The sequence below is a fragment of the Kitasatospora sp. NPDC091276 genome, assembly GCF_040684355.1.
Taxonomy (GTDB): Bacteria; Actinomycetota; Actinomycetes; order Streptomycetales; family Streptomycetaceae; genus Kitasatospora.
The window spans coordinates 1-55,879 of record NZ_JBFBFU010000021.1 but is presented as its reverse complement, the minus strand read 5'-3'; the positions used below and the strand labels follow the sequence as shown (position 1 = coordinate 55,879).

Below are 55,879 nucleotides of genomic sequence, written 5' to 3'. Positions count from 1 at the left end.
TCCCGGTGTGCGGGTGGAGGGCCTCGTGCCAGTCGCGGGCCTGGGCGGCGGGGCCGGCCTGGGCGAAGTCGCCGACGACGGTCATCGATCGGGTGGGGCAGCGGCGCAGCACGGCGCGCCACTGCATCGCGGTGAGTTCCTGGGCCTCGTCGACGACGACGTGGCCCCAACTGCGCTGCGGGGGGCCGTCGAGCAGGGCGGCGGCCTCGTCCAGCAGCGGCAGGTCGGCGTCGGTCCACGGGGCGTCGGGGGCGCGCAGCAGGCGGGCGCGCTGGTCGTCGGAGAGGTGGGGCAGGTGGGCGGTGAGGGCGGCGGGGTCGGTGAGCAGGGCGCGGACGGCGTCGTGCGGGGTGAGGGCGGGCCAGTGGGTGTCGAGGACGCGGTCGAGGTGCGGGTCGTCCAGCAGGGCCGCGCGGACGGCCTCGGCGTCGAAGGTGCCGTCGGTACCCGCGGTGTCGCCGGTACCCACGGTGCCGTCGATACCCGGAGCGTCGCCGGTACCCGGGGCGTCGTGGGCACGTGAGCCGTCGAGACCGAGCCGGCGCAGATCGGCGGCGGCGACGCGGTCGAGGTTGAGGCCGGTGAGCTGGGCGACCTCGGCGTCGAGCTGGTCGAGGGTGTCGGCGGTGTCGCGTTCGAGGGCGCGGGTGAGGGCGTCGGCCAGCAGGTCCTTGAACAGGTCGCGGGCACGGTTGTGGGCGAGGCCGTCGGCGGTGGCGGCGCGGGCGGCGGCGGCGAGGTCGGACTGCGGCAGGTGCACCTCCTCCTGGCCGACCCGTATGGCCAGGCCGTCCGCCGCCGGGGCCTGGTGGGCGCGGACCACGGCGGCCAGGGCGTCGGCGAGGGCGGGGTCGCCCTTGAGGCGGGCGGTCTGCGGCTCCTCGGGCGCCGCCGGGCCGGGGGTGGCGGGGGCGAGGTCCGCGCAGGTCGCCAGGGCGACGTCGTTCTCGCCGAGCGAGGGCAGCACCTGACAGATGTAGTCCAGGAAGCGGGTGTTGGGGCCCAGGACGAGGACACCGCGTTCGGCGGCGCGCGGGAAGGCGTACAGCACGTAGGCGGCGCGGTGCAGGGCCACCACCGTCTTTCCGGTGCCGGGGCCGCCCTGTACGACCGTCACCCCCCGGTGGCGGGAGCGGACGATCGCGTCCTGCTCGGTCTGGAGGGTGGCGACCGCTGCGCCCATGCGTCCGGTGCGCCGGGCCGACAGGGCCTCCAGCAGCGGGCCGTCGCCGATCACGTCCTCACGGGTGGGGTCGGAACCGTCCAGCAGTTCGTCGCTGACGGCGGCGACGGTGCGGCCGTCCAGACGCAGGTGGCGCCGGCGCCGCAGGCCCATCGGGTGGACGGGCGTGGCCTCGTAGAAGGGCCTGGCGGCCTCGGCCCGCCAGTCCACCAGCAGCGGCAGTTCGTCCGCCTCGGTGTGCAGGCCCAGGCGCCCGATCCGCAGCGTGGTGCCGTCGGCGGTGTCGAGGCGGCCGAACACCAGCCCGTGGCCGGCGCCTTCCAGGCGGCGCACCTCCCCGGCCCACCGCGCGGCCGCCACGTCCCGCTCGTACACGGCCCCGGCGCCGTCGGCGGGCGCGGCGAGGGTACGGGCCAGTTCGGCGCGCGTCTGCTCCAGGCGCCGGTCGTACTCGGCGCACACGACCCCCACCTGCACGTTTTCCGCCTGCACCTGGCACTCGGCACGGTCATCGCTGTACGGCACGACGGGCCTCCTCTCGGGTTCGGGCCGTCACTATGCGGGGGCGGGCGGGGAAAAGTAAAAGTTGACGAACGTACCGCCGCTGCGCCCTTCGCCCCGCGCTTCCCCAACTCTCGTCCTATGCAACGAATCTGACGAAGCATCAGCCAGAGACGTACGAGTGGTCGCCGAGGACGTCGAGGCCGCAGGTCAGCGGCCGGCGGCGGCGCACGACGGAACCGGCACGCCATAGGCCTTCCCTATGGCGTCTGCTGACACTTCGTCTTTGCCTCTCGCTCTTTTCCGGCCGTACCGTGAAACAGCTCGACGAGGCACCCACCACGATTTCCCTGAAGTATTCGCGCTCCCTGAGGAATTCGCACCTGCGCGCCAGGTCGATTCCCATTCCGTCGAGCGGACGAACACCCGGACGAACACGCGATCGAGAGGACCAAGAAAATGACCACGACCCAAAACGGACCAGGCACGCAGGAACTCGCAGGCAAGCGGGCCCTGGTCACGGGTGGTTCTCGCGGAATCGGAGCAGCCATCGTGCGCCAACTCCTGGACGCGGGCGCCAAGGTGCTCACGACCGCCAGGTCGGCGACGGGCACCGTCCCGGAGGGGGCCGCCTTCGTGGCGGCCGACGTGCGAACGCGGGCCGGCGCGGAGGCGCTCTCCACGGCCGCGCAGGAGGTGCTCGGCGGGGTGGACATCCTGGTCCACAACGTGGGCGGGGCGCAGCCGCACCACGGCGCCCTGGCCATCCCCGACGAGGAGTGGCAGAACGCGCTGGACCTGAACTTCCTGGCGTCGGTGCGGTTGGACGCGCTGCTGGCACCGGGGATGCGGGAACGGCGTTCGGGGGCGATCGTGCACGTCTCCTCGGCCGCCGTCCCGACCGTGGCACCGCCGTTCCTGCACTACGTGGCCGCGAAGGCGGCGCTGGAGGCCTACAGCCGGGGGCTGGCCGCCGAGCTGGCCCCGCACGGGATCCGGGTCAACACCGTGTCTCCCGGCCGAACCGCCACCCCCGGCGGCGAAGCGACGCGCGAGCAGTGGGCACGCCTGGACGCGGGGCCGGGCCAGGACACCACGACTCCCCCGCTGGGACGCGACGGCCGACCCGACGACATCGCCCACGCGGTGCTGTTCCTCCTGTCCGGCCGGGCGAGCTGGCTGACGGGGAGCAACCTCGTCGTGGACGGCGGCGAATTCCCCAGGGGCTGACGGCAACGCACAGCGGCCCCGGCTGGCGGCCTCGTTCGGCCGGCACGGCTACCTTGATCACATCGGCGGCCGACAGCAGGGCGTCCGATGCCGACCAGGTCGGCGAGCCCGGAAGAATCCAGATCCGAGACACCGAGGAACCAGAGATGCGTACCCTGATCAGCACCGCCTTCATCTCGCTCGACGGCGTTGTGGAAGGCCCGGGCGGGGAGCCCGGCTACCGGAACTCCGGCTGGACCTTCAAGGACATCGAATTCCTTCCCGAGGCCTTCGAGATCAAGGGGCGGGAGCAGCAGGAGGCCACCGCGATGCTGCTGGGGCGGGCCAGCTACGAGGCGTTCAGCCAGGTGTGGCCCGACATGGCGGACTTCGCCGACTACAAGGTGATGCCGAAGTACGTCGTCTCCACCACCCTCACCGAGGACGACCTGGTGTCGAACTGGGGCGAGACCACGATCCTGCGCTCACTCGACGAGGTTGCCGCGCTGAAGCGGACCGAGGGCGGCCCGATCATCGTGCACGGCAGTGCGACCCTGAACCAGGCCCTCTCCGACGCCGGTCTGGTCGACCGCTACCACCTGCTCGTCTTCCCGCTCCTGCTCGGCGCGGGCAAGCGCCTGTTCAGCACCACGGACAAGGACACCCAGAAGCTGACGCTCGTCGAGCACGAGGTCTACCCCAACGGTCTGCAGAAGCAGGTCTTCGACGTCGTCCGCTGACGTTCCCCGCAGCCCCGGAAAGCCCCCGCGCCAACGACTGCGCGGGGGCTACAGGTCCGCGAGCCAGGGATGCCCCGGGTGTACGCGGGCGAGCAGTTCGGCCAGGGTCCCGCGCTGGGCCGGGGTCATCAGCGGGACGGTCGTGTCGAAGTCCGCCTGGTCCTTCCGGCGGAGGTGCTTGGCCTTGAACAGCAGGACCAGCTCGGGCACCAGGTACGGGATGCCGCCTGCCGTGCGGCGGATGATGTCGCCGTAGGGAAAGCGGATCCTCTCATCGCGCCGGCAGATCCAGACGTCGCCGTCGTGCGGTTCGCGGAACACATCGAGCAGGTAGTCACCGGTGGCCGGATCGCGCAGCCAGGTCTGATGGGTGGCGGCCAGCACCCCCGGTGCGGCGTCCTCCCAGATCCGGCCGCTGCCCGCCGCGTCGAAGACGTACCCGGGGAAGCGACTGCGGACCTCGGGAAAGCTCGCGGCCGGAATCGCGATCTCGATGTCCTCGTGCGCACGCGCCTGCCCGCCCCGGAAGAGGTCCAGCGCCCATCCCGCGGCCACACACCACGGCGTGCCGACCCCCGCCAACCGCCGCGCGACCTCGTCCGGCCTCCAGCACGACGACCACCTGTCGTCGAGGGCCGCGACCTCGTCGGACGACAGCCCGATCCCACCGCCGGGCAGTTGCTCGCTCACGCGAGGAATCTACCAACAGGCCCGCAGGGCCGTGGCCGAGATCGGTACGCCCGGGCACGCCTCAGGGGACGGCCTCCACGGACTCGCCCGGCGGGTGGTGCAACCGGTGCAGGCCGGCGTAGGCGGAGCTGCGGAGGAGGAGCTCGGTGTGGGTGCCGTGGGCGACGATCCGGCCCTGGTCGAGCAGGACGATCTGGTCGGCGTCGCGGACGGTCAGCAGGTTGTGCGAAATGATGATCGTCGTGCGATCGGCCATGAGCAGGCGCAACGGGCCCATGATCCGCTGGCTCGACTCCGCGTCCAGGGCCGTGGTGGGCTCGTCGAGGATGAGGACGGGGGCGTCCCGGACCATCGCGCGGGCGATCGCGAGGCGCTGACGCTGGCCGCCGGAGAGCAGCCGGCCGCGCTGGCCGACCAGGGTGTCGTAGCCGTCCGGGAGCCGGGTGATGAACTCGTGGGCGTCCGCCGCCCGGGCCGCCGCCAGGATCTCGGCCTCACTCGCCTCGGGGCGCCCGTAGGCGATGTTCTCCCGGACGGTGCCGTGGAAGACCAGGGTCTCCTGGAGCACCACCGCGACGTTCTCGCGCAGGTCGGTGAGGGCGAGGTCGCGCAGGTCGAGGCCGTCGAGCCGCACCGCGCCGTCGTCCGGGTCGTAGAAGCGCAAGAGCAGCTTGGCGACGGTGGACTTGCCCGCGCCGCTGGCGCCGACCAGGGCCAGCGTCTCCCCCGGCGCCACCTCGAAGGACACCTCCGACAGTGCGGGCGCCTCCACGTCCGGGTAACGGAAGGTGACGTCGTCGAACTCGATCCCGCCCCGGGCGCGGCCGAGCGGCCGGGGGGTGGCGGGATCGGTCACCTGTGGACGCTGGTCGAGCAGTTCGATGATCCGCTCGGCGGCGGCGGAGGCCGCGTAGAAGGTGTTGCCGAGCCCGGACATGCTCTGGATCGGGCCGTAGAGCCTGCTCAGCAGGGTGAGGAAGACGATGAGGCCACCGAAGGTGAGCCGGCCGTGCACGAGTTCCCAGGCCCCGAGGCCCATCACCACCAGGCCGCCTAGCAGTTCGACGAAGTCGACCGTCGGCCCGTAGAGCGCTCCGATCCTGGTCGAGGCCATCGCCGCGTGGTACCGGCCGATGCTCTCGCGCTGGAATCGGGCGTGCTCCCAGTCCTGGCGGTTGTACGCCTGGACGAGCGCGATGTTGCCGAGCGACTCCTCGGCGACCGCGCTGATCGAGCCGCTGCGCCGACGGCGTTCGCGCGAGGCCGCCCGGATCAGCTTGGCGAAGCGGCGGGCGGTGAGGAAGAACAGCGGCGCGGCGATTAGCGCGACCAGGGTCAGGTCCCAGCGCAGCACCAGCAGCAGGCCGACGTAGATGCCGAGCCGCGCCACCTGGCCGAGCGCGTTGACGATGCCGGAGAGCAGGAAGGTCTCGACCGCGTCCACGTCGCCGGTCACCCGGGACAGCACGTCGCCGAGCCGCCGGCGCTCGAAGAAGCCCAGCGACAGGCCCTGGATGTGCCGGAACACGTCCGACCGCAGGATGAGCAGGAAGCGTTCGCTGACCCAGGTGGAGATCACCCGGCGGGCGAAGCCCAGTACTCCGGAGAGCAGGGTCAGCCCCGCATAGGCGAGGGCGATCGGCAGGAACAGGTCCAGCCGGTGCGGAATGAGCATGTCGTCGATGACGATCTTGAACAGCCAGATCTCCATCGCCTCGATCGCCGGGCCCACCGCGACCAGGGCCAGCAGCACCACCAGCCACCGGCGGCCGCCCTTGGTGTAGGGCCAGAAGCGCCGGAAGATCGCCATGAGCGGGACCGGCGGTGCCGCGGCGACCACATCGGAGGTCTCGGCGACCGTGAGCAAGCGTCGCAGAGCCGACCGAAGGCTGTGTTTCCTCGTCATCTCACGGTCTTCTCGCTCGTCCCCGAGCCCAGATCACTTCCGGATTGAGAGGAACTCCCGATCAAAGAGGCCCTGCTCCGGGAATGGAAGGTCTCCACACGCACGGCCGGCGCGGGTCCGCGTGGGGTCGCTCCCGGCCGACACGGCAAAGCCGGGCACACGTGCCCGGCCCGCTCTCACAGGGAAGCGATCCTTACCACCGGCCTCCGTAGCCGCCTCCGTAGCCGCCGCGGTCGCCTCCGTAGCCGCCGTAGCCGCCGTAGCCGCCACGGTCGCCGCCGAAGTCGTCACGGAAGTCGTCGTAGCCGCCGTAGCCGCCACGGTCGTCACCGAAGTCGCCGTAGTCGCCACCGCGACCACCGCCGCCCCAGTCGTCACGGAACCGACCGAAGGACTGGAACTGTCCGAGGAATGACATGAGCAACCTTCTTTCGAAGTCCCCCTCGCTCCATCGTCATCCTCACCTCCGCGATGCACAAGCATCGAGTGCGCTAAATGTGAAAATTTGATAATTTTTCCGGATTGTCCAAATCGGCGGCCGCCTGCTTCGATTTTCTGGTCAAGAATCCCCCAAGAAACCGTGTGTGACGAGCCGCCACCCGATCTGCCGATTTCGGGGTGAACCATTGCTCCCGAGCAATCATTCACCTTGCGTCATAGCCATACAGCCATGCCGGGAGCGACCGGATAGCGCAGCCCCAGGGCAGTAGCGGTACACCGGTGTCGGATAGTCCGCGCCATAGCCTTCGCGCCACCCGAGGTACGCCTCCAATGCGGGTGGTTCATCGGTGGTTCGTCACGGTACTCGGTGAAGGACAGGGCACCACCCCAGCGGCCGAACCCGCCATCGGCGACCTCGAGATAGATCCGGGCGACCTCGAGATAGACCCGTCTGAGCAAAGGCGGCATGAGGTGCCCCACAACCGCTTCGAGCCCGGACACAGCCTCCGGAAGCGCAGGCGAAGGACGCCCTCCGGCATTCTGCTCGATGAGCCGCTTGATGATCTCGTCCTCCGTCACAGGGCCTTCGTATCAGACACCACCGACACTGCGTGCCCTGGCCCGAGCCCGCGGACGGATCGCTGACGGTACGGCGCAGGGCCCTCGAAGCTCGGTGGGCGTCACCGTGACCGTGGCCGCGTCCGAGACCGGCGGCGGCCGCGTCAGCCGCATCTGGGCGTCCGCAACCCGGAGACTCCGCGCGTGGACCGGGAACGAACAGACCTGACCGCACGCCACGGCGGAACGCATCAGCCGACACGTCGTCAAATCGCCTTCCCCATGCGAACTTTCGGGCGGCCGAAACCATTCTTCGTCACCACCCGAGTCCGCGACGAGGCCTCCTCCGGGAGCACCGTCGTGGGTTATGGTCGGTCCCATGCTGACGGAGTGGGCCTGGATAGCAGCGAAGCTGGTGACGACTCCCGAGACGAAGATCAAGGTCGTCGACTACGGATACCGTCCGTTCGGAACGTACGCCGAGGCACGTCGCAACCTCCTGGAGCACCTTGAGGACGAGAAGTCCTGCCAGGACTTCAAGGACGCCGCGCGCCTCCTGCGGGCGAACCGGAAAGCGACCAGCGTGGTGTACAGCCCGCTCATCTGGCTGATCCACGATCTCCCCCAGGGAGATGACAGCAAGAGAGCGAGCTACCAACTCATCAAGCGGCTCGAGCCGAGCCTGACCGAGCAACTCCTGCCCGGCCTGGCGACCTCACAGGTCAGCCGGCACGCCCGCCTGGGCGTCGCCCTGCGGGTGCTCAGCGTCGAAGAGGTTTGCGTTCTGATGCGCTGCAAGCCGCAGAAGGCGAGGGCCCATACGGAGATCTGGCTGTCCGGTCGACTCAAGATGCGCACCCAGCACGTTGCCCGCGGCGCGATGTGCCGCAACCACCGGGACCCCGCCTGCACCGCCTGCCGCGGTGGCACCCAGTGGGAGTGGGCGAAGCCGTTCCTGGCGAGCGACCTCGTACAGCACCTGCTGTCGTACCGCATGAGGTGCTATCTCCCGTACGACGGGACGCCCGTGCCGCCCGGGACGTACGAAGCCGGACTATGAGCGACGCCGTTCGGACGGCCGGGGAGGTCCACGCCTCCCTCCCGCAGGCACCGGCGAGGGATGCCGATCCGGTGCCCGCCCCGTGCGAACGACGGGGCGGGCACCGGAGGTCGCGTCAGCTGTTGGTCGTCAGCAGACGGTTGGCCAGGGCGTCGGCGAGGCGGTAGGCCTCGTCGGCCGAGAGGGTGCGACAGATGGCGTCGGCGAGTTCCTCGACGTCATGCCAGTCGACATCGCCGAGCTCCGCGGACGGCGTGGCCGACGGCTGCTCGGCCGGGGAGGCCTCGGCTCGCTGTTCCGGCATCGGAAGAGGCTCGGAATTTTCCGCGGAAAATCGCTCGGCGCTCGGAGCGGACTCCGTGCTCGAAGCGGACTCCGTGCTCGGAGCGGGCTCGGTGCTCTCCCCCGTGCCGGCACTGGCGGGCTTCGACCGGGTAGCCGAAGCCGACGGTTCCACCGGCGACGGATCCACCGGTGACGGCGTGACGGTGGCCGTGGACGCAGCCGTGGCCGTGGTCGCAGCCATGGACGCGCTCTCCGCAGGCCCACTCGCGGATGCGACGGGTCGCTGCGGCGCGGCCTGAGGAGTCACCCCGTCAGCGGAGGCCTGAACCGCCGCCGCCCGGGCCCCCAGCTTCGCCGCCCGCTTCGCCGCGACGGCGTCGGCGTCGGCCTGGAGCAGCTGCTCCAGCTGCTCCGTCTGCTCGGCCAGGGCCATCGCGTCGATGCCCTTGACCGATCCCAGCCGGCGGGCGACGTTGATGGAGATGCCCTCCTCGCCCCGCGCCTTGGCCCGCACCTGCCGCTGCAGCTCGGGGTGGAGCTTCAGCAGGTTCTTGCGGTGCGAGATCCAGCTCTGGGACCAGCCCTCCGACTCGGCGGCCTCCTTGGCGGTGGCGTACTGCGCCACGATGAGCAGGACCGCGTTGGCCTCCTCGATCGGGTCGAAGTCCTTGCGCGCCATGTTCTCGTCGAGCGCCGCGCGCAGCAGGGTCGCCTTGGAGTCCGCCACCGAGTCGTCGACCACGACGAGCAGTTGCTCGCGCCCGTACAGCGCGGCAGCGGCCCGGCGCCGGTTGCCGTTGACGATCACCACGTCCTGCGGGCCCGCACCGAGCAGGCCCTCGTCCTCCGGCCAGAGCCGGAGGTACGCGTCCGGGGTGACGGCGAGGCAGCTCTGCAGCTGGCGGTCCTTGATGCTCGCCAGGTCCGACAGGTCGCCCAGGTCGTCGCGCGGGTTGCGCGGGTTGGGGAGGCAGTTGGCGGTGGGAACCCACCGGGCCGGAGAGTCCGGCCCCGTGGGGACCCACCGGGCCGGAGTCTCCTGGTTGCTGACCACCCCGGGGGCGTCGACGACCGGGTCGGCCGCCATCGAGGCGAAGGAAACACGACGGCCGGCCATCAGCGACCCCCGTACCCGAGCTCGAGGGACAGCCGGAAGAAGTCCTCGCGGGCCCGGTAGGCGGTGCCGCTCTCCTTGTACTGGGTGACGACCGTTCCCTCGGCCACCGCCCGGGAGTGGATCTTGTAACGCCGCAGGACCGTCTTGGCCCGCGGCCACCCCTTCGCGGCGATGTACGCCTCGGTGTCCTCCAGGTCGGCGCGGCCGTCCCGGGGGTCCCAGTTGTTGATGACGACCCGGAAGGGGATGTCCATCGGCTCGATGACCTTCTGGATCGTCCGCGCCGTCGGGTCGAAGCACAACGGCTCGGTGATCATCGGGACCAGGACGTCATCCGCTATCTCCAGAGCACTGCGCAGGATCTCCTCGTCGGCCAGGGTGCCCGGCGTGTCGATGAAGATGTGCTCGTACTCGTCCTTCTCGCCGAGGACGTCGAAGGTGCACGCCGCGAGGTTCACCGTGGTCGTGGTCTTGCCGACGCCGCCCTTCTGGTTGGCGATGACGTGGACCTTGGCACCGGTCTTCTTGAGGTGGAGCAGCTGATCGGCCTGGTCGTGCGCCGCCATGAAATCGAAGGGCAGGTTGTCCCCCACCCGCTCCGCCCAGACGACGGCCGATCCCTGAGGGTCAGTGGACACGACAAGTACAGATGGCTTCATGATGTTCCGTTCTCTCCGTGGGCTTCCCGGGCCGCTTGCCCGGTACTGCGGATGCCCGCCGATCAAAGCCGGTGACGGCGGACTGGAACAGCATTCCAGATGATCAGGCCTGATGCCGACACGACCCGCGTGTCATGAAGCACAATGTCCGTTTCGCTGAGCCCCTGATTTCCGAGGACCTCCCGGATATCCCCGGCGACCCGGCCCCGAATCCCGCCATCGCAAGAGAGCGTGACGCACGGACAGCGGCATCGGGACTGCGCCGCTGCCGGGGACGCATTCGCCTTCACCGGCCGCCCCGAACAGCCGTGCGCCCACGCCTAGCCCCGGTGCATTGGAACACCGCGCCGCCGTTTCCTGACAGTTCAACAGATCACCGCAGTTCACTATCCGGCACCGCGGGCCCTGGTCAAGAAACGGCAAAGGGCATCACCGCTCCGCCGCGGTCCGGAAAGAAGCTTCTCCCCCCGCAAGCACGGGGTCAGTCGGAAGAGAGCGGTCAGTGGTCACAGCGGTCAGCATCCGGCGCCTGCCGACGGGCGTTCGAGACGGGCCGGGCATCGATCGTCGAGGCCGTGTACGCGGAGTCGACCTCACCGGTGGGGGTGGTAAGGCCGACGCGTGCCGTGGGGGTGCCCTGGGCGCCCGCTCCGTCCCGGTACGGGGCCAGGAACGCGGTCAGGGCGGTCAGCATCGCCTGCGGGGCCTCCTCGGCCGGGTAGTGGCCGCAGTCGGGGAGGACGAGGCCCTGCACGTCGTCGGCGGCGAGCTCCATCGTCTCGCTGACGGAGGCGCCCAGGTTCTCCGCTCCTCCGATCGCCAGGACGGGCAGGGTCAGCCGTCGAGTCCTGCGCTCCTGGTTCTGGGCGATGGTCGTGTCGAGTGCGCGGTAGAACTCGAAGCCGGCTCGCAGGGCTTCCGGGTCGGCGGCGAGGGTGTCGACGTAGTGCTGGACGGCGTGGTCGGGCAGTGCCTTCGCGGACTTCGTGGCGAACTGGTGGCCGAAGTAGAGGTGTTCGCGTCCGCTGACCAACTGTTCGTTGACGTCGGCGAGGCGGTTGAAGGCGAAGTGCCAGAGGCGGTCGTTGGCCTCCCGGCTGCCGAGGAGAGGCGGCGAGGGCGACAACCCCGGGATCGCGGCCTCGGCGACGGCCAGGCGGTCGAGCCGGTCAGGATGGTCCGCAGCCAGGGCGTAACCGGTCCACATCCCGACGTCGTGGCCGACCAGGGCGAACCGCCGGTGCCCGAGCGCGTCCATCAGCGCCACCAGGTCGCGGGCGAGCGTGCCGGTGTCGTACCCGCCCGGGGGTTTGTCGGACAGTCCGACGCCGCGCGGGTCGACCGCGACGACCCGGAAGTCCTGTGCCAGCGCGGGCATCAGGAGGCGCCAGGCGTACCACGTCTGGGGCCAGCCGGCGACCAGCAGCAGCGCAGGCCCTTCGCCGCCGGTGACGGCGTGCAGGCGCAGTTCGCCGGTGTCGACGTAGCGGCTGGTGAAGGCGTCGGCGAAGCCGGCCGGGAGATTCGGCACCTGGGAGACGGAACCGCGGCCTTCGGGCGTGGGCGGGCGGGTCGGCGACAGACTCATGATCATCCTTCGGGGGCACGGGGTTGACGGGTTCGCCGAGACGGCGGGAACCGCCCGGTCCGGCTGGCGGCTGCCGGCCGGTGGCCAGCGGCTGGCCCCGGCAAGTCTTCGGATCCGGGAACCGCCTTTCTGCACGCTAGCCATCTTGGACTGATCAGTCAAAGATGAACTGACCGATCGGTCCAAGATGCGGGTAGGCTCGTCGCGACGACGTGGGACAGCAGAGAAGCAGGAGAGGTGCACACCGTGTCCGGCCGGAAGCAGTTCGACATCAGCGCGGCACTGGACCAGGCCATGCGGGTGTTCTGGCAGCGCGGGTACGCCGACGCCTCACTCGATGCCCTCGGTTCGGCCACTGGCCTGGGCCGCGGCTCCCTCTACGGCGCCTTCGGCAACAAGGACGCCCTGTTCGGCCAGTGCCTCGACCGCTACGCGTCGATCTACGGCACGCAGTACGAGCAGGCGCTCGCGGCACACCCCGGTGATCCGGTGCGCGCGGTCGAGGCGTTCTTCGGCGTCGTCCTGGGCCGCATCGCCGACCCGTCGGTCCCCTCCGGGTGCCTCATCGCCCAGTCCGCCGCGCAGTCGTCGACGCTCAAGGAGGAGAACGGCGCACAGGTGCGCGGCCTGCTCGACGTACAGCGTCAACGGGTACGCGCGGCCCTGGCGGACTCCTCGGCCGACACCCGGACGCTCGACGAGCTCGCCGTGTTCGTCGTCGCCGTCAACCAGTCGCTGGCCGTACTGAGCCGGGTCGGCACCCCCGACGCCGAGCTGCGCTCCGTGGCCCGGCTCGCCTGCACAACGGTGGCCGACACCCTCGCCCGGGCAGCGCCCGAGGACCTCACCCGCAGCTGACGAGCGCGCAGGACGAATGCGACAGCCACCCCGCCATCGACATCCCGACGCTACGACGGCCCGGTCACGGACCGGACCCCACGGCAAGCACGGCGTCGAACTGACCGAGCCCTACCGGGCATTGGAGAAGCACCATGCACCCCTGCGCAACGCCTGAGGCCCGGACGAGGCAGGCGGTGTGGGCGGCGTGGGCGGCCCCGGTGCTGGTCAACGTCGCGCTGGGGCTCGCCGCCATGGTCCCGCTGATGTTCACGCTGGTGTTCTTCCTCAACTACCCGCTGGTCTGGCTCGGGCTCGGGCAGCGCGAACCCACCGAGAACGACGGCCCGATGGTGTGGGTGGTGGCCGGCGTCGTCGTCTGGACGGTCTTCGGCCTGCTGTGGTGGCTGGTCAACCTCGGGCTCCGCAGGCTGACCGGCCTACGGGGCCGCCGTTACTGGTGGGTGAGTGCCGGACTGCTCCTGGTGCCCACGCTCGTCTTCTCACCGTTGCCCGCCGGCCCCTGGACCGTGCTGCGCTGGCTGGCCTGACCGATCCGTCCCCGGCCCCTCCCCCAACCGCACCGGTACCCGTGCCCGTACCCAGGCCCGTGCCGCAGCCGACGGCCCGTAACACCCGGACGTCCACTGGCAGCCGATAGCGGACACCGTCGATGACAGCGGCGCGATCTGAACCAGGCCGGTGCCCGGCACCAACCCCCGTCCGCGTCGGCCGGATCGAGAGCATCCGAGTCCAGGGCGCGCGGCGCTTCCACTACGACATCGCCGCATGCTCTACCGGCTGCTGTACGCCGCGGGCGCCGCGGCCCGCCTCCCAGCTCGCCGAACAGGTCGACGCGGCCCCGTCGTTGGTCAGCTACCACCTGCGCAAGCTGGCCGAGCACGGCTTCGTGACCGAGGCGAGCGACCGCAGTGCGGGCGGCCGCGAGCGGTGGCGGCAGGCGGCTTCCGAGGAGGGCCGGGGCTTTGGGGACTCGGACTTCGCGGGCACGCCCGAGGGGGCCGCCGCAGTCGGCGCGGTCACCCGCGACATCGTCGAGACCCGGACCTCCCAGTACCGCGCGTACCTGGACCAGGGCGCCGCCTGGGGCAAGGTGCGGACGGACTCCGCGTTCAGCTCCGAGTGGGATGATCGACCCGACCCCGGCCGAACTCGCCGAGCTGAACGGCGAACTCGTGACGCTGGGACGACGCTGGGACGACGCTGGCGGAAGCGCGGCAGCGCCGCCAAGGCAACCGGTGACACCGAGGGCCGCGAGCACGTTCCGTGCACCTCTACGGCTTCCCCTTCCGCCCCTGACACCGCCGTCATGTCGCGCCCGATGCCCAGACACCCGCAACTGGCCGTCACGGCGGACCTCGTGCGAGATGTGATGACACACCACATCAGGCCTCTTCAACCAGGTCATGGGCAACACCGAAGACCAGCCTGCCCAGTTCAGGTGTTGCGTCCCCGACACCCGAACAGGACTCCCGCAAAGGGCTTGCCACTCAACCGAGTTCCGTTCCTTCGATGAGATCTATCATTCAACTACCTTGACACAAAAGCGAATTGGCGACTTGGCCGGCTCGACGTGGTCGCGGCCACCGTGGTGCGGCATCGCCTGGGCGACGGCATGGAGCCAGGGTGGCCAGGCTCGGCCAGCCGGCGGAGTAGCCGAGTCGTCATGGGCAGCCCTCCCGAGGTGGTTGTGCCACAGGCCGGGCCCGGCGTCGATGAAGTGCTCGTCGCCGTCACGGCCGGCGAACGGAGCCCACCGCGCTCCCCACCACGGGGCGTCCCGCTGGTCCGGATCATCGGCGTCCCAGATCCTCATCCGCATGGTGCGGATCTCGACGATCCTTTCCGTGGAGTACAGGGGGCCGACCGGAAGGACAGCAAGGTAGACGTCGTCTCCGTCATGGCACAGCAGCGACTCGCACAGATCAGCGGGGATCTCGAACCCGAGTCGTTCCTCGGTGCGCCCGACGGCTTCGGGCGATGCGGGCGGGCGACGCTCGGCCAGGCTGGCCGATGCGTTCTTCGCCGGCCAGACGTCAATGAGGTTCCAGGGCTCGGTCACCGAATCCCAGAGTCTCATGCCACCACGGCGGGCGGGAGTCATCCCCGCGCACCGGGCTCCCCACCCCGCGAGGCGCGCAGCTCTGGTGAACGACGCTCCGCTACGCCCCCAAGCCACGTCCGCCCTCTCCCCCACATCCGGAACTTCGGGTCGATCACCCGACACGTCACGAAGGCTCGACCGTCGACGTGGCTCACCTCGGCCACCGAATCCGAACCGCCTCTTCTCTTGTTTGTACGAACTAAATACCGAAGGACCCGGCCACCGCAGGAAGGCTACGGGTCGGCGTGCCCAGCACCACGCCATCCGAAAACAGCTCCGTACCGAGATTTGTCTATTACTGGTCTTCTGATGTCTTTTGTGTTCAGACCCTTGAGCGTGAAGTGGCCTGCGACGTGCAAATCGCCTCTGACCGCTGAGGAGCCGGCTCCCGAGGCCTCGAAGAAGCCACTCGCGCTCACACCCACTCCGGGCGGGTGCCGAACATCGCACCCGCCGCTCCTTCCGCCGGAAGCTCGTCCCCGGCTCCGCCACCTCCTGGCCGGCCGGCTCGACCTCAGGCGTACCGCAGCTCGCTGCGGCAGCTTGGCAAGTTGGACCTTCACCCGCCCCCCTTCCCCTCCGGTCCCCTGACTTACCGTCGGCCCGGGTTCGTGGCAGCACCGAGGTACCGACCGTCGGCGCCACCGCCAGACTGACCGCGGCTGCGGCCGCTGTCGGAAAGCCCGTCACGAGACATCGCTTCAGCGACTACGCCGATGACGATGACGAGCGCTACTTCGTCGAGGAGCTGACCTTCGCCGATGCGGATGCGATCCTCGCCATGCTGAGGGCGCTGTGCCCACGGCCAGCTCACGGGGCTGCCTGCCGATGCAGATACGGAGTCTGGAGTACCGGCTCGTGCCTCTGCCACGACCGGGCGAGCCGGCACTGATGCGGGAAGGCGGTACAGAACCTGTGGCTGCACGGCCCGGATTGGGACGACGTCGAGACGAACCTGACCGGACGAGGCGGCGCCCGGGAATCGAACCGACCCACGACCTGGGCCGCAGTCGGATCGAGGACGCCGAGCCGATTTGACCGCGCGCTCGACCTCGTTCCGACGCTTGTACATCTTCATGTCGAAGCCCGCAGGCCGGCCTCCTCGGCTGACTCGTCGCCGACGGTTGGCCCGCTGATCCTTCTCCTCCGGGACGGTGTGCTTGAATCTGGCGCCTTCGCAGGTAACGACAGTTGCGGCGGAAGCCGTACGCCCTTGGCGCCGCCAAGGCAGTCCGAGGTGTGCGCGGACGACCACGCCGGGGCCCTTGACCTCGATGCGTTCGAGGACCGACATCAGCTGTGGCATGCCGCCCCACTAGCCAGGTCCTCTCCGAGGTATGAACCGTACGGTCGAGATCGGGAGGTGACGGTCCTGCCCCGGTGAGCACTTTCGGGGCCATCGGTCCGGTCGGATACGAGCTGCTGGCTCGATCGTGAAGGCAGAGGCGCCGTAAAGCAGGTCAAGCGGCGGACGTAGTGATGGCGAACTCGACGCCGCTGTGGATGTCCAGAGCATCGCTTTGGCCGATGGCGCATCGGATTTTCCGCGGAAAATTCAGAGTCCCTCGACTAAGCCCACGGATCGGCCGTCCCCTGCATCGTCCGTTGCTGGCATCGTCCATTGCCGTTGCCGTTGCCGTTGCCGTGGGCACGATGGATGTCCGTCGAGAACTCTGACCGGCCTCCGCGGAGAAGCTCGGAGAGAGCCAACCCGGACGGCATGGGTCAGTGGTACGGAAGCCCTTTGAATGAGCCGGAACCCGAGTCCGAGCCGTGGCTGTGCAGCGCGTGAGCGTGTGCTTGCCAGTCGGCTGGTCCGGATGCTGATGCTGCTCCCCCATCGAAGCCCTCGCATTTTCTGCGGAAAATTCCTCGACTGAGCGGTAGACAGATCGGGCTCCGCGATCGCTGAGTCCCGGTTCCCAGCAATCGGCCCCACCCTCGCGACACAGGAATTGCCGACGGCTTCGACTCCCCTGCGGCCTCCTACGGGGCAGCGCCTATCACGACAAGTGGGGGTCCTCTCCCCCGCTGAGGCACGCTGTGAAAGTGATCAAGCCGATCGCCTGATACGTCACAACCCCTGGATGGCTTCGCCCAAGTCGGAACCGTAGGCGGCCCAACAGATGACCGAGCCGTCGAAGTCGAGCTCGCCCACGTACCAGTCGTCGTCCGCTCGTACGAGACACAGGCCGTGGAAGGCCAGGATGACGTCGGGCCGGAGTGAGACGTAGTCCGCACGGCCGTGCTCCTCGACCACGACCAGTCGTTCGAGGGTGAGCAGGGCGGCTTCAGGATCCCCTGATGCGGAACACACTCGCTCGATCGTCCAGCCATCCGGCAGTCCATCGTTCACCGCCACATGATCGCAGCGGGGGGCGTTTCGCAGCTACTCGTATGAGGCGGCGATCACCACGGTTGCCTCGTAGCGGACAGCCGACTCGTCGTCCCCCGTCGCCACCGCACGCGGTGTTGCTTGAGCGCGGTAATCATCCTCGTCGGACCTGGGCGACGTCCGTCGCCGGCGCCGAGCTTCGTTCGGCTACGGATCCGGTAGGTCTCCTCCAGGATGGTGCGACGGATGCCGCGTCTACACAGGTAGGCGCGGTTCGCCCGGGAGCCACAGAGCCTTTCGACGCGGGCCGTGACAGGACGCGTACGCGGTCATCCGCCACCGAGGCGAAGACCAACAGCGGCTTTGCCCCTGCCCGACCGCCGGCGAATTTTCTGCGGAAAATCGCCGGGCCGCGCCCCCTGGCCCCGGACACGGTCGTGCTAACCGGAGCTCACTGCGCGACGACTACCCATCTGCTTATGCCGGTCGCAGGAGCGCCCACCGCACCGGTTCTGGTAGGCGACGCCGATGGACACTGCCACGATGACGAACATTCATCGTGGGCCACACCCATCCAGTCCGAGGTAGACGCGCCGTTTCCTCCATGCTGGATCAGCCACCTCAACGGCTCCCCCACATACGGCTGAGCTCCCGTCACAACCGCAGGCCAATGATGCGGCTCCGCTGGCCCGCCCCCCACGGTCCGGCCGGGCAAGCCCTCAAGGTCGTTCGCCAGCCGGCCGGGTACCACTCCCTTCGGACCGCGGTGAACCACGCTGAGAAATTTTCCGCAGAAAATTCGGCGGACCTCGGGAGGGGTACTGGGGCGGCCCGGGGGACTGCTGGGCTCGCCCCCAGGGTCGTTCGCCAGCCGGTCGAGTGCCGCTCTCTTCGGATCGCGGTGGAGCAGGAAGCCAGGCTGCTGAGCCGAGTCGCGAAATTTTCCGCAGAAAATTCGGGGGCCTCAAGGGAACACCGGGACGGCTCGGGGGATTGATCGGCTCCCCTGGATGACGTCACACGCCGTCCGGACCCACTCCAACGGCGTGCGTTCGCCATGCTGTGCCAGCGGCAGAGCGCGCGAATCCACGAGCCCGATGCCAGCCAGCGCACAGCTGCACTGCCGACCATCCCCCGGCGAGGCAAGAAGTGGCAGAAGCTGCTGCCCCATAGCTGTCCTGCGCGTGGAGAATTTTCTGCGGAAAATCGCTCAGCCGCGGTCCCTTGGCCGGGACACCATTGTGCCCGTGTCGAACACAGGAGCGCCCACCGCACTGGTTCTGGTAGGCGACGACGGCGGGCGCTGCCAGGATGACGACCATCCATCCTCAACCACGCCCGTCCAGGTCGGGACAGAATCCCGCTTCCTCCCCCGCCAAACCGACAGCTTCGACAGCTCCCCCACCCACCGCTGAGCCCCACCACAACCGCAAGCCGATGCTGGAACCCTCAGCCGGAATGGACCGACGCGCTCCGCCCTGGCTCGCCCGCAGGATCGTTCGCCAGCCGGCTGAGCGCCGATCCCTTCAGACCGCCATGGATCCAGACAGCCGGAGTGCTGAACCACGCCGCCAAATTTTCCGCAGAAAATTCGACGGACCTCAGAAAGGACACCGGGACGGCCCGCCGGTTGCTCAGCTGACATACCGTCTGCACCGGTAGCAAGCGACGGCACAGCGCGGCCCGAACCGGGGGAGGATCGCGGGGGAGTCGCGGAGAACCCGGCTCACCGCGAGCCCCCGCCTCGCCCGCGACGTCGAGAACGACCGCCCCAGGCCGTATCAGTCGACCTGATCCACTGCGGCCCAAGCACGACCGAAGGTCCGCCAGCGGGCCGCCGCTTCCGCAGCGCCCAGTCCGAAGGCGCAGAATTTTCCGCAGAAAATTCGAGGGATAGCTGAGCCAGCGGGGGAGCGGCAGCCCAATCCAGATGACGCGTCGGCCCCACTCGCTCACCGCCTCCTGAATTTTCCGCAGAAAATTCTGGAGGCAGCAAATGGTCGATCAAAGTCGGCAGCTTCGGCTCGGTGGGCCGTCAGGTTCGGCGAACCCTGTCGAGGCGGTGCTCGCACACCCTGAGCAGACGGTCCGCCGCGCCTTCGCCCGCAACCGGCACGCCGCTCCCGAACAGCGCGGCCGACTGGTCGACGACCCCGATGCCTTCGTCCGCGCAGACCTTGCCGCAGGTCCGCGCCCACGTCTGAACAGGGCCGAGCCGCTGCCCGACGACGTCCTGGAAATCCTGCTGACCACCCGCGACGAACACCGCCGGGACCAGTAGTTCAGCGCGGACGAGATCCGGCAGGAGCTGGCGTTCTCCGGGCAGATCCGTGCATCGTTCCGCCGTAGGATGCTCGACCACCCGAGCCCCGTGCTTCGGGCCCAGGCCGCCAGCCTGTGGCTGTGGCTGACTCCCGGCCAGCGCGACGCGCTCCTGGCCGACCCGGAGCCCAGCGTCTCGGAGACCGCCCGTGACCGCCTCCGGATCCTGGACCCGGCGGCGATGGAAGCGGAGCTGCCGGAACACGCCTGTCACTCCCGGAATCTTCTGCTCGTCAACTACGCCGTCTCCCACGCCGTGGCCGGGCAGTGCCTCGCCGAACGGCGCGACCTGTGGTCGCTTGCCCGCAACCCCCACACGCCCGGCGACATCGGCGCTGTCGGCGAGATGTTCATCGAGCCGGGGACGAGCTGGTACGAGGCGTGCGCCGCGTCTGCGGATCCTCGGCTGCGCCGAGTCGCCGCGACCTGCCCCCTGCTGTCGGCGGAGCTGGTGCACCGTCTGGCCGAGGACCCCGACGCGGACGTGCGCCACCTGCTGTCCTTCAACCACCCGCTGGCACCGCCCGCACTCGTTCTCGACGCCTTCATCGCCGCACCACGCCAGCGGCCCTATCTGCTCACGCTGCCCGCCTGCCCCGCACCGGCCTGGACCACCTGCTCGACCACGACGGCCCGGACATCCGCGCCCTGGCCGCCTCCGACGCCGGCCTGGACCAGCCGCCCGTCCATCTGCTCGCCGACCCCGAACCCCGCGTCCGTCAAGCCGCGGCAGCCAATCCGTGCCTTCCTCTCGACCTGCTCTCGGCTCTGCTGAACGATCCGGAGCAGGCGGAAGGAGCCGCAGCCAACCCGAACCTGGCAGCTGACCGCCTCCACGAGTTGCTCGACCTCTGCGGACTGCCCGGAGCCGCCACCCGGTGAGGCCCCGACGGCCGTGAGGTTTCAGCGGCCGCTCCCGATGCCCAGGAGACGGAGCAACAGCATCGCGGCAGCGTCCGAACTACGTACCGTCACCTTGACGAACGTGTGGTCGTCGAACGAACTGGCGTACCCATGGCCAAGTCCGTAGCCGGAGGCGACGGCCCGGGAGCGCCCGGTTAGGCTGAAGCGGCACGTCAACGGCCGTGGGAGGCCGGGGACGGTCCTGAACGAGGGGGAGCATGAGCGAGCTCGACGACCTGCGGATGCGCCTGGCGGCACTGGAGACGGAGGTCGACCGGCTTCGGAAGGAGTCCGCCGCGTCGCGCACGGGGGCGGCGATGGCCGGCCGGGGCGGTGCGAAGGCAGCGAGAGCCGCGAAGGCACGTACGTCGCCGCGCGGCCGCGCCCAGGGGGAGGACGAGACCGGCACGGGGGAGAGGCCGGGGGAGAGGGAGGCCGAGACTGGTCAGGCGATGACCTGCCTCGCCGAGGCACTCGGTGTCCTGGGCGCCGGGCGGGTCCGCCAGGTCGAGGTCCCGCAGACCCAAGTCCTCCGGGCCCGAGTCCTCCAGAGCGAAACCCTACGGATCCAAACGCTGCAAGCCGAAAAGCCGCGGGCCGAAGACCCGCAGACCGAGGTTCCACAGACCCTCACCCCGGCCCTGGAACACCCGGACCGCACGCCCCCGCAGCACGGCCGGTTCCTGGACAGCCTCCTGGCGGGGCAGTCGGCCCTCTTCGAGGAGAAGCGCCGCCCGGACGCCGAGCCGTAACCGCCGGACGAAAATCAGCCGTCTGAGCAGAACGGCGTGGGTGCGAGTGCACCCACGCCGATACGGTCACGCCTTCGGAAGCGTTATCCCCAGTTCGAGCATCGCCGGCGAGGCCGGGCCGCCCTCGGAGCGCTCGGTCTTGTACCCCTTGACGCCGGGGGCGACGGTGCGCGGGTCGACGGCCTCGGAGGGGGCGCCGGTGGAGTAGAGGCCCTCGGGGTCCTGGTCGCGGTCGTGCGGCAGGAGCCAGAAGACGCGGCGGCGGAAGGTGCCGGAGGCCCGGGAGGACCTGGCGTCGGGGCCGAGGATCGCATAGCCGACCATGCGGCCGTCGCGGTGGTAGGCGGGGCGGCCGCGGCGGGTGGTGAGGCGGTCCAGGGACTGGCGCACGTAGTCGAGGTCGGTGGTGTCCTCAAGCCAGACGAGATCGGTTTCGTGGGCGAGCTCGGCCGGGTCGATCAGCGCGCTCACGCGTTCTGCTCCTCTGTGTCGTCGGTGATCAGGCCGATGCCCGGGTAGTACTTGCGACTGTTGGACAGGACCATCTCCTTGGGGGAGGTCATACCCAGTGTCTCGCGAACTCGTGCAGCGAACGCACGACCGGATACGGGATTGGCGCCTTCGAATCCGCACCAGCGGGTGTACGCGCCGAAGAGCTGGGACTGTTCGGCGCGCATGCCCTCGCCTGTGATGCAGGCCTCCTTGAGGAAGCGGCCCACGTGGTCCTCGGTCTCGGCGTAGGCGGTGGTGGCGACCTGGACGCGCTGGGGGCCGGCGAGGTCCTTCTCGCCGGCGAAGTAGCGGCGGGCGCCGTCGATGAGCCAGGCGAGGATGCCGGGGCCCTCCTCGGCGACGAGGACGTGGGCCAGGTTGTCGATCTTACGTTCCTCGGGGACGACCCGTTCGAACGGGATCAGGCGCATGCGGCGCCAGAAGGCGAAGCCGCCGGTGCCGACCTCGGGGCGGTGGTTGCCGAGCAGCCAGAGCTTGTGGGTCGGTTCGAAGGAGAAGAAGTCCTGGCGCATCCGGCGGGCCTTGATCTTGTCGCCGCCGGTGAGGAGCTTCACCCGGGCCTCGTCGAAGCGGTCGCCGGGCTTGAGCTCGGAGCAGACGATGATGCGTCGGCCGTGGAGTTCGGCGAGGTCGGTGGGGTGCCCGTCGAAGGTCTTGGCCATCAGGAAGCCGGGCGGGGCGGCGTCCGCGTAGTCGCCGAGGAGCTGGATCATGACGTCCAGCAGGACGCTCTTGCCGTTCTTGCCCTGGCCGTAGAGGAACGGCATCACCTGGGCGCCGACGTCGCCGCTGATCGAGTAGCCGAGCAGCAGGTGGAGGAAGTCGCGGGTCTGCCGGCCTTCCTTGTCGTCGCCGAAGGTGTCGGTGAGGAAGCGGTCCCAGCGCGGGGTCCGCATCCGAGCGGGGGCCAGGGTGGTGGAGCGGGAGTGGTGGTGGACCTTCGGGTCGGGCGGGACGATGGCGCCGGTGCGCAGGTCGACCACGCCGCCGGGGGTGCACAGGGCGTAGGCGTCGGCGTCCAGGAGGGCTGCGTTGAGGACCATGCCCGGGGCGGACTTCGCCTGGGCGAGCATGGCGTTCATGCCCGAGGTGGAGAGGGCCCGGCGGCGGTGCCGACGCAGATCGGTGTTGGTGTAGACGCCGCGGGAGTCGTGGGTGGCGATGCTCTCGGCCATCTCGCCGGCGGCCCACAGGACGGTGTCGTCCTCGTCGAGCTGCCAGCGGTGCGCCGCCCAGCGGTACCAGCCGAGGCCGGGGACGTGGCGGTAGTCGCCTCCGTAGAGGTGGACGAAGAGCTTGGCGTTGCCCCGGTCGGACAGCGAGTCGGGCAGGAGACCGTGCGCGCTCGCCTCCGGCCCCGCCGGGGCCTGCTTGCTCTCCTGAACCGGCTCGGGGGCCGGCGCGGGTTCGGCGGACGGGGTGTCGAGAAGGCTCTCCTGGACGGGGGTGCCGTGCCAGGGGGGCGGGGAGGCTGGGCCGGGGACCGGCGGGTACTCCAGGATCTGCTGGGCCGTGGCCACGGGATCGAAGACCGTCCTCTTGCGGGTGCTGTCGTTCATCCGCGTGCCTTCCCGACGTGCAGGGGCTGTCGGGCGCCGGCGGCGAGGCCGGAGCGGATGACGGCGGAGCTTTGCCTGTCCTGGCTGGGGCGGGCGGTGCGGGCCGCGTCCAGCAGGAGCCGCTCGGCGGCGGTGTGGGTCAGGTGACCGGCGGAGACCAGGCCTCCCATCGTGTAGGCGGCACGGTTGAGTTTGCCGGTGAAACCGGCCCCCTCGGGGGTGGTGGCGCAGTCGGTGACGTCCTGGAGGACGGTGTCGAGGACTCGCTCGGCCCCACGCTTGCCGCCGCCTGCCGCGACGACGGCCGCGCGGCCGCGGTCGGGGACGGACGGCTGGGAGGGGCGCGGGGTGCTGGGCTGGTCCTTGAGGTGGCCGGTGCGGACGAGTTCGTCGCTGAGCCACTGGGGCAGGGGCGCGGGGGTCCTTGCCCCGGGGAGCGCGGTGTAGGTACCGGCGGTGGTCACGGTGCCGGGGGCGACGATGTATCCGCCGTGGGCGCGCACGTCGACCTGCCAGGCCAGGGCCCGGCCGTTGGAGGAGCCGGTGGAGCAGGCGAACCTGCGGGGGGAGTCCTCCTGGTACCAGATGTGCAGCCCACCGGAGGGGGTGCGCACGCGCAGGGTCTCCGTGTCCGTCGCAGGGTCAGGAGCCTGGCGCAGGGCCGCGAGCAGAGCGAGGGTGTGGTAGCCGTTCTCGAGGCCGTCGAGGTTGACGTTCTCGTGGATCGGAATCCCGGGCAGGATTCGGTCCCGGGCGGGGACGGTGCTGGGGTGGCTGTCGACGTCGATGACGACGAGACCCGCCGGGCCACAGGCGACGGCGGTACCGAAGTCCGGGTTGACGCGCCACCAAGCGGTGAGGACGTCCTGGTCGAGAGTGGCCGCGTGGAAGCCGTGGCACCAGCGACCGGCCGCAGGGCACGGGCAGTCGGCGGGACTGTGAGCCGGCTCCTGGCAGGGTTGGCAGTTGGCAGGCGGGGTCTTGCGGCCTGGTGCGAGCGGGTGGACGGGCCAACCCTGGACGGCGCACCAGCGCGCGACGGCCAGCGCATCCGGCTGGCGAAACGCTCGGTCGCTCCCCACGGCCTTAGGCGCCGTCACGCTGGTCCCTCTCCCCATGGTTGGTAGCTGCTCGGACTTGAGTCGCTCGTTCAGTCGCTGAGGGCAAATAGCCAGGTCAGGGCACTGGCGGGCGCCGGATCAGCGACTGAAGCGACCGAAGTCCAGAAGATAGCTCACACAGACTATCCGAGCGAGGACGTGGGGACGCGAACTGCCGGAGCCTGCGGCGAAACTCAGCTACCGAAACCCGGGTCAGCGACCGACCCCGTTCAGTCGCTGGTTTCGGTCTCCCGGCATTTTCGCAGGTCAAAGCCGCTTTTAACAGCAAACAGCGACTGAAGCGACTGTAGCCCGGGTCTATAACGCGCACACGCACAGGGGAATGTCTTCATATACCTGACCTTGAGTCGCTTCGGTCGCTGACGGGGTGGGTGAACCTACCCTGACCTGGGGTTTTTCCCAGCGACTGAACCCCAGCGACTGAAAGCGACTGAGTCTCTCGGGCACTGTTCCCCGGCGTGTCGCCGGACCAGGTTCTCGTGGAAGTCCCCAACTTGGGTCGCTTGGGTCGCTTCAGTAGCTCCGCCGCAGGGCCGGGAGAGTCGCTTCGATGCTGTGACCTGGGACTATGTCCGCAGGAGCGATCAGTGCCTGAACACTTCCAGCACTGAGTCGCTGAGTCGCTCGGGTCGCCCCTGCCCTCCGAGGACAGTGCCGTTGCCCTGCTGTCCCGGTACCCACGGCCTGTTTGTGGCCCCGGATCCGGTTCGGTCGCTGGGGGCCTGAGCCGGCGGAGGGCCCGAAGCCCCAGGACGTGCCCCGGCAGGGCAGCTACTGAAGCGACCCAAGCGACCGAGTTCCCGACTTGGTGGAGAAAAGCCAACGGGTCCGAGGTTCCGTCGGCCGTCGGCCGAGTTCGTTGCTGAGGACGTGCAGGAGTCCGCCGGGGTGGTCCGTGTTGCCCGACACGCCGTCCTCAGACTTGTAGCGGGGTGTACGCCGAACTACGATTCGCCGGTATGAAGCAGCTGAACGTGCGACTGGACGACGCCGTGCACGAGGCTCTGGAGCAGCGGGCGGAGGCCGCCGGGCTGAGCCTGACGGACTACGCCCGCAAGGTGCTGGCCGAGGAGGCGGACGAGCGGCGCGAACGGTTCCTGACAGCTGCGGCGCACTTCGCGCCGACGTGGGCGCCGGCGTTCGAGGCCGAGTTCGGGCCCTACCCGCAGAGCACCCGTGGCGCCGCGGCGGACGCCGCGTGATCCTCCAGATAGACCGGGCGTGGCTGCTTGACATCGCCCACCAGTTCCTGCCTGCCGATCCGGACGTCACCGACTACGGCACCCTCGCCGCCGCGGTCGCCCGCCACCTCGACGAGGTCATGGACGTGCCGGTGTACGGCGAGGTGCACCAGCGGGCCGCGGCCCTCATGCACCAGCTGATCCGCGTCCCGGCCCTGGAGTTCGCCAACGAGCACTTCGCCGCTGTCGTGGCCGCCTCCTACCTCAGCGCCTCCGGGGTCATCGTCACCGCGGAGCCCAAGCAGGCCGCCGACCTGGCCGCCCGCATCCGCGCCGGGGACGCGGACGTCCGCGCGACGGCGTCCGCCGTCCGCACCTGGTACCGCTGACCCCGGTCGACGACCGGTCAGCCGGGATCTGGAAGGCGCCGGGCTCCCGGCACGGTCCTGCGGCCCGGCTTTCCGGAGCACGACGGTCGGGCAGCCGGGGGAGCCCCGCGGCGCTGTCCGGTGACGAGTGGCGGTCACGGAGGGCACGGCCCCAGCAGTTACCGGAGGCACCGGACAGCGACTGTCAGACCGGTATGCAATCGTGTGTGGACGGGTGGCGCTCGCGGAGAGCCGCGCTGACGACGAACGAACGGGGGCCGCGATGACGGGCTGGGACGGTGTGACCTGGAACAGCTGGCGGGACCACGACGACATCCGTGCGCGGCTCGACGTTGGACGAGGAGTTCATGGAGGACTTCCTCGACGACCCGAACGAGTACGACATGGACGAGGGCCTGCTCATCGCCGGTGTCACGACCGTGCCCGGTGGATGCGTCGTCACCCAGCCCTGGGCTACACGCCGTCCACCCCGGGAGTGATGGCCCGGCTGACCGCCGGCACGGTCGGCTACGGCCTGTACGCCAACCCCAAGAGCGGCAACCAGGGCGGCATCGTCCGCGACGGCACCGTCGAAGCCTGGGACCTCCACCCCGGTGGCGCCCTCCTCCCGAACCCCACCCCGGATGAGGTCCTGACCGGCTACCTCTACCACCACCACGCCGTCGCCCAGGCCTGCGCCTTCGCGGGCCTGCGCCCCGCCGACGCCCGCGCCGTCACCGGCCCCGCCGACAGCTGGATACGGCTGCCCGACGTCGACTACCGGGAGCGGTGAGGGCACTGACCCGTCCGTAGACCCGTCCGTAGACCCGGGCTGGGCCGGGCGGGTGGCGTCCGAGGGCCCACCGGTGTGGTGACAAGCCGTGGCGGTAGGCGGTGGCGGGAGGCTGGTGCCCCGTTGGCGGACGAGGAGAGCCGGTGAGTGGGCGAAGCCCTGGAGGTGACCGCGGCCCCGTGTCCATGGGCGCGGGCGGGGGACGGACGGCCGGTGATGCCGGTGTGCTGGGGACGGCTCTCGGCGTGGTGCTGGCGTTCTCGCTCGCGCAGGGGTCATGGCAGTGGTTCTCCACCTATCTCGGGGTGACGCTGCTCGCGGTGGTCCTGTCCTTCGGCCGTGTGCCTCTGCCGGCGCCGGGTCGGCGGGTGGCCTACGGGCGGAGCCTGGTGGCGTACTCGCTGGTCGTGGGGCTGTGCGTGGCGCTGGCGCTGGCTCCCGCACTTCAGCGCTGGGACTGGCTGTTTCCCATGCCGGGGACGCGGAGCGGGTGCGTCGAGGCCGGCCGCTACGAGGTCCTGCGGACGCAGGCCACGCTGGGGGACCTGGCCGGGCGTGCCGGTGACGCGTTGGCATACGTGCAGCGGGAGCAGAGCCGCCAGGCCGTCGACGTCTGCCGGGCGGCGACGACGACGCGTTGGCTGCCGGTGTACGCGCTGGGGGCGGCCCTGCTGGTGGGCGCGGGTTCGTGGGCTTGGGCGCGGTTCCGGGCGCGGAGCACGGCGTTGGGGGTCGGCTGAGCCGGTTCCGGGCTCAGGCGCCGGGGGTGAGGAGGGCCAGTAGCTGGTTCGCCACCGCGTCCGCGTCCGGCCCGGCCGCGTAGACGTAGTTGTCGGGGCGCACGGCGGCAGCGGCGGCGCCGAGGTCGGACAGCCAGCGACGGTGGGTGCCGTCCGGGTCGGCGACGACGGCTCCGGCGGCAGCGCCTGTGGGGGTGGGGCCGAAGCCGACGACAGTGACGCCCAGGTCGCTGAGCCGGGCCCGGTTCAGCCGGGGGAGGGCCTGTTCGGCGACCAGCAGCCGGAAGCCTCCGCCGACGATGTCGTCGAGCAGGCCCGTCCGTCGGCCGTCGCTCACCCGGCCCTGGACGGACAGTCGGCCTCCGCCGGAGGCGAACAGGCCGGGGCCGAGGTCAGGCAGCCGGATCCGGTCCGGCTCGCGGAGCGCGCGCCGGCGGGCCATCAGCGTGCGGTCGCGCTCGCGGGCGAGCACCGGGTCCCGCAGGGTGTGCTGGCGGCCGAGTTCCATGCTCGTGGCCGTCACGCCGCGCACATGCGGTTCCCGCTCGCTCTGGTAGCTGTCGAGCACCTCGGCGCCCCGGATGCCGCGCAGCACGAGATCCATCTTGAAGGCGATGTTGAGTGCGTCCCGTATCCCCGAGCAGAGCCCTTGCCCCAGAAAGGGCGGCATCTGGTGTGCGGCGTCTCCCGCGAGCAGGGCCCGGCCGTCCCGCCAACGCCTCGCGACCAGCGACTGGAAGGTGTAGGTGGCAGTACGGGCGATGTCGGCGTCGTCGCGGGACAGGTAGCGGCCCACGCGGGACCACACGCCGTCCGCCGCACGTTCCCGCCCGAAGTCGTCGTCATCGTCGAGCAGGAAGCAGAACCGCTGGCGTTCGGCACCGGTGGTGATGACGGTGGTCGGTCCCTCGGGATCGCCGATCTGCAGCATCGACGGCAGCCCCAGGTCGGCCGCGGGGCGCCGGAGGGTGAAGTCGCAGACCAGCCAGGGTTCGGAGAAGCCGAGGTCGTCCTGCTCGACGCCGAGGGTGTTCCGCACGAAGCTGTTCCCGCCGTCGCAGCCGATCACGTAGCGTGCCGCGAGGGTCGCACCGTCCGACGTGTTCAGGGTGACCTGGTCACGGTCCTGGGACAGGCCGGTGACCGTCGTGCCGAAACGGAGGTCGACGTTCGGCAGCGAGGTGCACAACGAGTGCAGCGCCGTCTCCAGGTCGGGCTGGTGGAACTGGTAGAGGTCGGCCCAACCGCTGGCGCCGACGTTGCGGAACACCTGTCGGATGAGGAGGTCACCCGCTCCGTTGCGCCACTCGTACGCGTCCTGTGTGCGCAGGGTGGGCGCCAGTTCGTCGACGAGTCCGAGCCCTTGGAACGCGCGCATGATCTCGCCGTCGAAGCTGGCGGCCCGCGGGAGGCCGTACAGGCCGGGGTAGCGTTCGAGCACCACGACCGAGTGCCCGGCCTTGCCCAGCAGGGCCGCGAGCGTCATGCCGACCGGCCCGCAGCCGACTACGGCGATTTCGGCGGCTTCGGCGCATCCGGCGGCTTCGTCGGGTTCGGTGAATGCGGTGACTTCGGTAGGGGACGGCGTCCGGTTCTCAGGGTGCCTGTCGTTCGGCATGTCCGCAGCTCCTCGGGGGCGGGACGGAGGGTGTGGTGGCCACGACGTCAGTCTCGAACGCTCCTGACACGATGTCTAATGCATGCTTTGCACAGGGAGTTTGCGTCAGACGCAAACGAAGGAGGCGTCCGTGGCCGACCAGTTGGACCTCAACCTCTTGCGCGTGTTCGACGCGTTGATGGACACCGGCAGCGTGTCCGCGGCCGCGATGCGTCTTCATCTGTCCGTTCCGGCCACCAGCAGGGCCCTGGGCCGGCTGCGACGGGCGATGAACGACCAGATCCTGGTGCGCGCCGGCCGGGGCCTCGTACCCACTCCGTTCGCCCAGCGGTCGGCCGCCAGGGTCAAGGCGCTGCTGGAGGCCGCGGCCGAACTCCGGGTGGACGCAGCGGGAAGCGACCCGCGATCGTGGCGGCGCACCTTCGCCATCCGGGTCAACGACGGACTCAGCCCCGTCCTCGCGCCCCGCCTCACCCACCGGATCGCCGCCGAGGCACCCGAGGTCCGCCTGCGGTTCGTCGCCCAGGACTCCAAGGAACCCGATCGGCTACGCGACGGCTCGCTCGACCTCGACATCGGCGTCGCCGACCCGCCCCCTCCGGACGTGCGCGCGCGAACGCTGTTCTCCGACCACTTCGTCGCCGTGGTGGCGGCACACTCCGATCTGGGAAAGGCCGCACGGCTGACGGTGGACGACCTGTGCGCCCACCCCCACATCTCCGCCTCCCGCCGGGGCCTCGCGCACGGGCCGTTGGACGAGGCCTTGCACCGCCTGGGCCGCTCCCGCCGCGTCGTCGCCGTGGTGCCCTCCTTCGCCGTGGCAGCCTTGATGGCGCTGGAGGGAGACGTCATCTGCCTCGGCCCCCGGGTGGTGGCGGAACACCTCGTCGAGCGACAGGTGCCCCTCCGGTGGCACAAGGTGCCACTGGAAATGCCGGCGGCCGACATCGAACTGCGCTGGCACCGCCGACTCGACGACGATCCCGCGTCCCGGTGGCTCCGCCGCCACGTGCTGGAAGCCGTCGGACCGCTCGCTGCCACGCTGCGCTGAACCGGACGTGAGAACCGCCGGGACCACCCGTCAACGCACCCGCCAACGCACCCGCCAACGCACCCGCCAACGCCCGTTCCGTGATCGCCGCCGCGGGAGCGATCCCCGCGATGCCGTCAGGAGAAGTCCAGTACCAGCCGGCCGCGCAGGCCGCCGGTCTCCAGCAGGCGGTGGGCCTGGGCCGCCTTCTCGGCCGGCAGCACGTCGGCGACGTGCAGGGTCAGGGTGCCGTCCTCGACCTGGCGGCGCAGCGTGTTCAGCCGCTCGGTGTCGGTGATGCCGTCCGTCACCATCACCGGGCGTACGCGGATGCCGCGTTCGGCGGGGCCGGACCAGCCCCGCAGTTCGGCCAGCGTTCCGCCGTCGGCGATGGCGGGCACCGTCTCGGTGGTCTGTATCGAGCCGTCCACCAGACCGGGAACTCCCTCGGGTACCAGTGCGCGGATGCGGGCCGCGACCTCGGGTCCGCGTTCGACGACGTGGTCGGCGCCGAACCCGCGCACCCGGTCGGTGTCGTGCGGGGCGGCGTCCGCGATGACGGTCAGCCCGTCGGCCTTGGCCAGTTCGACCGCGTATCCGCCGACGGCGCCGGCCGCGCCGGTCACGGCGACGGTTCCGTCCGGCGGTACGGCCAGCGCGTCCAGGGCGAGGCGCGCGGTCATGGCGTTCATGAGCAGGGTGGACGCGGCAGCGAGGTCCACCCCCTCGGGGGCCGGCACCACCGAGGCAGCGGGTACGACAATCTGCTCGGCGTAGGCTCCGCCGTGGGCGCTGGTGAACAGCACGATGGCGACCACCCGTTGGCCCACGGCAAGCCGCTCGTCGGCCCCGGGGCCGAGCTGGTCGATCACGCCTGCGGCGTCCATGCCGGGCACGAACGGGGGCCGGTGCCCGGGCATGCGCGAGGTGTGACCGCCGCTCCGCAGCATGATGTCGGTCGGGTTCACGGCCGCCGCGTGCACCCGGATACGGACCTCGCCGGGGCCCGCCTGAGGTTCGGGCAACCGCAGGACGCGCAGCACGTCCGGACCGCCGAAGTCGTAGACACCAATGGCCTTCATACCCCGTGCAATGCGTCTGTTCGGCGCCGTGTTCCCGCTCAACGAGGCCGGAGCGCAGCGCACTTCGCGTCGCCGCCCGGAGATCGGCGCATCGTCCCGGCCATCAACGAACGGCTGTGACCAGCTACTGCGGGGCAGCCGGCCGTTGCGCGGGGGAGCCGCAGGAGGACATCGCCGCGCGGTCGGCCGCACTGCGGAGAACACAGAATTCATTGCCCTCAGGGTCTCCCAACACACAGAACTGGATGTTCTGGAGTGTGAGAGATGGCAGCGGCATCTGTGCTGGTCAAGGGCCCGGAAGCTGGTCAGCGGCAAGGCGCGCTCCCCAAGTGGGACATGGAAGATGCGCGCAACCCCCTCTCCGGCACTGTGTTCACCGAGACCCTTCGGGGCGTCCGGTGCGTCCGCCTGTCCGTCCTGACGGACGAGACCACCAGCCCCGAGCGCCAGCGGGAGGCGTGCGACCACGTAGCCGGAGAGTTGCGGGTCACGTTCGGCGAGGGTGACGCGCTGCGCGAAGCGGTGGACCTTGACGTCAGCGCGTCCAAGACGTCCCCGTGGGAGCGCCCGCAGCTTCTCCGCTGGCTCAGTAACCCGGGCGCGTACGACGCGCTGGTGTTCTGGCGGTTCGACCGTGCCATCCGCTCCATGGGGCACATGTACGCGCTCGCCAACTGGGCGCGGGAGCACCGGAAGGTACTGATCTTCGCCGAGGGTCTGGGCGGGGGTCGGCAGGTGTTCGACTTCCGCAACCCCATGGACCCCATGGCAGAACTCCAACTGTTCATGCTGGCTTTCGCCGCACAGTTCGAGTCGCAGTCCATCAGCGACCGCGTGAGCGGTGCGCAGGCCGCCATGCGCAAGATGCCGCTTCGCTGGCGCGGCGGTGGTCGTCCGCCGTACGGCTACATGCCCGCCCCCATGCCCGAGGAGTTCGGCGGCAAGGGCTGGACGCTGGTACCCGATCCGGATGCCGTGGCGGTCATTGAGCGGATCATCCGTGAGCTGCTGGAGGGCGCCACCGTGTCCGCCATTGCTGCGGGGCTGAACGCCGATGGCGTGCTGAGCCCGCGTGACTACTGGGCCGACAAGATGGGCCGCGAGCGAGGCGGCAAGACAGGTGGGGCGAAGGGCTCGCACGTCGTGCGGGAAACGTTCCAGTGGACTCCGGCTGTCATTACCCGGATGCTCCGCAATGAGGTTCTGCTGGGGTGGAAGATGCACGACGGCGTGCCTGTGCGCGACGACCAGGGCAACCCGGTCATGTGCAGTGAGACGCCGATTCTGACGCGCGAGGAGTTCGACCAGATCGGCGCCGTTCTGGACGAACGCAGCATCAACAACGGGGACCGGTCCGACACGGAAGCGCTGTTGCTGCGCGTCATCCACTGCGATTCGTGCGGCGGGCGCATGTACCTGAACAAGCAGGAAGGCAAGCAGCCCACGTACAAGTGCAATTACCACGCCCGGGGCGACAAGTGCGAAGCCCCCGCGAACATCCGGGGAGACTGGGCAGATGAGTACGTGATAGCCGAGTTCCTGCGCCTGGTCGGCGGAATCCAGACCAGGACAACCGTGGTGGTGCCCGGGTACGACCCCGAGCCCGAGTTGAACGCGACCGTGGCCGAGTTCACCGCGCACCTGAAAATCCAGGGTCAGCAGAAGTCCAAGCACGCCGCGCAGGAGTGGCAGAAGCGTCATGACGCGCTGGACAGCCGGATTGCCGAGCTGGAGGCCCGCGAGAAGACCGAGCCACAGCGGATCACCACGGGGACCGGGCGCACCTTCGCCGACGACTGGCAGGCTGGCGACACGGCCGAACGGCGCGGCATGCTCGTTGACGCCGGGGTGCGCCTGAACGTCCGCCGGGGCACTCGTGGCGGGTGGCGCAAGCTCGATACCCGGCGGGTGGACTTCACCATGTCCGGCGAACTGGACCCGGCCGCCGAGGAACTGTCCGCGTGGGAGGTGCCCGCAGCCGCGTAGCGGCCCTACAGGGCCCCACGGCCCCGGTCGGTCCGCCTGCACCGGCCGGGGCTCTCTGCTGCCCGGAGACGCGCGCCTGTGGCCTCGGCTCTGCCGGCTCGACCCGGGCCCGGCCAACAGCGGCGGTGGTGGGTGGTGGTTAGTACCTATTTTTTTGAACACATAGAAAAAACTAGGAAAAACCAGAAACAGGGTCACCAGCACAACCGCGCCACCCGGCAAGGGGCGCTCCCCACTCATACCGGGAAGGAACCCGCCGCGAGTGCCCGAGGGGCCTCGGCAAGGCCCGCTCCCCACTCATACCGGGAGAGAGACCGGCCGAGTTCACCGCCTGGCGGTCACCGGCAAGGCCCGCTCCCCACTACTACCGGGAACAGCCCTGGCCGAGTGGACCGCAGCGCGGATGACTGGCAAGGGCCGCTCCCCACTACTTCCGAGAGCGGGTTACCGCGCACCCATCCCACTCGGGGGCACTCGGCGGACTGAGTGCCCGCTCTCGGAGCAAGCGTTGCCCGTGCACCACGCACCCCCGTTACTCGGGTGGCCGCCGGAGTCGTGAGGCAACGTGAGGGGACCGAGCCGCCCATGAGTAACCCCGGCCGCCAGGGCGGGCCGAAAGGGGTTGAACAGGCTCGGTCCCCATCCCACCAGGACCACCAGGAACGGCACCGTACGGCGCACGCTGCGGGGTGCCCACGGCGGGGGTGACATGGTTCGCCCGCCACACAGACTTACCGGTCCGAGGTCTCACCCCGGGGCCGGAGCGCGTCACGTACCTGGTTGAGCCCACGGGCTTTGATCAGCAGCGGGACAGCGACCACGAACCGGTTCTTCCCGGTCCGCAGTGCGTGCACGGGGTAGGTTCCGGCGTTCGCCAGTGCAAGCCCCTCGGCCTGGTCGAGCCCGAGGATTTCGGACGCTGTATCGAGCGGCACGGTAAGCGGGAGTTCGTAGTCAGGCGACGGCGCCAAGTCGTCTCCGCGCACGTACGTGACCAGTTCGCCGGTCGGGTCCTGCCCGGGGCCGACCACCAGGTTTTCGTCAGTCATGGTCCAAGTCTCCTACGTAGGGGGTGCGTTGTGCGCTGTATCGACTGTTTGGAGCCGGCGACCCACCGGGGCCGGTGCGCGGAGCACCACCAGGCGTACGAGGGTCGGTCGAGCGTCCGTGCCCGGCGTGCCCGACAGGCTGTGATCGCTCGGGGCAACTCGGCGGCGGCAAGGCTGCGCAAGCGGCTCCGGCGGGCCGGTCGGGCACGCTGCGGGCGGTGCGGGTTGGACTTCCTACCGAGTGCCGTGGACGTGGACCACGTGACCCCGCTTGCCCTCGGTGGCGAGGACGTAGACGCGAACGTGCAGCCGCTCTGTCGTCCCTGCCACCGACTCAAGACCCGCGAGGACTTCGGCGCGAAGTCGCCCCCGTTCTAGACCAGGACGACCAGGAGCGCGGAGAGCCACAGGCAGAACCAGTGTTGCCCCTGGTCCACCAGGTAACGGCCCTGGTCGGTCCGTGCCCACTTCGGGCTGTTGGTGAGGATCATGAACCGCGCCACGGGCCAGCGTCGATCCCAGAAGCCATGCGAGAGCGCCGAGAACCCGAGTCCGGCCCCGCAGCCGGCCATGGTGACGCGGAGCGCCAGGGCGACGACCACCACGGCCAGCATGCCGCCCATCACGGCGTGGTAGCTCAGCAGGTGGCCGAGCATGGCCCGCCAGGACTGCGCGGGGGTTGTCGTGCTGTCCCCCTCGGGGCGGCCCTTGTGTGCTGCCTGGTGGTCTGTCTGCCAGCAGTGATCCGCCCACTGATGGGCGGTCAGAAGCGTGCCGAGTACTGCGGCGAACGTGCCTGCGGTGCTGTGCATTGTGTCCCCTCCGGTGCGGAAGGGCGGCCCCCATGGTCGCCCGCATATAGGCACGGCTGTCAAGTGGTTTGTTACAAACCCGCGCCGTGCTCATGCTCTCCGCGCCCCGGCCAACTCGCCGAACGTTCCGCATTTTTACGGGTTGCTTGACAACCCGCCCCAACAACGTGCCCGCGTACGGGCGTTAGTGAGGTGCCCCGTGCCGCGTAGACCCCGCCCCCCGTGCTCGGTGCCTGGGTGCCCGGAGCTGACGGCCCGTGGTGGCCGCTGTGCCGCTCACGAGCGGGAAGCCGAGGCACTGCGCGGCAGCACTGCCGAACGTGGCTACTCGACCCGTTGGCAGCGCATCCGGCGGGCCTACCTGTACCGGCACCCGTGGTGCGTGCTGTGCGGAGCCGGCTCGACCGTGGCCGACCACTTCCCGGAGCCTCGGCGTGCCCTGGTGGCTCGGGGCGTAGCCGATCCGGACGCGCCGAACAGACTGCGGCCGTTGTGCACGCTCTGTCACAACCGAGAGACCGCGCAGCGGCAACCGGGTGGCTGGGCTGCGGCGAACGCCAAGCCAATTCGGACATAGGGCGCGTCCCGACCAGGGGGGTACTCCCCTCCCTACCCGCCATTGATCGGCAGGGAGGGAAAAAACTCGCATGGCTAATCCCCTTAGTTTGGTGGAGGTGACTTTCTGTGGCTGTTCCCGGGCAAAAGCCGAAGCCATACATTCAGGCGGTCCGCGAGGGGACTTACCGTTCTGATCGGAATTCCGAGGGTGCGCGGTTCGCCCCGGCGGTCCCGGTCGAGCCGGATTGGTTCGAGCTACTGCCGGGTGACTCGGCGGACGACGTGCGGGGCAAGGCTGCGGACGTGTGGCGCCGGACGATTCCGGCCCTGGTGTTCTCCGCCGGTCTGACCGACCCGCAGCGGGAAACCGCCATCGAATATTGCATCACCGTGGCCCGTCTCTGGCAGGCGGAACGCGAGTTGAGCCGTACCGGCCTGGTGGTCGAGACGGAGCGCGGGAACGTGAAATCCCCGTGGGTGACGATCGTCAATCAGTACCGGAGCCACTTCCGGGCGCTGACTGGCGAACTCGGGCTTTCGCCCGCCTCGGCCACGCGGATTACCCCGCCGGAGAACAGCGGGGGCGATGATGGAGACGTTTTCGACTGACAGCCTGCCTGTCCCGTACGGCGCGCTGTTGGAACTCGGCCTGTCCGAGGAGCAGATAGCCGAGGCGATATCCTCGCGGCCCCTGGTGGTCGCTGCGCAGGCATCGCAGGCCCCGGGCGCATTCTTCGACGTGGCGTCCGCCCGCAGGGCGATCACGGCTATTCAGACGTTCAAGCACACGAAAGGCCGTTGGGGAAGCACACCGCTTCTCCTGTCGCCCTGGCAAATCGTGTGGGTGATTGCGCCGATCTTCGGTTGGCTGGCTCACGACCCCGAGTTGGGGCGCGCGGTCCGCGTGATCCGCTCGGCGTGGATCGAGATTCCCAGAAAGAACGGCAAGTCCACTCTTTCATCCGGTATCGGCCTGGTGCTGCTGCTCGCCGATCGGGAAACCGGTGCCGAGGTGTACGCGGCGGCCGGCTCACTGCCGCAGGCCGAAAGAGTCTTTGACGACGCTAAGCGAATGGCGCTGACTTCCCGCGCTGTCCGTGGTCGGGTCGAGGTTCTGCGCGGACTTATCCGTGTGCCTCGGACCGGTGGCGTGTTCCGGGCCCTGTCGAAAATCGCCGAAACCGCGCATGGGTTGAATGTCAGCGGCGCGATTGTCGATGAGGTGCACGTCCATAAACGACGCGACCTAATCGACGCGATCGAGACCGGCACGGGTGCTCGGGATCAGCCTTTGGTGGTCTATATCACGACCGCTGATGAGGGCACCGAGGGAAGCATTTACGACGAGAAACACGTCTATACCGAGCGGTGCGCCACCGGGGTTGTTTTCGACCCGGGGCACTATGGCGTCATCTGGGCGGCCGAGGAGGGCGACGACCCTTATTCCGAGGAGACTTGGAGAAAGGCTAACCCTGGTCTCGGTGCGTCCCCCTCCCTGGCCTATATGCGCCGTGAGGCGAACAAGGCCCGGAGCACGCCGAGCTACTTTCCTACGTTCTGCCGGCTGTCGCTCAATCGCCGGATGCGGGCCGCTACTCGCTGGCTCCCGCTCACGCTGTGGGACGCGAATGCGGGCACGGTGGACGACCAGCGTTTCCGGTATCGGCGAGCGTGGGGCGGGGTGGACCTTTCGGCGGTCAGTGACCTTTCCGCGTGGGTGCTCGCTGTCGAGTCCCGCAAACCCGGGGTCGAGCTGGAATTGATCAGCCGCTTTTGGTTGCCGGAGGAACGCGCGGACGAACTCGAACAACAGCTACAGGTGCCGCTTAGGCAATGGGCGCGTGACGGGCTGCTGACGCTGACCGAGGGCGACGCAATCGACTATGACGCGATTGAAAAGCAGATCATCGCGGATTGTCGGCGGCTCGACGTGCAGCGGATCAGCTATGACCGGATGTTCGCCGGTCAGCTTGTCCAGCGAATAGAGCAGAAAACCAGGGGCGTCGATGTGGTGCCCGTGGCTCAGACGTACTTGGGAATGTCGCCGGGCTGCAAGGAGCTGGAGCGGCTGTTGCGCGAAGGCAGAATCCAGCACGGCGGCAATCCAATTCTCAGGTGGCATGCGTCGGTAGTCGAGGTGTACCGGGACGGCAACGACAATATGCGCCCGGTGAAGCCGGATCGGCAGAAGTCGAGCGCCCGAATCGACGGGATCGCCGCTGCTGTAATGGCGCTAGACGGCTATGTCAGGCGCCCTCTGAAACGCGCCCGAGCGGCAAGCGCATAAGGCCCCGCGGCCTAGTTTATGCAAGCTCCGCGGGGCCTTTTTCCTGCCCATTTCTCCTTAAGGGGGCCGCGTGGTTGAGACCCCGCTACAGATGACAGAACGCCTGTACGGCAAGCTTATGCGCCGCAGGCAGGAAGCCCAGAAGTGGAGCGACGCCTACGAGGGCAAGCGCCCGTTGCTGTTCGCTTCTCCGGAATTCAGCTCGCAGAGCGGCGGGCTTTTCGATGGCTTCTCGGATAACTGGTGCGCGGTGGTGCCTGACGCCACGGTGGAACGGCTTATGCCGCTCGGATTCCGTCTGGAAGATGGTTCGCTAGACCAGGATGCCGGTAAGGCTTGGCGCCGCTCTGAATGTGACGTTGAAGTGGGGCTAGCCCTGCTGGAAGCGCTGATCACGGGGCGGTCGTACGCCCTGGTTTGGAACAGTGCCGATGCCGGTTGAGATCACCTTTCAGAACGCCTCCCATGCCATCGTGGAGTACGTCCCGGGAATGCGCCGCAAGCGTAAGGCCGGACTGTTGGTGTGGCGTGACTGGGATACCGAGTTCGCTACCCTTTTCACGCCCGAGACCGTTTATCGGTGGCAGCGGCCGGCCCGCGAGGGCGGGCAATGGACTGCGCGCACTGCTGGGCTCGGTCGAGGCGAGCCGAGCCACATTCCGAATCCGCTCGGCGTGGTGCCGCTGGTCGAGCTTCCGAACCGCTCGCGGCTGCACGGGAATCCGCGTTCCGAGATTGCGACTGTGCTTCCGCTACAGGATGCGGTGAATACGCTGTGGGCGCATCTCATGACCGCCTCGGACGGGCTTGCCCTTCCGGCCCGTGCGGTGCTCGGCATGGATCGGCCCGTGAGGGAAATCGTGGACCCCGAAAGCGGGGAAGTGGTCGGGGAGGAGGATTTGCCGCTGGACAAGTTCCGCTCTGACAGGCTGCTTTGGCTTGAGAAGGAGGGAGCATCCATCGCGGAGTTCTCGGCCGCCGATCTCGATAACTACCTACGGGTTATCGACAAGGCCGTGCAGCACATCGCAGCCCAGACGCGCACCCCGCCTAGCTACTTGGCGGGTCAGCTTGTGAACGTCTCGCCCGATGGTGTCGCAGCGTCCGAGGCGGGCCTAGTCGCAAAGGTCACGGAGAGGCAGCGGCATTTCGGCGCGGCGCTCCGCGAGATCATGCGGCTTGAGGCCCTGGCGAATGGCGAGACAGGCCGGGCCGGGGCCCTGCTGCTGGGCTCGGTGGTGTGGCGTGACCCGCAGTTCCGCAGTGATAGTCAGTACTCGGATGCGCTGGTCAAGCTCAAGTCCCTTGGGCTGCCGGACGAAGCGATTTGGGAGCGGATTCCCGGGGTGACGCCCGAGGAAATCGAGCGGTACAAGACCATGCGCACGGATGCGGCAGGGGCAATCCTCGGCGGCAACATGGCGGCCCTGTTCGGCCCCAAGCCCGACCAGCCCGAGGCCCTGCCCGCTGATTCCGTTCCGGAAGCCGCGTAATGCCGTCCTCCGGGACTTTGGCAGCCGAACGGTACACCGAGGTTCAGAACGTCTCCCGTAGCGTCGTAGAGGCGGTGCAGGGCCTTTGGCGGGACGTGCCGGCTGACCGGATTCTGTCCGCGATGCAGGGGGAGACCGGGGCTCAGATTCTCAATGCCGTGGTGGCCGGTCAGCTCTCGGCCGCGCAGGGTGCGCAGGTTTTCGTGTCGGGCGCGATGGCTGCGCAAGGGGCGATTGCGGCCCCGCTCGGCGTGCTCGACCCCGGGGCGCTGGTGGGCATTGCCATGGATGGGCGACCGCTCGCAACGATGCTCTACATGCCCGCGATTACCACGGCGCAGTCACTCGCCCTCGGGGAATCGGCGGAAGTCGCAGCGCTGCGGGGCATGACTCAAATGGCCATGCTGACCGGGACCACCATCACGGACACCGCCCGCACCGCGAATTCGGTTGCCATGGCGGCTCACCCCCGGTGTATCTCCTACGTCCGGGTGGTCCACCTTCCGGCGTGCGCCCGGTGCATCATCCTGGCGGGCCGTCAGTATTCCTACTCCACCGGGTTCAAGCGGCATCCGAAGTGTGATTGCGGCATGGAACCCATGTCCGAGCCGGATTACCGGAACGTCAAGACTCCGGAAGACCTGTTCCGCGAGATGACCCCGGAGGAACAGCGGCGCCGACTCGGCGAAGCGGGCGTGAAAGCCCTTGAAGCGGGCGCCGATCTCGGCCAGATCATCAACGCGCGCCGAGGAATGAGCACCGTTACCGGCGGGGTCCGGGGCGCGCTCAAGACCACCACCGAGGGCACCACGCGGCGGGGAATCGGCTCCAAAGCTATGTCCGCCGAGTACCAGAAACAGACCGGCGTCCGGTTCGGTCAGACGACCACCGCGCGGGAGCGGAGCACAGAGTCCCGCCTGATGCCGGAAACCATCTTCAAACTCGCCAAGGGAAACCGCGAGTTGGAGATAGCACAGCTCAAGAAACACGGATACATCACGTAAGGGGAACCCATGGCAGACGACCCGCAGAGCACTCCGGCGACCGGCCCCGAGGGCGACCGCCAGGGCGAGCCGGCTACCGGCTCCGGCGCCCCGGCTCCGGGCACCGAGAGTGACAAGACCACCGAGCCGACCGGCGACCAGGCCGAGGCCGTCAAGGCGGCCGAGCTGCGCGCCGCGCAGGCCGAGGCGGAAGCGGCCCGACTCCGACGGAGCAACGCAGCCCAGAAGGGCACCGACCTTGACGCGCTGCGGGCCGAGGTCCGCGAGGAGTTCACCGCGCAGCTTGTCCGGGCCGAGGTGCGCGCGGCTGCGGCGGGCAAGCTCCGGGATGCCTCGGACGCGCTCGCGCTGCTCGACCTGTCGGCCCTGGCCGGCCCGGGTGGCGAGATCGACGGCAAGGCCGTGTCCGCCGCTCTGGATGAGCTGATCAAGGCCAAGCCCTACCTTGCCGCCGAGAGCGGCCAGGCGGGCGCGTGGGGCGACGTGGGCGCGGGCCCGCGCGACACCGCCGAGCCGGAGCCGTCCACGCCGTACGAGCGTCTGCGGCGCGCGTACTCGGACTGATCTCCCGCGTTCCTGCGCTTCCCTTCCCGAGGGCCTACCCGATTCCGGGCGGCCCTTTTTTCATGCCCAAATCAGGGGGAATTCCTAGATGGCACTCACTCTCGCCGAGGCTGCGAAGCTCAGCACTACCGATCTCCAGCGCGGAGTCATTGAGACTTTCGTGCAGGAGTCGAGCATTCTCGACCGAATCCCGATGCTCACCATCGAGGGCAACGCCTACGCCTACAACGAGGAATCCGCGCTTCCCGGCGTCGAGTTCCGGGCGGTCGGCGGCGCCTACTCGGAGAGCACCGGCACGGTCAACCAGAAGTCGGAATCCCTGGTCATCCTCGGTGGTGACGCGGACGTGGACAAGTTCATTGTCAAGACGCGCGGGAACCTGAATGACCAGCGCGCCATTCAGACCCGGATGAAGGTCAAGGCGGCGTCCTACAAGTTCGCCGAAACCTTTTTCAACGGTGACGTTGCGACCGATCCGAAGTCCTTTGACGGCCTGCGCAAGCGGCTGACCGGGGGTCAGGTCCTGTCCGCTGGTACCAACGGCGCGCCGATCCTGGGCAACGGCTCGACCGACCCGCACGCCTTCTTTGACCTGCTGGATTCCCTGGTGGCGTCCGTCCCGGGCCTCACCGCGTCGAACGGCGCGCTGTACGCCAACCGGGCCGTAATCGCCAAGATCCGCAGCGCTGCCCGCCGAATCGGCGGTGTCGAGATCGTGCGCGAGGATCTGACCGGTAAGCGGGTCGTGACCTACAACGGCATTTCCGTGCTCGACCCCGGCCAGACTGCGGCGGGCGTGGATATCCTCCCGCAGAACGAGACGCAGGGAACCGCCAGCGACGCGAGTTCCGTCTACGCGGTCAAGTTCGGCCAGGGCGAGGGCGACCGCGCGGTTACCGGTCTCACCAACGGCGGTGTCCAGGCTTATGACCTGGGCGAGCTGGAGAGCAAGCCGAGCTACCGCACCCGTATTGAGTTCTACTGCGGTGTGGCGGTTTTCGGCGGCAAGGCTGCGGCCCGCCTTAACGGCGTTCTCGCCAAGTAAGGAAAGGGGACGGAATGCCGCCGCGTAAGCGCGCTGCGGCGCCGGTTCCCCGACTTCCGCACGCGGATTCCTGCGACGCCCCCGACCGGTTCGAGCGCTTTCCGGTGCTCGACCAGGACGGGGCCGAGCGGACCGTGACGCGGTGCATCGGGTGCGGCGCCCAACTGATCAAGTAGGAGGCGGAGTTGAGTACGACACTGCCCCCGCTGGCCACGGTCGCCGACCTTGCCGGGTGGCTGCAACGGGCCCCCGAGGAGCTGCCGGAGTCGGCCGCCCTGGTGCTCGACACCGCCTCGGCGGTCGTGCGGGCCGAGGCCGGCCAGCGGTTCACCAGGGGCACGACCACGGTTGCCGTTGTGCCCCGGGGCTCGGTGGCTCTGCTACCCCAGCGCCCCGTCATTGCGGTGCAGTTGGTCCGCCGGGGCGGCATGGTGCTGCCCGCCGAGGACTACCGGCTGTGGCGGGACGAACTGCACTTCCGGCAGCTCGGGTTCGGGCCCGCGTACGTCACGTACACCCACGGGTACGCCGAGGTTCCGCCGGACGTGCGGGCCCTGGTGCTCACGCTCGCCGGTCGGGTGCTCACCAACCCTCGGGACCTGCGGCAAGAGTCGGCCGGCTCGGTGTCGGTGACCTACGCGGCCGAGACCATCGGGGCGTCTCTGGCCCCGGTCGAGCGGGACGCTCTCGCCCGGTACCGGCGCCGTGCTGCGGTGCTGCCCCTCGGCGGGGGGTGGCCCTGGTGACGATGCTGTACGCACAGACGGCGGTGGTCGTCCGGGCCCCGGCCGTGGTGGACCGCTACGGCAACGAGGGGACCGCCCGCGACTGGTCGGCCGCCACCAGGACCACGGTCCGCCGGGTGGCCGTGCAGCCGGACGTGTCCACCGAGGCCGAGGGCGACCGCCAGGCCGTCGTCACCGGGTGGCGCCTGGTGACCCGCCCCGGGACGGATATCGACCTGGTGCCCGGCGATCGGGTCGTTGCGCTGGGCCGGCTGCTGGAGGTGGACGGCGAGCCCGCCCGGTACGAGGTGGGCGGACGGCACCACCACACCGAGGCCCGGTTGAAGGGGGTGGACGGGTGAAGCCGTTCCGACCGAACAAGTCCGGCATCAACTCGCTGATGAAAACCCCAGAGACCGGGGTCGAGGTCCGCCGCATCGCGCAGGCAATCGCCGAGTCCGCCGGATCGAATGATGGGCTGTTCAAGACCGATTCCGCGTTGGGGAAACGGCGTTGGCGAGCGGCCGTGATCGGCAATTACGACTGGCCGAACTCGGGCGGCTTGCCGGGTTCCCGCCGGGACCTGCTGCGGGGCATGGATGGCGCCCATGGCGAGTAGACCGGCCATCGTGATGCCGGACGCCGTAGCGGTCGTCACAGGCTTTCTGCGGGCCGCTCTCAAGGCATCCGGGCGCCCCGTCCCGGTCGTGTCCCGGGTGCCGAATCCGCGCCCGCCCGAGTTCGTCCGGGTGCAGCGGATCGGCGGTGTCCGGCAGACCCCGGTAAGCGACCGGCCCCGGCTGGATATCCACGCATGGGCCGAGACCGAATCCGCCGCGCACGATCTCGCGGCGCTCTCCCGTGCCCTGCTCGACCAAATCCCCGGGGTGCGCGACGGCGTGACCGTCTACGGGGTGTCGGAAGTCGGCGGCCCGATGTGGCTCCCCGACGACCAGACCAGCGCCCCGCGATATGCGTTCGCGGTGGAAATCCACATGCGCGGACGCGCTCTCTAAAACGTAATGAATAAGGCCCCGCGGCTTCATTCCCAAATGCGGGGAAATAGAGACCGCGGGGCCCTTCTATAAAGGGGGGCCTTTTGTCTCTGAATGCTAATGCGGTCCGTGTCGCAATCACCGGTGCCGCGTACGTCGCTCCGAAGGGCACGACCGCGCCGACCGACTCGACTACCGCTTGGCCGGCTGCCGCAAATGATATCGGCTGGATCAGCGACGACGGTATTACCGAGTCGAATTCTGCCGACACCAGCGAAATCAAGGGGTGGCAGGGCGGGCAGACCGTTCGCAAGGTCATTTCCGGCAGCGAAATGACGTTCAAGTTTACGGCTATCGAGACCAGTAAGACCGTGCTTGAGCTGTACCACAAGGGCGCGAAGGTGGTCACGACTTCCGGCAAGTCCGTGCTTGCGATCAAGTCCCCGGGCCCGGATCGCCGGATGTTTGGTTTCGACGTGATCGACGGCAACTCTCATATCCGGATTGTGGTTCCGGATGGCGAGGTGACCGAGACGGGCGATATCACGTACAAGGGCGACGAGGCCCTTTCGTACGAGATGACCGTGACCGCCTATCCGGGCCCGGATGGCACGGTGGCGATCAAGTACAGCGATGACCCGGCGTGGGGCAATCTGCCCGCTTCCTAATCCCGCGCAGAAACGTTCACCCTACGCCGTAAGAGGTACCGAAGATGACGAATGCTTTTGATCTTGACGTATGGGTCTCGGAGGCTCGCACAGAGCCTTTCCGCTTTACCCTGGCGGGCCGCGAGTTCTCGATGCCGTCCGCTGGCGAGCTGGATAAGTCGGTGCTCTCGACCGTGAATGTCGAGAACCCGTCTGCCCGGGATATTGGGGTTCTCCTGCGGGCCGGTCTCGGTGACCAGTGGGAGGATTTCGACGCGATCCCGGCGCCGCTGGCCGCCCTCGGCGAGCTGTTCCGCCAGTGGCAGCAGCACGAGGGGGCGACGCTGGGGGAATTGCGGGCCTCGGCCGTCTCCTGACCGAGTACGGCGAGGCCATAGAAGCCGATATCCAGCGCTATTACAGCACCGATGTACGCGACGTGTTCCGGCCCGGTTCCGGGCTGACGTGGCGGCGTCTGCGGGCCCTGGTGGCGCACCTTCCGGCGGATTCCTCCCTGGCCCGCGAGATAGCGGGCCCGGATGCCGCGTGGACGCTGGAGACGCAGCTACTCGCGGCACTCCACGACCGCCTTTCCGAGGCGAATTGGCAGAGGGGGAACGCGGGGGCGAAAAGCCCGTCAGCGCGCCCTCAGCCGATTCCGCGTCCCGGGGTCAGAGCGGGGCGGATCGGCGGGACGAAGCGAAGTACGGCCGAGGTCGCCGAATACCTGGCCAGGTTTCAGCCGGCCATCGGGGGTGATTCCTGATGGCGGTTGAAGTCGGGGTGGGCTATGTCTCGATCGTCCCCGAGGTCCAGGGGTTCGCGCAGCAGCTCCAGGGGCACGTCACAGGCCCGTCTAAGCAGGCCGGAGAGAGCGGCGGAGAGGCAGCCGGCGAGGGCTTCACCGGCAAGATGGGTGGATTCCTAAAGGGCACTCTCCTGGCCGTTGGCGTGGCCGCTGCGGCGGTGCTGGTCAAGGGATTCTCTGACGCTCTCGAACAGGGTGCGATCAACGGGAAGATCCAAGCCCAGCTAGGCACGACCCCGCAGGAAGCCGCCCGGTACGGGAAAGCCGCCGGACAGCTTTACGCGGGCGGGGTAACGGATTCTGTCGAGGAAGCCGCGCAGGCGATTTCCGGTGTGATGCGGTCGGGCATCCTTCCGCCGGACGCCACCAACGCGCAGATTGAATCCATAACCGGCAAGGTCACCGACCTGTCCAAGACTTTCGAATTGGACTTGGGCCAGACCAGTAATGCTGTCGGTCAGATGTTGAAATCCGGCCTGGCCAAGGACGGGACAGAAGCGCTCGACATTCTGACCGCCGGAATGCAAAAGATGGGTCCGCGCGCCGATGACATGGCGGACACATTTAACGAATACAGCACGAAGTTCCGGGACCTGGGACTTTCTGCCGCCGATGCCATGGGGCTCATGTCTCAGGGTATGGCGGCGGGTGCGCGCGATACCGACACCATGGCGGACGCGCTCAAGGAATTTCAGATCCGGGCGACTGACGGAAGCGCCACCAGTAAAGCCGCGTATGAGGCCATCGGCCTCAATGCGGAGAAGATGACGAAAAAGATCGCTGCGGGCGGTCCTGCTGCCCGCGAAGGGCTGCAACAGGTTCTCGACGGCATTAAGTCCATCAAGGACCCTGCCGAACGGTCACAAGCCGCCGTAGGGCTTTTCGGCACCAAAGCCGAAGACCTCGGACAGGCCCTTTTGGCCATGGACCCGAGTACCGCCGTAAAGGCACTCGGGGACACCGCCGGGGCGGCCGACAAAATGGGCACGGCCCTGCACGACAACGCAGGCGCCAAGGTCGAGCAATTCAAGCGCTCGATAGAAGTCGGGATCACCAACCTTATTGGTGACAATGTGATTCCGGCGCTGGAGCGCGGGGGCGCCGTGGTGTCCGCCGTGTTCGGCCCTGCACTGGATTACGGGCGGCAACTCGCCTCGGGCTTCTTCAACCTTTTCAGCGGTCCGGGGCCCGCCTCGGTGGGCGCTTTCGGTCAGACCGTGGTCGGGCTCGGCTCGACCCTGCGGGACAACCTGATGCCCGGAATTCAGGGCATTGTCTCGGTCGCTCAATCGACCCTGCTTCCGGCCTTTCAGGGCCTCGGGCAGGTGGTGGCGGGCGAGCTGCTGCCCGCGATGATGACCGTCTATTCGGCGGTTGCCTCGGCGGTCGTTCCGATTCTCTCGTCTCTCGGCCGGATTCTGCTGGAAACCGTCTGGCCCGCAGCGATGCGGGTCTATTCGGCGGTGGCCGAGAATCTAACGCCGATCTTCTCGGCTTGCTCGGATTTCATGCGGGATCGGGTCGCGCCGGCTGTCGAGCTGATCGGCGGCAAGTTGCGCGAACTGGTGGATAAGGCACAGCCGGTGATCTCGGTTGTGTCCTCGCTGCTGGCCTGGCTGGGGCAGCTCGCGGCCAACATCCTAGGCACCGTAATTCCGATCCTGATTCGCTGGGCCGGTCCGGTGTTCTCCGGGCTGTTCTCGGCGCTGGGAACTGCCATCGGCTGGCTTGGGAATTTCATTGGCTGGCTTGGCAGTGTGGCCACGACTGTCCGCGATGCGGCCCGGTCGGTCGGCGACTTCGCGTCGTCAGCCACAGCGAAATTCGGCGAGTTCATCGACTGGTGCAAGTCGCTGCCGGGCAAGATCAAGGAATCCCTAGGCGACTTCGGCTCACTGCTGGTCGAAAAGGGAAAGGACTTGGCGCGCGGCATCTGGGACGGAATTTCCGGCATGGGCGGCTGGCTTAAGGACAAGCTAGTTGGCTGGGCCAAGTCGGCCATTCCTGGGCCTATTGCTGACGCCCTCGGAATTCATTCTCCGTCGCGTGTTCTCGCGGCGCAGGTGGGCCGCTGGATTCCTCCCGGCATCACGGCCGGTATCGACCAGGCCGAGCCCGAGTTGACCGCGCGACTCCGCGCCCTGGTGGCCGTTCCGGCGGTGCGGGTGCCCGCTCCGGTGCTCGCTCCGGCGGGTCCTGCTGCGGGCGGATCGGCTCCGTCCATCACGGTCAACGCCCGTACAGGGGCGTCGGCTTGGGAGATCGGCCGCGAGCTTGCTTGGCAACTACGAACGGGGGTGGGCTAGTTGGCTGTCTACGACGGGCAGCCGTACACGATGGAGTACGGGGGCGTCCTGCTGGGCGGCCCCGGCTCCGTGGTGCTGCACGAACCCTCGGGGCTGCTCGACTCCCCCGAGGTCCGCAGCTCGGACCGGACGCTGTTGCAGCGGCATGGGGCCTCGGCCGGGACGGACTACCTCGGGGCCCGCGTGGTGCAGCTCGGGTTCACCGTGCTGGACGACACGAGCGCCCTGGCGGACGTTCTGCGGGCGTTCCAGCCCGGGGCCGGGGACAAGGTGCTCCGGTTCGCGGTGCCCGGCGTGGCGGGGGGCCGGGGCCGGCTGGTGGCCCGGGTGCGCAAGCGCTCGGCTCCGCTCGGCGCGGTGTACGCGGCAGGGGCGGCCCGGGTGGACGTGGAGCTGTGGGCGGCCGATCCGCTGCTCTACGCCGACCAGGAGTCCACGGCCCGGGTGCTGCCGGTGAGCCCGCGCGGAAGCGTCCCGGTGTTTCCGATGCGGTTCCCCTGGGGGTTCATGCGAGCGGGCGCGGTGTTCATCTCTCCGCCCGCTGATATCGCGGTGGACGGTAATACGCCTACGTGGCCCGTTTACTCGATTACGGGCCCCGTGGTGAACCCGACGATTTCCAACCGGGTAACGGGCGAGAAGCTGACCGTTCAGCTCACGGTGCCCACGGCCGAGGTTCTGACCATCGACACGCGCTCTCGGTCGGTGCTTCTCAACGGGGCGAGCCGGTACGGCGCTCTGACGCCGGATTCCGTTTGGTTCCCATTTCGGCCGGGCGTGCTGCGGCTCGAATTTGATGACCTACTGGGCGATAAGTCGCGGGGTGCTGACGTGCGTTGGCGTTCCGCGTGGATTTAGGGGGTGACTCATGGCGGGAGGTATCCGCGCACCGATCTACCTGCACAAGGGGGAATACGACTCGGGCGACTTCCGGGCGGTCCTGTCGGACATCCGGGGGTTCAATATCGGTGTGATCCCGGGATCGGCCGGTGACGCGTTTAAGGTCAGCGCTATTGCGGGCAGCTCTGCGCGCGTCGCTGTGAATGGCGGACGGGCCTGGGTGCCCCTCACGAAGGCGGGCATCCGGGATTCTCGGCATGCTTTCTATGTCGATCTTCCGAGCCCTGGCGTTCAATTCAATCTCGCCACCGCTTCGGCCACCGCGGACCGCTATGACCTGGTAATTGCGCGCGTTTCCGACGACAACGACGTAACCGCGTACGCCGAGGTTCCCCTAGCGAATTACGCGCCCGGGAACATGGCGGCCGGCTGGTGCGTGGACGTGGTGCGCGGAACGGACGGTGCGGCGGCCCCGAGCGTGCCCTATGACAGCTATCTGGTGCTCGCCAAGGTGCGCGTCCGGAAGGGCGCTACAAGCCTCACAGCGGCCGATATCGAGGATCTTCGGTACTCGACCACGGGGCAGGGTGATCCGACCGTTCTAGCGCCGGTCCGCACGGCTGCGGGACAGAGCGTCGCGGCGGTCGCCGGTAGTCAGTCCCGAGGCGGACTGATCTACAGCAGCGACGAGGACCGGATTTACGTCAAGGGCACCACCGATGCAAAGCCACTGGTCAACCGGGCCTTTATGACCGGGCAGACCGGCCGGGGCTCTAGCGGCTGGTGGGGCGTGGACTCCCCCGACGCGAACGGGGCGGGCCTGGTGCTGCGGTACGACGGGCCGGCCGCCACGTACGACCGCGTAGGAATCCTGAATTACCAAATCCGGGTGGTCGGCGCGGACAACCGCGAGGGCTGGCATTCCATTCACACGTGGTCGGATACGGCGTTCTACTGGGAATCGCTGCGAAAGTACGAGAGGCAGGTGTCCGGCCTTACCCCACACTGGGGATCGGCGCAGGTCCTCATTCCGAAGAACAAGCCTCTCAAGGTCTGGCATTCCTTGTACGCGCAAGGCGGCTGGGCTTACTTCGACGAATGGCAGAGCTATTCCCAGATGACCATCATTCCGCTGGAGTGATGCCCGGTGCCTGACTATCGCGTGATCTACGCCGAGTTCATGTCCGGCGATATCTGGGGCGAACTGGCTGTGACCGATCTCGCGTTCTCGCGGGGTATCAGTGAACCCGGCTCCGCCTCGGTCAAGGTCCCGCTTTCCCTTTTCGACTGGTCGGCGCTCAAGCCGTGGCGCGTGCTGGTCTATATCCAGCGCGGGCAGCAAATCGTGTGGAGCGGGCCCCTGGTCGCGTTCTCGCTCGACCTTGAGAACGAGGAAGCCGAATTGCGCTGCCTCGGCCTGTGGGAGTACTACCGGCGTCGGCAGATCACCTATGACGCTGTATTCGTGCAGCGCGACCAAGGCGCCATAGCGCAAAGCCTGTTGCAGGATTTCGCGGACGGCACCGGGCAATACGCCTGGAACACCGGCCCGAAAGCGCTCACGTTCGACGGCTCGGCGGCAACCGGAATACTCCGGGACCGCACCTATCGGGCCTATGAGCGGAAGATGGTGGGACAGGTGGTCGAGGATCTGTCCGGGGTCCGCGACGGTTTCGACTTCCGGATTGATCACTGGTGGTTCGGGGGGCGGATCGTGAATGCATTCAAGTTCGGCCCGCCCTCGGGGAATCCGAGTGACCTGGTGTTGGAGCACGGGGCGAACTGCGATATTCCGTCCGCCTCGGTGGACGGGACGAACATGGTCACGGAAGCGGTTGCGACCGGCGGCGGAGAGGCGGAAAACCAGCTCGCTGCCTGGTGGTACAACCTGCCCGCCGAGACCGACCCCGGCCGCCGGATTCCCCGCCTGTCGGCTGTCCAGTCCCGCCAGGACGTGATCCGGGCGGACACGCTCACCGCGTACGCGCAACAGATGGTGTCCGAGGGCTCAACTCCGGTCACCATTCCGGCTGTTCGGCTCTACCCGTCCGCCTTCCCGGGGCCGGGGGACGTGCTCCCGGGACAACAGGCCCGGGTGCGGGCCCGAGCCGGCGGGCGCCTGGTGCTCGATGGCACGTACAAGATCACCGGGCAGTCGGTGAAGCTCACGGACGGCGGCGAGGAATGCACGCTGTCCCTGGTGCCCGGGGAGGTGTACGCCAGTGTCGGGAGCGCTGCAAGTCCCTAGCCTGGCAAGCGAGTTCACGGCCCTGCGGAGGCGCCTTGACGCGCTGGAGAGGAACCCGAGGACGGGGGCCCGGGACGAGCCGTTGCCCGCGTCCCCGTACGAGGGGTGGGGCGGTGGCTCGGCTTTCCGGGCGGTTGCTCAGATCGGAATCGGGGGGCTGAATCAGCCCGTTATCCGGTTGGATTTCCGGGCCACGGTGTCTGGCTCCGGGTTCGTGGAGTTCCGCCTTTACGACGTGGATTCCGGCCGTTTCACCAGCGGCGTGACCGCCCTCGGGGTCGGGGCGAATCAGTGGATTCGCTGCGAATGGCTGCACACCCTTGACCCGCCGCACACCCGGGCCGGGACGTGGCGCCGCGTGCTGCTGCAAGCCAGACAGAGCGTCGGCACTCCGGCCCTGTCCGTGTGGCTCGGCCTGGCCTCGGGCGTGTCCACCAGCACCGCCCCGGGGGCGACCACCGCCGGGGCCTGGTCCGCCGTGTCCGCCCCGGCCGGCTACTGACCAGGAAGGAGAACGACCCTGCCCGCAGACGCGCAGGCATACACGCTGTCGATCACGCTCCCGCCCGAGGACGTACGGGCCATCGTCACGTACGCCACGGGCCAGGACCCGGGGCCGCCGACAGCCGAGACCATCCGCAGGGCGGGCGAGGAGGTGCAACGCGTGGCCGAGGCGGCCGTAACCGCCTTACTGCGCAGGACCGTTGACTATCGCCCGCTCGCTGCGGCCGTAACGATCCGCACCGAGGGAACCGACCCGAATGCATCCGTCCCACTCACCGGGCCCGCCGACCCCGCCTGACCAGCTCGGCACGATCCACATCGGGGCCCGAGAGGTCTACGACCAGGTGGTTGGGCTGCGCGAGGACGTGCGCGCCATGGGCCAGCAGGCCGAGGGCGTGCGGGAAGAACTCGCCGACCATGAGTCCCGCCTGCGGGCGCTGGAGGCGTGGCGTTACGCGCTGCCCATCGGCGCCGTGACAGGCGTTCTCGCGGCCGTGATCAGCCTGGTGCAAGCGCTCACGAAGTAGCGCACCAGAAAACCGAATACCGAATCCGAGCCCCGTCCGGGCGTACCCGGCGGGGCTTTTGCATGCCAGGAGGCATCTTGAGCGTCAACATCATCTCCCGCGCACAGTGGGGCGCGAAGCCGTGGGCATCGGGTACCAGCACGGTCCCCATGGGCGAGCGAACCGAGTTCTTCGTTCACTATGACGGCGCGACCCCGATCACCCGCACCGGCACCGCGATCCCTCGGGCGATCGAGGCCGAGCACCTGGGCAACGGCTGGTCGGGCATCGGCTATCACTTCGTGGTCTCGCAGGCCGGCGAGATCTACGAGGGCCGAGGCTGGGACCTACAGGGCGCCCACTGCCCGGGGCACAACCGCAGCGGGTTCGGCGTACAGATCGCCATCGGCGGCGACCAGGCCCCGACCGATGCGGCCCTGCGGGCGGCCCGTGCTCTGTACGACGAGGCGTGTGCCCGCACCGGCCGGAGCCTGGCCAAGCGGGGGCACAAGGACGGTTACGCCACTGATTGCCCCGGCTCGCGCCTGTACGCCTGGGTTCAGGCTGGAATGCCGTCCCCTGGGGGTGGTAGCGGCGGTGGCTCGACCAGCACGCCGTACCCGGGCTACCTGACCGCGCGAGGCGCCAAGGGCTCGACCACCCGCGCGATTCAGGGCGCACTCATCCGGCACGGCTATGGCTCGCTGCTCGCGCCGTGGGGTGCCGACGGCGATTTCGGCGCGGCGACCGACCGCGCTGTGCGCCGATTCCAGGCTGACCAGGGGATCGGCTCTGACGGCGTGGTCGGCCCGCAGACGTGGGCTCGCCTGTTCGCCTGATCATCACTGGCCGTCACCTAACTGTGCCGGAATGACGGGCAGTTGGGGCGGTCTGTCCCGGTTCCGTGCAGCTGCGCGGAATCTCACACACTGTCACAGAGGAAGATCACGTGCGATTCGTCTACGCCCACCCGGCCCGCCTGTACGCAGTCGTCTCCGCGACTGTCGCCCTGGTGGCCTACTACGTCCCGGGGCTGCCTGTCGCCCTGGTGCTCGCACTCGCGGCTGCCCTGCTCGGTACCGGTGAGGCGGTCCAGCGCTGGGAGGACGCCAAGACCGCTGCGGCCGGAATCGTCGTGGCCCGTGAGGCGAACGACCACTACGACCAGCACCAGGACGACGACCGCGACCAGGCCCCGGCGCACGTCGGCCCGTTCGAGGTCTGATGACCTACCGACACGTGGCCCTGCTCGGTCGGGCCAGGTCCGGCAAGGACAGCATCGCGGGCCGGCTGGTGGAGCGCTTCGCGTTCACCCGGGTTGCGTTCGCTGACGCGCTGCGGGTGGCCGCGCTCGACCTTGACCCCATCGTGGGCGCGCAGCCGCTCGGCATGGCCACCCTGCCTATCCGGCTGTCCGAGGTGATCAGCCGGTATGGCTGGGAGCGGTGCAAGGCGGAGTATCCCGAGGTCCGCAGGACCTTGCAGCGGCTCGGCGAGGGCGTCCGCCAGGGCGACGCGGACCACTGGCTACGGCTCGCCCTGGCCAAGCTCGAGACCGCCGACCGGTGGAACCTGCCCGTGGTGGTCTCGGACGTGCGGTACGCCAACGAGCTTGCCGCGCTTCGGAGTCGGGGCGCCCTGGTGGTCCGTGTCGAGCGGCCCGGGGCCGGAGCCGGCGGGGACGCCGAGCACCACGTCTCGGAGACCGAGCTAGACCACGCCCCGGTAGACGTGACGCTCCCCAACTCGGGGACGCTGCAAGACCTTTACGCACTCGCGGACACGCTAGCCGTGCGCCGCTGACAGCGGGCGAACCGGTGGTGCGGTTGTGAACGGGTGGCCTTTCTCCCTTTCTTCTACTTTTTTCTTGTGTATCTAAAAAATAGGAGAGGACCACAACCGCACCACCCTCGCCCATCAATCCCGAGGGGGGACTATGGCCGGAACGATCCGGACGATTCAGCGCGGGGGCTCACGGTGGTACGTGGACCCGGTAACCGCGATCAAGTACCCGGGCGTGACTTCCGTGGTCGCCATGCTGCCCAAGCCGTTCCTTGTCTGGTGGGCGGCCCGGATGACCGCAGAAACGGCGGTCGCCAACCTTCCCGCCGTGGCGTCCATCGCCGAGCGGGACGAGGCGGGCGCAGTCGATTACCTGCGCAACGCGCATTCCCGGTACACCAAGCTGCGGGCCCGTATCGGCTCCGAGGCGCACGACCTTTTCGAGCGCATGATCCGAGGCGAGATCATCGGCCGCGTGCACCCCGACCTAGAGCCTTACCGGGCCGGGTTCGCGGAGTTTCTTGACGCTGTGCGCCCCGAGCTGGTGCGCGCCGAGGATATCGCCTGGTCGGATTCCCATCAGTACGCCGGTTCTTTCGACGCGATTATCCGCGTCCGCCTCGGCGAGGACGGCAAGCCCGACCACGTAAACGGCGAGTGGCACACCCTGATTGTGGACTGGAAGACGTCCAAGTCCACGTATCCGGACGTGGCTCTCCAGATGGCCGCTTACGCCCATGCGGACAAGATCATTGCTCCGGACGGCACCGCCGAGCCCATGCCCGAATTCGCTGGCGCTGCCGTTCTGCACATCACGCCGGAAGGCTGGGCATTCAAGCCCGTCGATATCAGCCGGGACGTGTTCGACGTGTTCTTGACCCTGCGCAAGGTTTTTGACTGGGACCGCGAGACTTCTAAGTCCGTGATCGGCCGCGCTATCGCCGAGGGCGCCCGCCGGATCATCACCGGCACGCAGCGCCGCGCGTAGTAACGCCGTAGAAGAAACGATTCACCAGGGGCAGGCCAGCCGGCCGTGCCCCTTTTTCATGCCCAAAATCAGGGAGATTTCATGGCGCTTCGCATTTTCGAGACCGACCCGGACGCCCGCCCGAAGGCGACTTTCTCTGACGACACCGTGGGCCGATTCTCCGGCGGCAAGCAGGAGAACGGTATTCCCGTGGCGCTGCCCGCGTGGCGCGTCTCCACCGGTGATCCGGAGGTGGCTGCCGCTATCGCTCAGCTCATGGGCGGCGTGGCGGTCGAGACCGATTCGACCAACGAAAACTTTATCGACGTGGAGACCACCACCGATAAGGTCAAGGTGGTTCTTTCCGGCCCGGACGCCGTTTCGTCCGATCTCAAGCTCTGGAACGGCCCGAGCCTGATTCACCACTGCGATGGTGTGGAGTTCCTTTCGCCGGATGAGGACCGGGGCCGGCCGTGCCACTGCCCGGCCCTGATGGAGGACCGGAAGGCCGCCGCTAAGAGCAAGCGCGGTCCCGCTCCGTCCATTTCTGTTTCCTTCCGCCTGGCCGAGGATTACGACCTTGGCGTTTTCAAGCTCCAGACCGGTTCTTGGAAGCTCGCCGAGGTTCTGCACGAGGTCGATAACGCCCTTACCAAGATTCAGGGCGAGGCCCTGTGCTCCCTTGAGCTTGAGCTGGTGGAATACACCACCAAGAAGGGCCGTGACGTGAGCTACCGCAAGCCCGTGATTCGCGTCATCAAGGCGTGGCACGAGGCGATTGCGGACCCGAAGTTCTAGCCGGAAAAGCCGGTCGGGGGCCCCGTGGAAATCAAGCCGCGGGGCCCCTTTCCGCGCCCGGAGAGGGGTATTTCCTTGCCCATTCTGGAACTGTGCGCCGGAGTTGGCGCCCTCGGCGTCGTGGCCGAGCACATCACGTCTGACCAGGTGCGATACGTCGCCGATATTGACCCGGGCGCCTGCGCGGTCCTGGCCGAGCGCTACCCGGACGCCCCGAACCTCGGCGATATTAAGCAAATTGACTGGGCCTCGCTGGTGGGCGAGGTGGACATTATCACGTCCGGTTTTCCGTGCCAGGGCATCAGCAATGCCGGACTGAGAAAGGGGCTGGAGGATGAGCGGTCGGGACTCTGGTACACCGTTCTTGAAGCGATTCGCGTTCTACGACCCCGAATCGTCTTCCTGGAAAACGTTTCCGCGATTCTTCGCCGTGGGCTCCCGGAAGTCGTCGCAGGCTTGGCCGAGATCGGGTATGACGCTCGATGGAGTTGCATTCGAGCGTCAGATATCGGAGCCGCGCACCACCGCGACCGCTGGTTTTGTGTCGCGGTTCCTCAAGACGCCGACGGCGAATCTTGGGATCAATGGCGGCGCGCAGCACCCCGACAAAAGGCGGGCCCGTGTTCCTCGCACTTCTGCGGGGGCACCTCCGACAGAGGTGAGTTCGGCGCCGCTGCTGGAGTCGGACGGGTCGGTCAGCGGCAGGGCGGTGGTCGCCCCGGCGGTGAGCTCGGCGGCC

At 68.8% G+C, this 55,879-nt stretch carries 58 protein-coding genes and 3 pseudogenes (1 of these 61 cut by a window edge); 43 read left to right on the top strand and 18 right to left on the bottom strand.

What is annotated here, in order from left to right; genetic code table 11:
• On the bottom strand, positions 1-1,621 hold the 5' portion of the coding sequence (locus tag AB0O19_RS25350) for an ATP-binding domain-containing protein (protein WP_363622775.1). Its footprint begins 449 nt before the window's first position; 1,621 of the gene's 2,070 nt are visible here — the first part of the coding sequence; its start codon is at positions 1,619-1,621; the stop codon falls past the left edge of the window.
• Between the two features lie 522 nt (positions 1,622-2,143).
• On the opposite strand from AB0O19_RS25350, the gene AB0O19_RS25345 reads away from it, so the two are divergent.
• On the top strand, positions 2,144-2,914 hold the full coding sequence (locus AB0O19_RS25345) for an SDR family oxidoreductase (RefSeq protein WP_363622601.1): 771 nt from the start codon (positions 2,144-2,146) through the stop codon (positions 2,912-2,914).
• Between the two features lie 146 nt (positions 2,915-3,060).
• Positions 3,061-3,633, top strand: a complete 573-nt coding sequence (locus tag AB0O19_RS25340; protein WP_363622599.1) for a dihydrofolate reductase family protein — start codon at positions 3,061-3,063, stop codon at positions 3,631-3,633.
• 48 nt (positions 3,634-3,681) lie between these two features.
• Here the strand turns inward: AB0O19_RS25340 and AB0O19_RS25335 are convergent, their stop codons facing one another.
• The 4 genes from AB0O19_RS25335 to AB0O19_RS25320 all read right to left on the bottom strand — a co-directional run bounded on the left by AB0O19_RS25335 (position 3,682) and on the right by AB0O19_RS25320 (position 7,249).
• Positions 3,682-4,323, bottom strand: a complete 642-nt coding sequence (locus AB0O19_RS25335; protein WP_363622597.1) for a hypothetical protein — start codon at positions 4,321-4,323, stop codon at positions 3,682-3,684.
• A gap of 61 nt (positions 4,324-4,384) precedes the next feature.
• Entirely contained in the window at positions 4,385-6,190 is a 1,806-nt protein-coding gene (locus AB0O19_RS25330) for an ABC transporter ATP-binding protein (protein ID WP_363622595.1), read from the bottom strand.
• Between the two features lie 232 nt (positions 6,191-6,422).
• Positions 6,423-6,647, bottom strand: coding sequence for a hypothetical protein (locus AB0O19_RS25325; protein ID WP_363622593.1), 225 nt, complete (start codon positions 6,645-6,647; stop codon positions 6,423-6,425).
• Between the two features lie 236 nt (positions 6,648-6,883).
• Positions 6,884-7,249, bottom strand: a complete 366-nt coding sequence (locus AB0O19_RS25320; RefSeq protein WP_363622591.1) for a hypothetical protein — start codon at positions 7,247-7,249, stop codon at positions 6,884-6,886.
• Positions 7,250-7,607: 358 nt separating this feature from the next.
• Here AB0O19_RS25320 and AB0O19_RS25315 point away from each other — a divergent pair, with 358 nt between their 5' ends.
• Complete coding sequence (locus tag AB0O19_RS25315; protein WP_363622589.1) at positions 7,608-8,288, top strand: hypothetical protein; 681 nt, start codon at positions 7,608-7,610, stop codon at positions 8,286-8,288.
• Positions 8,289-8,403: 115 nt separating this feature from the next.
• Here the strand turns inward: AB0O19_RS25315 and AB0O19_RS25310 are convergent, their stop codons facing one another.
• From AB0O19_RS25310 to AB0O19_RS25300, 3 genes and pseudogenes are all read right to left on the bottom strand, one after another.
• Positions 8,404-9,690, bottom strand: coding sequence for a ParB N-terminal domain-containing protein (locus AB0O19_RS25310; protein ID WP_363622587.1), 1,287 nt, complete (start codon positions 9,688-9,690; stop codon positions 8,404-8,406).
• Positions 9,690-10,202 (bottom strand): annotated as a pseudogene (locus AB0O19_RS25305) (ParA family protein); the annotation flags it as partial. The gene AB0O19_RS25310 and the pseudogene AB0O19_RS25305, both read right to left, overlap by 1 nt.
• 646 nt (positions 10,203-10,848) lie before the next feature.
• Positions 10,849-11,937, bottom strand: coding sequence for an alpha/beta hydrolase (locus AB0O19_RS25300; protein ID WP_363622585.1), 1,089 nt, complete (start codon positions 11,935-11,937; stop codon positions 10,849-10,851).
• 246 nt (positions 11,938-12,183) lie between these two features.
• Here AB0O19_RS25300 and AB0O19_RS25295 point away from each other — a divergent pair, with 246 nt between their 5' ends.
• The 3 genes and pseudogenes from AB0O19_RS25295 to AB0O19_RS25285 all read left to right on the top strand — a co-directional run bounded on the left by AB0O19_RS25295 (position 12,184) and on the right by AB0O19_RS25285 (position 14,094).
• Positions 12,184-12,795, top strand: a complete 612-nt coding sequence (locus AB0O19_RS25295; protein ID WP_363622773.1) for a TetR/AcrR family transcriptional regulator — start codon at positions 12,184-12,186, stop codon at positions 12,793-12,795.
• A 134-nt stretch (positions 12,796-12,929) separates the two neighbouring features.
• Complete coding sequence (locus AB0O19_RS25290) at positions 12,930-13,325, top strand: hypothetical protein (RefSeq protein WP_363622583.1); 396 nt, start codon at positions 12,930-12,932, stop codon at positions 13,323-13,325.
• A gap of 238 nt (positions 13,326-13,563) precedes the next feature.
• Positions 13,564-14,094: pseudogene (locus AB0O19_RS25285) on the top strand (helix-turn-helix domain-containing protein).
• A gap of 223 nt (positions 14,095-14,317) precedes the next feature.
• Here the strand turns inward: AB0O19_RS25285 and AB0O19_RS25280 are convergent.
• The 3 genes and pseudogenes from AB0O19_RS25280 to AB0O19_RS25270 all read right to left on the bottom strand — a co-directional run bounded on the left by AB0O19_RS25280 (position 14,318) and on the right by AB0O19_RS25270 (position 17,255).
• Entirely contained in the window at positions 14,318-14,857 is a 540-nt protein-coding gene (locus tag AB0O19_RS25280) for an SMI1/KNR4 family protein (RefSeq protein WP_363622581.1), read from the bottom strand.
• A 1,078-nt stretch (positions 14,858-15,935) separates the two neighbouring features.
• Positions 15,936-16,223, bottom strand: a pseudogene (locus tag AB0O19_RS25275) (IS5/IS1182 family transposase); the annotation flags it as partial.
• Positions 16,224-16,973: 750 nt separating this feature from the next.
• Complete coding sequence (locus tag AB0O19_RS25270; RefSeq protein WP_363622579.1) at positions 16,974-17,255, bottom strand: hypothetical protein; 282 nt, start codon at positions 17,253-17,255, stop codon at positions 16,974-16,976.
• 2,041 nt (positions 17,256-19,296) lie between these two features.
• On the opposite strand from AB0O19_RS25270, the gene AB0O19_RS25265 reads away from it, so the two are divergent.
• The 4 genes from AB0O19_RS25265 (at position 19,297) to AB0O19_RS25250 (ending at position 21,211) form a co-directional block, all read left to right on the top strand.
• Positions 19,297-19,515 (top strand): hypothetical protein, encoded by a 219-nt coding sequence (locus tag AB0O19_RS25265; RefSeq protein ID WP_363622577.1) that lies wholly within the window; start codon positions 19,297-19,299, stop codon positions 19,513-19,515.
• Positions 19,516-19,584: 69 nt separating this feature from the next.
• Positions 19,585-20,331, top strand: a complete 747-nt coding sequence (locus tag AB0O19_RS25260; protein WP_363622783.1) for a hypothetical protein — start codon at positions 19,585-19,587, stop codon at positions 20,329-20,331.
• Positions 20,247-20,438 carry a hypothetical protein gene (locus AB0O19_RS25255; protein WP_363622771.1) on the top strand — a complete coding sequence of 64 codons (192 nt, stop codon included), beginning with the start codon at positions 20,247-20,249 and terminating at the stop codon, positions 20,436-20,438. The genes AB0O19_RS25260 and AB0O19_RS25255 overlap by 85 nt, the downstream gene beginning before the upstream one ends.
• Before the next feature lie 239 nt (positions 20,439-20,677).
• Positions 20,678-21,211 (top strand): hypothetical protein, encoded by a 534-nt coding sequence (locus tag AB0O19_RS25250; protein WP_363622576.1) that lies wholly within the window; start codon positions 20,678-20,680, stop codon positions 21,209-21,211.
• Positions 21,212-21,277: 66 nt separating this feature from the next.
• Here the strand turns inward: AB0O19_RS25250 and AB0O19_RS25245 are convergent, their stop codons facing one another.
• The 3 genes from AB0O19_RS25245 to AB0O19_RS25235 are packed head-to-tail and all read right to left on the bottom strand — an operon-like array spanning position 21,278 to position 24,365.
• Positions 21,278-21,682 carry a DUF6009 family protein gene (locus AB0O19_RS25245; protein WP_063352543.1) on the bottom strand — a complete coding sequence of 135 codons (405 nt, stop codon included), beginning with the start codon at positions 21,680-21,682 and terminating at the stop codon, positions 21,278-21,280.
• The gene (locus tag AB0O19_RS25240; protein ID WP_363584263.1) at positions 21,679-23,283 is read right to left on the bottom strand and encodes a phage/plasmid primase, P4 family; all 1,605 of its coding nucleotides are present in this window, start codon (positions 23,281-23,283) and stop codon (positions 21,679-21,681) included. The genes AB0O19_RS25245 and AB0O19_RS25240 overlap by 4 nt, the downstream gene beginning before the upstream one ends.
• Positions 23,280-24,365 (bottom strand): bifunctional DNA primase/polymerase, encoded by a 1,086-nt coding sequence (locus AB0O19_RS25235; protein WP_363622574.1) that lies wholly within the window; start codon positions 24,363-24,365, stop codon positions 23,280-23,282. Before AB0O19_RS25235 ends, AB0O19_RS25240 begins: the two co-directional genes overlap by 4 nt.
• A 998-nt stretch (positions 24,366-25,363) precedes the next feature.
• Here AB0O19_RS25235 and AB0O19_RS25230 point away from each other — a divergent pair.
• From AB0O19_RS25230 to AB0O19_RS25210, 5 genes are all read left to right on the top strand, one after another.
• Positions 25,364-25,606 carry a toxin-antitoxin system HicB family antitoxin gene (locus AB0O19_RS25230; RefSeq protein ID WP_063352545.1) on the top strand — a complete coding sequence of 81 codons (243 nt, stop codon included), beginning with the start codon at positions 25,364-25,366 and terminating at the stop codon, positions 25,604-25,606.
• Entirely contained in the window at positions 25,603-25,974 is a 372-nt protein-coding gene (locus tag AB0O19_RS25225) for a fic family toxin-antitoxin system, toxin component (protein WP_363622572.1), read from the top strand. Before AB0O19_RS25230 ends, AB0O19_RS25225 begins: the two co-directional genes overlap by 4 nt.
• A 317-nt stretch (positions 25,975-26,291) precedes the next feature.
• Complete coding sequence (locus AB0O19_RS25220) at positions 26,292-26,453, top strand: hypothetical protein (protein WP_363622570.1); 162 nt, start codon at positions 26,292-26,294, stop codon at positions 26,451-26,453.
• A complete protein-coding gene (locus tag AB0O19_RS25215) occupies positions 26,405-26,746 on the top strand; it encodes a hypothetical protein (protein ID WP_363622568.1) in 342 nt (113 codons plus the stop codon). The genes AB0O19_RS25220 and AB0O19_RS25215 overlap by 49 nt, the downstream gene beginning before the upstream one ends.
• 185 nt (positions 26,747-26,931) lie before the next feature.
• On the top strand, positions 26,932-27,486 hold the full coding sequence (locus tag AB0O19_RS25210) for a hypothetical protein (RefSeq protein WP_363622769.1): 555 nt from the start codon (positions 26,932-26,934) through the stop codon (positions 27,484-27,486).
• Positions 27,487-27,499: 13 nt separating this feature from the next.
• Here the strand turns inward: AB0O19_RS25210 and AB0O19_RS25205 are convergent, their stop codons facing one another.
• Positions 27,500-29,104, bottom strand: coding sequence for a bifunctional 3-(3-hydroxy-phenyl)propionate/3-hydroxycinnamic acid hydroxylase (locus AB0O19_RS25205; protein ID WP_363622566.1), 1,605 nt, complete (start codon positions 29,102-29,104; stop codon positions 27,500-27,502).
• Between the two features lie 130 nt (positions 29,105-29,234).
• On the opposite strand from AB0O19_RS25205, the gene AB0O19_RS25200 reads away from it, so the two are divergent.
• Positions 29,235-30,155: a LysR family transcriptional regulator gene (locus tag AB0O19_RS25200; protein ID WP_363622564.1), complete on the top strand. Its 921-nt coding sequence runs from the start codon at positions 29,235-29,237 to the stop codon at positions 30,153-30,155.
• A 116-nt stretch (positions 30,156-30,271) separates the two neighbouring features.
• Here AB0O19_RS25200 and AB0O19_RS25195 read toward each other — a convergent pair whose 3' ends face one another.
• A complete protein-coding gene (locus AB0O19_RS25195; protein WP_363622562.1) occupies positions 30,272-31,216 on the bottom strand; it encodes an NADP-dependent oxidoreductase in 945 nt (314 codons plus the stop codon).
• A gap of 264 nt (positions 31,217-31,480) precedes the next feature.
• On the opposite strand from AB0O19_RS25195, the gene AB0O19_RS25190 reads away from it, so the two are divergent.
• On the top strand, positions 31,481-33,202 hold the full coding sequence (locus AB0O19_RS25190) for a recombinase family protein (RefSeq protein ID WP_363622560.1): 1,722 nt from the start codon (positions 31,481-31,483) through the stop codon (positions 33,200-33,202).
• A 731-nt stretch (positions 33,203-33,933) separates the two neighbouring features.
• Here the strand turns inward: AB0O19_RS25190 and AB0O19_RS25185 are convergent.
• Entirely contained in the window at positions 33,934-34,251 is a 318-nt protein-coding gene (locus tag AB0O19_RS25185) for a hypothetical protein (RefSeq protein WP_363622558.1), read from the bottom strand.
• A 30-nt stretch (positions 34,252-34,281) separates the two neighbouring features.
• Here AB0O19_RS25185 and AB0O19_RS25180 point away from each other — a divergent pair, with 30 nt between their 5' ends.
• Positions 34,282-34,629 (top strand): HNH endonuclease signature motif containing protein, encoded by a 348-nt coding sequence (locus tag AB0O19_RS25180; protein WP_363622557.1) that lies wholly within the window; start codon positions 34,282-34,284, stop codon positions 34,627-34,629.
• On the opposite strand, the gene AB0O19_RS25175 is transcribed toward AB0O19_RS25180, so the two are convergent.
• Entirely contained in the window at positions 34,626-35,063 is a 438-nt protein-coding gene (locus tag AB0O19_RS25175; protein WP_363622555.1) for a hypothetical protein, read from the bottom strand. The genes AB0O19_RS25180 and AB0O19_RS25175 overlap by 4 nt on opposite strands.
• 684 nt (positions 35,064-35,747) lie before the next feature.
• Between AB0O19_RS25175 and AB0O19_RS25170 the strand changes: the two genes are divergently transcribed.
• From AB0O19_RS25170 to dcm, 25 genes are all read left to right on the top strand, one after another.
• Positions 35,748-36,230 carry a P27 family phage terminase small subunit gene (locus AB0O19_RS25170; protein ID WP_363622553.1) on the top strand — a complete coding sequence of 161 codons (483 nt, stop codon included), beginning with the start codon at positions 35,748-35,750 and terminating at the stop codon, positions 36,228-36,230.
• On the top strand, positions 36,208-37,908 hold the full coding sequence (locus AB0O19_RS25165) for a terminase TerL endonuclease subunit (RefSeq protein ID WP_363622551.1): 1,701 nt from the start codon (positions 36,208-36,210) through the stop codon (positions 37,906-37,908). The genes AB0O19_RS25170 and AB0O19_RS25165 overlap by 23 nt, the downstream gene beginning before the upstream one ends.
• A 70-nt stretch (positions 37,909-37,978) precedes the next feature.
• Positions 37,979-38,350, top strand: a complete 372-nt coding sequence (locus tag AB0O19_RS25160) for a hypothetical protein (RefSeq protein ID WP_363622549.1) — start codon at positions 37,979-37,981, stop codon at positions 38,348-38,350.
• Complete coding sequence (locus AB0O19_RS25155; RefSeq protein ID WP_363622547.1) at positions 38,340-39,401, top strand: phage portal protein; 1,062 nt, start codon at positions 38,340-38,342, stop codon at positions 39,399-39,401. The genes AB0O19_RS25160 and AB0O19_RS25155 overlap by 11 nt, the downstream gene beginning before the upstream one ends.
• A 122-nt stretch (positions 39,402-39,523) precedes the next feature.
• Entirely contained in the window at positions 39,524-40,405 is an 882-nt protein-coding gene (locus AB0O19_RS25150) for a hypothetical protein (RefSeq protein ID WP_363622545.1), read from the top strand.
• 9 nt (positions 40,406-40,414) lie between these two features.
• Positions 40,415-40,969, top strand: a complete 555-nt coding sequence (locus AB0O19_RS25145; RefSeq protein ID WP_363622543.1) for a hypothetical protein — start codon at positions 40,415-40,417, stop codon at positions 40,967-40,969.
• 88 nt (positions 40,970-41,057) lie between these two features.
• A complete protein-coding gene (locus tag AB0O19_RS25140; protein ID WP_363622541.1) occupies positions 41,058-42,014 on the top strand; it encodes a major capsid protein in 957 nt (318 codons plus the stop codon).
• A gap of 185 nt (positions 42,015-42,199) precedes the next feature.
• Positions 42,200-42,760, top strand: a complete 561-nt coding sequence (locus AB0O19_RS25135; RefSeq protein WP_363622539.1) for a hypothetical protein — start codon at positions 42,200-42,202, stop codon at positions 42,758-42,760.
• Positions 42,757-43,101 (top strand): hypothetical protein, encoded by a 345-nt coding sequence (locus tag AB0O19_RS25130; RefSeq protein WP_363622538.1) that lies wholly within the window; start codon positions 42,757-42,759, stop codon positions 43,099-43,101. The genes AB0O19_RS25135 and AB0O19_RS25130 overlap by 4 nt, the downstream gene beginning before the upstream one ends.
• Positions 43,098-43,358: a hypothetical protein gene (locus AB0O19_RS25125; RefSeq protein WP_363622537.1), complete on the top strand. Its 261-nt coding sequence runs from the start codon at positions 43,098-43,100 to the stop codon at positions 43,356-43,358. Before AB0O19_RS25130 ends, AB0O19_RS25125 begins: the two co-directional genes overlap by 4 nt.
• Complete coding sequence (locus AB0O19_RS25120; protein ID WP_363622535.1) at positions 43,348-43,755, top strand: hypothetical protein; 408 nt, start codon at positions 43,348-43,350, stop codon at positions 43,753-43,755. The genes AB0O19_RS25125 and AB0O19_RS25120 overlap by 11 nt, the downstream gene beginning before the upstream one ends.
• Before the next feature lie 83 nt (positions 43,756-43,838).
• Positions 43,839-44,402: a hypothetical protein gene (locus AB0O19_RS25115; protein ID WP_363622533.1), complete on the top strand. Its 564-nt coding sequence runs from the start codon at positions 43,839-43,841 to the stop codon at positions 44,400-44,402.
• A 44-nt stretch (positions 44,403-44,446) separates the two neighbouring features.
• Positions 44,447-44,758, top strand: coding sequence for a hypothetical protein (locus AB0O19_RS25110; RefSeq protein WP_363622531.1), 312 nt, complete (start codon positions 44,447-44,449; stop codon positions 44,756-44,758).
• A 388-nt stretch (positions 44,759-45,146) separates the two neighbouring features.
• Complete coding sequence (locus AB0O19_RS25105; protein ID WP_363622529.1) at positions 45,147-47,495, top strand: phage tail tape measure protein; 2,349 nt, start codon at positions 45,147-45,149, stop codon at positions 47,493-47,495.
• Positions 47,496-48,353, top strand: coding sequence for a hypothetical protein (locus tag AB0O19_RS25100; protein WP_363622528.1), 858 nt, complete (start codon positions 47,496-47,498; stop codon positions 48,351-48,353).
• Between the two features lie 10 nt (positions 48,354-48,363).
• Positions 48,364-49,476, top strand: coding sequence for a hypothetical protein (locus tag AB0O19_RS25095; protein WP_363622526.1), 1,113 nt, complete (start codon positions 48,364-48,366; stop codon positions 49,474-49,476).
• Positions 49,477-49,482: 6 nt separating this feature from the next.
• Positions 49,483-50,583 (top strand): hypothetical protein, encoded by a 1,101-nt coding sequence (locus AB0O19_RS25090; RefSeq protein ID WP_363622524.1) that lies wholly within the window; start codon positions 49,483-49,485, stop codon positions 50,581-50,583.
• Positions 50,584-50,818: 235 nt separating this feature from the next.
• A complete protein-coding gene (locus AB0O19_RS25085) occupies positions 50,819-51,085 on the top strand; it encodes a hypothetical protein (RefSeq protein WP_363622522.1) in 267 nt (88 codons plus the stop codon).
• 259 nt (positions 51,086-51,344) lie between these two features.
• The gene (locus AB0O19_RS25080; RefSeq protein ID WP_363622520.1) at positions 51,345-51,614 is read left to right on the top strand and encodes a hypothetical protein; all 270 of its coding nucleotides are present in this window, start codon (positions 51,345-51,347) and stop codon (positions 51,612-51,614) included.
• 77 nt (positions 51,615-51,691) lie between these two features.
• Positions 51,692-52,432 (top strand): peptidoglycan-binding domain-containing protein, encoded by a 741-nt coding sequence (locus tag AB0O19_RS25075; RefSeq protein ID WP_363622518.1) that lies wholly within the window; start codon positions 51,692-51,694, stop codon positions 52,430-52,432.
• A gap of 110 nt (positions 52,433-52,542) precedes the next feature.
• Positions 52,543-52,818 carry a hypothetical protein gene (locus tag AB0O19_RS25070; RefSeq protein ID WP_363622516.1) on the top strand — a complete coding sequence of 92 codons (276 nt, stop codon included), beginning with the start codon at positions 52,543-52,545 and terminating at the stop codon, positions 52,816-52,818.
• Entirely contained in the window at positions 52,818-53,396 is a 579-nt protein-coding gene (locus AB0O19_RS25065; RefSeq protein WP_363622514.1) for a hypothetical protein, read from the top strand. The genes AB0O19_RS25070 and AB0O19_RS25065 overlap by 1 nt, the downstream gene beginning before the upstream one ends.
• Positions 53,397-53,529: 133 nt before the next feature.
• The gene (locus AB0O19_RS25060) at positions 53,530-54,363 is read left to right on the top strand and encodes a hypothetical protein (protein WP_363622513.1); all 834 of its coding nucleotides are present in this window, start codon (positions 53,530-53,532) and stop codon (positions 54,361-54,363) included.
• Positions 54,364-54,444: 81 nt separating this feature from the next.
• A complete protein-coding gene (locus tag AB0O19_RS25055; RefSeq protein WP_363622511.1) occupies positions 54,445-55,140 on the top strand; it encodes a hypothetical protein in 696 nt (231 codons plus the stop codon).
• Positions 55,141-55,215: 75 nt separating this feature from the next.
• On the top strand, positions 55,216-55,879 hold a 664-nt coding region (gene dcm / locus AB0O19_RS25050; RefSeq protein ID WP_363622509.1), incomplete at its 3' end, for a DNA (cytosine-5-)-methyltransferase.

Bases quoted from the DNA above. Each gene is read 5' to 3' on its own strand.
- AB0O19_RS25345 (WP_363622601.1), top strand. From the start codon at position 2,144: ATGACCACGACCCAAAACGGACCAGGCACGCAGGAACTCGCAGGCAAG.
- AB0O19_RS25340 (WP_363622599.1), top strand. From the start codon at position 3,061: ATGCGTACCCTGATCAGCACCGCCTTCATCTCGCTCGACGGCGTTGTG.
- AB0O19_RS25325 (WP_363622593.1), bottom strand. From the start codon at position 6,647: ATGTCATTCCTCGGACAGTTCCAGTCCTTCGGTCGGTTCCGTGACGAC.
- AB0O19_RS25315 (WP_363622589.1), top strand. From the start codon at position 7,608: ATGCTGACGGAGTGGGCCTGGATAGCAGCGAAGCTGGTGACGACTCCC.
- AB0O19_RS25310 (WP_363622587.1), bottom strand. From the start codon at position 9,690: ATGGCCGGCCGTCGTGTTTCCTTCGCCTCGATGGCGGCCGACCCGGTC.
- AB0O19_RS25300 (WP_363622585.1), bottom strand. From the start codon at position 11,937: ATGAGTCTGTCGCCGACCCGCCCGCCCACGCCCGAAGGCCGCGGTTCC.
- AB0O19_RS25290 (WP_363622583.1), top strand. From the start codon at position 12,930: ATGCACCCCTGCGCAACGCCTGAGGCCCGGACGAGGCAGGCGGTGTGG.
- AB0O19_RS25260 (WP_363622783.1), top strand. From the start codon at position 19,585: ATGCTCGACCACCCGAGCCCCGTGCTTCGGGCCCAGGCCGCCAGCCTG.
- AB0O19_RS25250 (WP_363622576.1), top strand. From the start codon at position 20,678: ATGAGCGAGCTCGACGACCTGCGGATGCGCCTGGCGGCACTGGAGACG.
- AB0O19_RS25240 (WP_363584263.1), bottom strand. From the start codon at position 23,283: ATGAACGACAGCACCCGCAAGAGGACGGTCTTCGATCCCGTGGCCACG.
- AB0O19_RS25230 (WP_063352545.1), top strand. From the start codon at position 25,364: ATGAAGCAGCTGAACGTGCGACTGGACGACGCCGTGCACGAGGCTCTG.
- AB0O19_RS25215 (WP_363622568.1), top strand. From the start codon at position 26,405: ATGCGTCGTCACCCAGCCCTGGGCTACACGCCGTCCACCCCGGGAGTG.
- AB0O19_RS25210 (WP_363622769.1), top strand. From the start codon at position 26,932: ATGGGCGCGGGCGGGGGACGGACGGCCGGTGATGCCGGTGTGCTGGGG.
- AB0O19_RS25205 (WP_363622566.1), bottom strand. From the start codon at position 29,104: ATGCCGAACGACAGGCACCCTGAGAACCGGACGCCGTCCCCTACCGAA.
- AB0O19_RS25195 (WP_363622562.1), bottom strand. From the start codon at position 31,216: ATGAAGGCCATTGGTGTCTACGACTTCGGCGGTCCGGACGTGCTGCGC.
- AB0O19_RS25190 (WP_363622560.1), top strand. From the start codon at position 31,481: ATGGCAGCGGCATCTGTGCTGGTCAAGGGCCCGGAAGCTGGTCAGCGG.
- AB0O19_RS25185 (WP_363622558.1), bottom strand. From the start codon at position 34,251: ATGACTGACGAAAACCTGGTGGTCGGCCCCGGGCAGGACCCGACCGGC.
- AB0O19_RS25175 (WP_363622555.1), bottom strand. From the start codon at position 35,063: ATGCACAGCACCGCAGGCACGTTCGCCGCAGTACTCGGCACGCTTCTG.
- AB0O19_RS25165 (WP_363622551.1), top strand. From the start codon at position 36,208: ATGATGGAGACGTTTTCGACTGACAGCCTGCCTGTCCCGTACGGCGCG.
- AB0O19_RS25155 (WP_363622547.1), top strand. From the start codon at position 38,340: ATGCCGGTTGAGATCACCTTTCAGAACGCCTCCCATGCCATCGTGGAG.
- AB0O19_RS25150 (WP_363622545.1), top strand. From the start codon at position 39,524: ATGCAGGGGGAGACCGGGGCTCAGATTCTCAATGCCGTGGTGGCCGGT.
- AB0O19_RS25145 (WP_363622543.1), top strand. From the start codon at position 40,415: ATGGCAGACGACCCGCAGAGCACTCCGGCGACCGGCCCCGAGGGCGAC.
- AB0O19_RS25140 (WP_363622541.1), top strand. From the start codon at position 41,058: ATGGCACTCACTCTCGCCGAGGCTGCGAAGCTCAGCACTACCGATCTC.
- AB0O19_RS25120 (WP_363622535.1), top strand. From the start codon at position 43,348: ATGGCGAGTAGACCGGCCATCGTGATGCCGGACGCCGTAGCGGTCGTC.
- AB0O19_RS25110 (WP_363622531.1), top strand. From the start codon at position 44,447: ATGACGAATGCTTTTGATCTTGACGTATGGGTCTCGGAGGCTCGCACA.
- AB0O19_RS25105 (WP_363622529.1), top strand. From the start codon at position 45,147: ATGGCGGTTGAAGTCGGGGTGGGCTATGTCTCGATCGTCCCCGAGGTC.
- AB0O19_RS25095 (WP_363622526.1), top strand. From the start codon at position 48,364: ATGGCGGGAGGTATCCGCGCACCGATCTACCTGCACAAGGGGGAATAC.
- AB0O19_RS25080 (WP_363622520.1), top strand. From the start codon at position 51,345: ATGCATCCGTCCCACTCACCGGGCCCGCCGACCCCGCCTGACCAGCTC.
- AB0O19_RS25065 (WP_363622514.1), top strand. From the start codon at position 52,818: ATGACCTACCGACACGTGGCCCTGCTCGGTCGGGCCAGGTCCGGCAAG.
- AB0O19_RS25060 (WP_363622513.1), top strand. From the start codon at position 53,530: ATGGCCGGAACGATCCGGACGATTCAGCGCGGGGGCTCACGGTGGTAC.
- AB0O19_RS25055 (WP_363622511.1), top strand. From the start codon at position 54,445: ATGGCGCTTCGCATTTTCGAGACCGACCCGGACGCCCGCCCGAAGGCG.